At 55.0% G+C, this 57170-nt stretch carries 53 protein-coding genes, 2 tRNA genes, 3 other RNA genes and 1 other annotated feature (2 of these 59 cut by a window edge); of the genes, 35 read left to right on the top strand and 23 right to left on the bottom strand.

All coding sequences use genetic code 11. The features are described 5' to 3' along the window. Positions 1-1315 carry the 5' portion of a nitrate/nitrite two-component system sensor histidine kinase NarX gene (gene narX / locus CWM54_RS08125; protein WP_061154195.1) on the bottom strand. The gene continues 464 nt to the left of window position 1, outside the view, so only the first 1315 of its 1779 coding nucleotides appear in the window; the start codon lies at positions 1313-1315; its stop codon lies beyond the left edge, outside the window. 311 nt (positions 1316-1626) lie between these two features. Here narX and CWM54_RS08120 point away from each other — a divergent pair, with 311 nt between their 5' ends. The 5 genes from CWM54_RS08120 to narI all read left to right on the top strand — a co-directional run bounded on the left by CWM54_RS08120 (position 1627) and on the right by narI (position 10080). Then, positions 1627-3015 (top strand): NarK family nitrate/nitrite MFS transporter, encoded by a 1389-nt coding sequence (locus CWM54_RS08120; protein ID WP_061154196.1) that lies wholly within the window; start codon positions 1627-1629, stop codon positions 3013-3015. A 405-nt stretch (positions 3016-3420) separates the two neighbouring features. Continuing rightward, positions 3421-7164 (top strand): nitrate reductase subunit alpha, encoded by a 3744-nt coding sequence (locus tag CWM54_RS08115; protein ID WP_061154197.1) that lies wholly within the window; start codon positions 3421-3423, stop codon positions 7162-7164. Next, positions 7161-8696: a nitrate reductase subunit beta gene (gene narH, locus CWM54_RS08110; protein WP_061154198.1), complete on the top strand. Its 1536-nt coding sequence runs from the start codon at positions 7161-7163 to the stop codon at positions 8694-8696. Before CWM54_RS08115 ends, narH begins: the two co-directional genes overlap by 4 nt. Further along, on the top strand, positions 8693-9403 hold the full coding sequence (gene narJ, locus CWM54_RS08105) for a nitrate reductase molybdenum cofactor assembly chaperone (protein WP_100680536.1): 711 nt from the start codon (positions 8693-8695) through the stop codon (positions 9401-9403). Before narH ends, narJ begins: the two co-directional genes overlap by 4 nt. Next, the gene (gene narI / locus CWM54_RS08100; RefSeq protein ID WP_002910189.1) at positions 9403-10080 is read left to right on the top strand and encodes a respiratory nitrate reductase subunit gamma; all 678 of its coding nucleotides are present in this window, start codon (positions 9403-9405) and stop codon (positions 10078-10080) included. Before narJ ends, narI begins: the two co-directional genes overlap by 1 nt. Here narI and CWM54_RS08095 read toward each other — a convergent pair. Beyond that, positions 10077-10973 (bottom strand): DMT family transporter, encoded by an 897-nt coding sequence (locus CWM54_RS08095; RefSeq protein WP_012541354.1) that lies wholly within the window; start codon positions 10971-10973, stop codon positions 10077-10079. The genes narI and CWM54_RS08095 overlap by 4 nt on opposite strands. A 107-nt stretch (positions 10974-11080) precedes the next feature. Here CWM54_RS08095 and CWM54_RS08090 point away from each other — a divergent pair, with 107 nt between their 5' ends. Next, positions 11081-11524 carry an Lrp/AsnC family transcriptional regulator gene (locus CWM54_RS08090; protein ID WP_100680535.1) on the top strand — a complete coding sequence of 148 codons (444 nt, stop codon included), beginning with the start codon at positions 11081-11083 and terminating at the stop codon, positions 11522-11524. A gap of 183 nt (positions 11525-11707) precedes the next feature. On the opposite strand, the gene CWM54_RS08085 is transcribed toward CWM54_RS08090, so the two are convergent. The 7 genes from CWM54_RS08085 to CWM54_RS08055 form a co-directional block, all read right to left on the bottom strand. Next, positions 11708-11839: non-coding RNA, RtT sRNA (locus CWM54_RS08085), on the bottom strand. A 69-nt stretch (positions 11840-11908) separates the two neighbouring features. Then, a non-coding RNA gene (locus tag CWM54_RS08080) (RtT sRNA) lies at positions 11909-12040 on the bottom strand. 43 nt (positions 12041-12083) lie between these two features. Continuing rightward, positions 12084-12168: transfer RNA gene (locus CWM54_RS08075), tRNA-Tyr, on the bottom strand. 39 nt (positions 12169-12207) lie between these two features. Further along, positions 12208-12340: non-coding RNA, RtT sRNA (locus tag CWM54_RS08070), on the bottom strand. A 43-nt stretch (positions 12341-12383) separates the two neighbouring features. Then, positions 12384-12468: transfer RNA gene (locus tag CWM54_RS08065), tRNA-Tyr, on the bottom strand. 159 nt (positions 12469-12627) lie between these two features. Further along, positions 12628-13470, bottom strand: a complete 843-nt coding sequence (purU, locus tag CWM54_RS08060) for a formyltetrahydrofolate deformylase (RefSeq protein ID WP_061154201.1) — start codon at positions 13468-13470, stop codon at positions 12628-12630. A gap of 42 nt (positions 13471-13512) precedes the next feature. Continuing rightward, positions 13513-13971: a YchJ family protein gene (locus CWM54_RS08055; RefSeq protein WP_061154202.1), complete on the bottom strand. Its 459-nt coding sequence runs from the start codon at positions 13969-13971 to the stop codon at positions 13513-13515. A 112-nt stretch (positions 13972-14083) separates the two neighbouring features. On the opposite strand from CWM54_RS08055, the gene rssA reads away from it, so the two are divergent. The 3 genes from rssA to galU all read left to right on the top strand — a co-directional run bounded on the left by rssA (position 14084) and on the right by galU (position 17189). Further along, the gene (rssA, locus tag CWM54_RS08050) at positions 14084-14986 is read left to right on the top strand and encodes a patatin-like phospholipase RssA (RefSeq protein ID WP_061154203.1); all 903 of its coding nucleotides are present in this window, start codon (positions 14084-14086) and stop codon (positions 14984-14986) included. Positions 14987-15075: 89 nt separating this feature from the next. Next, positions 15076-16089 carry a two-component system response regulator RssB gene (rssB, locus tag CWM54_RS08045; RefSeq protein WP_061154204.1) on the top strand — a complete coding sequence of 338 codons (1014 nt, stop codon included), beginning with the start codon at positions 15076-15078 and terminating at the stop codon, positions 16087-16089. 197 nt (positions 16090-16286) lie between these two features. Further along, positions 16287-17189 (top strand): UTP--glucose-1-phosphate uridylyltransferase GalU, encoded by a 903-nt coding sequence (gene galU, locus CWM54_RS08040; protein ID WP_061154205.1) that lies wholly within the window; start codon positions 16287-16289, stop codon positions 17187-17189. Positions 17190-17312: 123 nt separating this feature from the next. Here galU and hns read toward each other — a convergent pair whose 3' ends face one another. Together hns and CWM54_RS28470 are read right to left on the bottom strand one after the other, a co-directional pair. After that, on the bottom strand, positions 17313-17720 hold the full coding sequence (hns, locus tag CWM54_RS08035; RefSeq protein ID WP_002910103.1) for a histone-like nucleoid-structuring protein H-NS: 408 nt from the start codon (positions 17718-17720) through the stop codon (positions 17313-17315). Between the two features lie 421 nt (positions 17721-18141). Beyond that, positions 18142-18273: a hypothetical protein gene (locus CWM54_RS28470; protein ID WP_165785899.1), complete on the bottom strand. Its 132-nt coding sequence runs from the start codon at positions 18271-18273 to the stop codon at positions 18142-18144. 7 nt (positions 18274-18280) lie between these two features. Between CWM54_RS28470 and tdk the strand changes: the two genes are divergently transcribed. Further along, positions 18281-18898 (top strand): thymidine kinase, encoded by a 618-nt coding sequence (gene tdk, locus CWM54_RS08030; protein ID WP_061156354.1) that lies wholly within the window; start codon positions 18281-18283, stop codon positions 18896-18898. A gap of 137 nt (positions 18899-19035) precedes the next feature. Here the strand turns inward: tdk and adhE are convergent, their stop codons facing one another. Then, positions 19036-21711, bottom strand: coding sequence for a bifunctional acetaldehyde-CoA/alcohol dehydrogenase (gene adhE / locus CWM54_RS08025; protein ID WP_074385535.1), 2676 nt, complete (start codon positions 21709-21711; stop codon positions 19036-19038). Between the two features lie 77 nt (positions 21712-21788). Between adhE and CWM54_RS08020 the strand changes: the two genes are divergently transcribed. The 8 genes from CWM54_RS08020 to CWM54_RS07985 all read left to right on the top strand — a co-directional run bounded on the left by CWM54_RS08020 (position 21789) and on the right by CWM54_RS07985 (position 30052). Further along, positions 21789-22004: a hypothetical protein gene (locus tag CWM54_RS08020; RefSeq protein ID WP_071839070.1), complete on the top strand. Its 216-nt coding sequence runs from the start codon at positions 21789-21791 to the stop codon at positions 22002-22004. A 183-nt stretch (positions 22005-22187) separates the two neighbouring features. Then, positions 22188-22835 carry a YchE family NAAT transporter gene (locus CWM54_RS08015; protein ID WP_061154207.1) on the top strand — a complete coding sequence of 216 codons (648 nt, stop codon included), beginning with the start codon at positions 22188-22190 and terminating at the stop codon, positions 22833-22835. A gap of 745 nt (positions 22836-23580) precedes the next feature. Further along, a complete protein-coding gene (gene oppA, locus CWM54_RS08010; RefSeq protein ID WP_074385536.1) occupies positions 23581-25215 on the top strand; it encodes an oligopeptide ABC transporter substrate-binding protein OppA in 1635 nt (544 codons plus the stop codon). An 85-nt stretch (positions 25216-25300) separates the two neighbouring features. Then, complete coding sequence (oppB, locus tag CWM54_RS08005; protein WP_061154209.1) at positions 25301-26221, top strand: oligopeptide ABC transporter permease OppB; 921 nt, start codon at positions 25301-25303, stop codon at positions 26219-26221. 14 nt (positions 26222-26235) lie between these two features. Further along, positions 26236-27144, top strand: coding sequence for an oligopeptide ABC transporter permease OppC (gene oppC / locus CWM54_RS08000; RefSeq protein ID WP_061154210.1), 909 nt, complete (start codon positions 26236-26238; stop codon positions 27142-27144). 11 nt (positions 27145-27155) lie between these two features. Continuing rightward, positions 27156-28169, top strand: coding sequence for an ABC transporter ATP-binding protein (locus CWM54_RS07995; RefSeq protein ID WP_004151853.1), 1014 nt, complete (start codon positions 27156-27158; stop codon positions 28167-28169). Next, on the top strand, positions 28166-29170 hold the full coding sequence (gene oppF, locus CWM54_RS07990; protein ID WP_008804414.1) for a murein tripeptide/oligopeptide ABC transporter ATP-binding protein OppF: 1005 nt from the start codon (positions 28166-28168) through the stop codon (positions 29168-29170). Before CWM54_RS07995 ends, oppF begins: the two co-directional genes overlap by 4 nt. Positions 29171-29224: 54 nt before the next feature. Then, a complete protein-coding gene (locus CWM54_RS07985; protein WP_012541359.1) occupies positions 29225-30052 on the top strand; it encodes an ion transporter in 828 nt (275 codons plus the stop codon). 63 nt (positions 30053-30115) lie between these two features. Here CWM54_RS07985 and CWM54_RS07980 read toward each other — a convergent pair whose 3' ends face one another. Continuing rightward, entirely contained in the window at positions 30116-30445 is a 330-nt protein-coding gene (locus tag CWM54_RS07980; RefSeq protein WP_061154212.1) for an HI1450 family dsDNA-mimic protein, read from the bottom strand. A 34-nt stretch (positions 30446-30479) separates the two neighbouring features. Next, positions 30480-31940 carry a cardiolipin synthase gene (cls, locus tag CWM54_RS07975; RefSeq protein WP_008804416.1) on the bottom strand — a complete coding sequence of 487 codons (1461 nt, stop codon included), beginning with the start codon at positions 31938-31940 and terminating at the stop codon, positions 30480-30482. 143 nt (positions 31941-32083) lie between these two features. Here cls and CWM54_RS28050 point away from each other — a divergent pair, with 143 nt between their 5' ends. Then, on the top strand, positions 32084-32257 hold the full coding sequence (locus tag CWM54_RS28050) for a YciY family protein (RefSeq protein WP_123235798.1): 174 nt from the start codon (positions 32084-32086) through the stop codon (positions 32255-32257). A gap of 492 nt (positions 32258-32749) precedes the next feature. Here CWM54_RS28050 and CWM54_RS07965 read toward each other — a convergent pair whose 3' ends face one another. Further along, on the bottom strand, positions 32750-33397 hold the full coding sequence (locus CWM54_RS07965) for a YceI family protein (RefSeq protein WP_162677339.1): 648 nt from the start codon (positions 33395-33397) through the stop codon (positions 32750-32752). Positions 33398-34114: 717 nt separating this feature from the next. On the opposite strand from CWM54_RS07965, the gene CWM54_RS07960 reads away from it, so the two are divergent. Next, on the top strand, positions 34115-36544 hold the full coding sequence (locus tag CWM54_RS07960) for a glucose/quinate/shikimate family membrane-bound PQQ-dependent dehydrogenase (RefSeq protein WP_100696697.1): 2430 nt from the start codon (positions 34115-34117) through the stop codon (positions 36542-36544). Positions 36545-36814: 270 nt separating this feature from the next. Here CWM54_RS07960 and CWM54_RS07955 read toward each other — a convergent pair whose 3' ends face one another. Then, positions 36815-37111 carry a YciI family protein gene (locus tag CWM54_RS07955; protein WP_008804420.1) on the bottom strand — a complete coding sequence of 99 codons (297 nt, stop codon included), beginning with the start codon at positions 37109-37111 and terminating at the stop codon, positions 36815-36817. 219 nt (positions 37112-37330) lie between these two features. On the opposite strand from CWM54_RS07955, the gene tonB reads away from it, so the two are divergent. After that, positions 37331-38062 (top strand): TonB system transport protein TonB, encoded by a 732-nt coding sequence (tonB, locus tag CWM54_RS07950; RefSeq protein ID WP_206053112.1) that lies wholly within the window; start codon positions 37331-37333, stop codon positions 38060-38062. Positions 38063-38105: 43 nt separating this feature from the next. On the opposite strand, the gene CWM54_RS07945 is transcribed toward tonB, so the two are convergent. From CWM54_RS07945 to pfkB, 3 genes are all read right to left on the bottom strand, one after another. Next, complete coding sequence (locus CWM54_RS07945; protein WP_061154217.1) at positions 38106-38978, bottom strand: fructosamine kinase family protein; 873 nt, start codon at positions 38976-38978, stop codon at positions 38106-38108. A 105-nt stretch (positions 38979-39083) separates the two neighbouring features. Next, complete coding sequence (gene ghoS / locus CWM54_RS07940; protein WP_061154218.1) at positions 39084-39368, bottom strand: type V toxin-antitoxin system endoribonuclease antitoxin GhoS; 285 nt, start codon at positions 39366-39368, stop codon at positions 39084-39086. 92 nt (positions 39369-39460) lie between these two features. Next, on the bottom strand, positions 39461-40393 hold the full coding sequence (gene pfkB, locus CWM54_RS07935; RefSeq protein ID WP_074385542.1) for a 6-phosphofructokinase II: 933 nt from the start codon (positions 40391-40393) through the stop codon (positions 39461-39463). Between the two features lie 354 nt (positions 40394-40747). On the opposite strand from pfkB, the gene CWM54_RS07930 reads away from it, so the two are divergent. From CWM54_RS07930 to ihfA, 10 genes are all read left to right on the top strand, one after another. Continuing rightward, a complete protein-coding gene (locus CWM54_RS07930) occupies positions 40748-41506 on the top strand; it encodes a YdiY family protein (protein ID WP_061154219.1) in 759 nt (252 codons plus the stop codon). 270 nt (positions 41507-41776) lie between these two features. Beyond that, entirely contained in the window at positions 41777-42010 is a 234-nt protein-coding gene (locus CWM54_RS07925) for a hypothetical protein (RefSeq protein ID WP_100696928.1), read from the top strand. Positions 42011-42442: 432 nt separating this feature from the next. After that, positions 42443-44371 (top strand): threonine--tRNA ligase, encoded by a 1929-nt coding sequence (thrS, locus tag CWM54_RS07920; protein ID WP_061154222.1) that lies wholly within the window; start codon positions 42443-42445, stop codon positions 44369-44371. A gap of 3 nt (positions 44372-44374) precedes the next feature. Further along, complete coding sequence (infC, locus tag CWM54_RS07915) at positions 44375-44917, top strand: translation initiation factor IF-3 (RefSeq protein WP_012967832.1); 543 nt, start codon at positions 44375-44377, stop codon at positions 44915-44917. Positions 44918-45013: 96 nt separating this feature from the next. Beyond that, complete coding sequence (rpmI, locus tag CWM54_RS07910; protein WP_001124225.1) at positions 45014-45211, top strand: 50S ribosomal protein L35; 198 nt, start codon at positions 45014-45016, stop codon at positions 45209-45211. A gap of 50 nt (positions 45212-45261) precedes the next feature. Further along, the gene (gene rplT, locus CWM54_RS07905; protein WP_000124850.1) at positions 45262-45618 is read left to right on the top strand and encodes a 50S ribosomal protein L20; all 357 of its coding nucleotides are present in this window, start codon (positions 45262-45264) and stop codon (positions 45616-45618) included. 118 nt (positions 45619-45736) lie between these two features. Further along, positions 45737-45861, top strand: a sequence feature (Phe leader region). Beyond that, positions 45742-45786, top strand: coding sequence for a pheST operon leader peptide PheM (pheM, locus tag CWM54_RS28465; RefSeq protein ID WP_001386830.1), 45 nt, complete (start codon positions 45742-45744; stop codon positions 45784-45786). It overlaps the preceding feature by 45 nt. Before the next feature lie 63 nt (positions 45862-45924). Further along, positions 45925-46908 (top strand): phenylalanine--tRNA ligase subunit alpha, encoded by a 984-nt coding sequence (gene pheS, locus CWM54_RS07900; RefSeq protein WP_008804435.1) that lies wholly within the window; start codon positions 45925-45927, stop codon positions 46906-46908. A 15-nt stretch (positions 46909-46923) separates the two neighbouring features. Further along, positions 46924-49311, top strand: coding sequence for a phenylalanine--tRNA ligase subunit beta (gene pheT, locus CWM54_RS07895; RefSeq protein ID WP_100696693.1), 2388 nt, complete (start codon positions 46924-46926; stop codon positions 49309-49311). Between the two features lie 4 nt (positions 49312-49315). Then, complete coding sequence (ihfA, locus tag CWM54_RS07890; RefSeq protein ID WP_002909098.1) at positions 49316-49615, top strand: integration host factor subunit alpha; 300 nt, start codon at positions 49316-49318, stop codon at positions 49613-49615. Between the two features lie 52 nt (positions 49616-49667). Here the strand turns inward: ihfA and CWM54_RS07885 are convergent, their stop codons facing one another. Genes CWM54_RS07885 through CWM54_RS07875 form a run of 3 tightly spaced genes read right to left on the bottom strand, consistent with a single transcriptional unit; the run spans position 49668 to position 52235 of the window. Then, positions 49668-50021: a RidA family protein gene (locus CWM54_RS07885; RefSeq protein ID WP_100696691.1), complete on the bottom strand. Its 354-nt coding sequence runs from the start codon at positions 50019-50021 to the stop codon at positions 49668-49670. Beyond that, the gene (locus tag CWM54_RS07880; RefSeq protein WP_346427241.1) at positions 50018-51283 is read right to left on the bottom strand and encodes a D-amino acid dehydrogenase; all 1266 of its coding nucleotides are present in this window, start codon (positions 51281-51283) and stop codon (positions 50018-50020) included. The genes CWM54_RS07885 and CWM54_RS07880 overlap by 4 nt, the downstream gene beginning before the upstream one ends. Before the next feature lie 37 nt (positions 51284-51320). Beyond that, positions 51321-52235: a LysR family transcriptional regulator gene (locus CWM54_RS07875; protein ID WP_100696687.1), complete on the bottom strand. Its 915-nt coding sequence runs from the start codon at positions 52233-52235 to the stop codon at positions 51321-51323. A 277-nt stretch (positions 52236-52512) separates the two neighbouring features. Here CWM54_RS07875 and CWM54_RS07870 point away from each other — a divergent pair, with 277 nt between their 5' ends. Both CWM54_RS07870 and btuC read left to right on the top strand, forming a co-directional pair. Continuing rightward, positions 52513-53946: a gluconate:proton symporter gene (locus tag CWM54_RS07870; RefSeq protein ID WP_061154228.1), complete on the top strand. Its 1434-nt coding sequence runs from the start codon at positions 52513-52515 to the stop codon at positions 53944-53946. Between the two features lie 123 nt (positions 53947-54069). After that, a complete protein-coding gene (btuC, locus tag CWM54_RS07865) occupies positions 54070-55056 on the top strand; it encodes a vitamin B12 ABC transporter permease BtuC (RefSeq protein ID WP_061154229.1) in 987 nt (328 codons plus the stop codon). Positions 55057-55092: 36 nt separating this feature from the next. On the opposite strand, the gene CWM54_RS07860 is transcribed toward btuC, so the two are convergent. Then, positions 55093-55893 (bottom strand): MetQ/NlpA family ABC transporter substrate-binding protein, encoded by an 801-nt coding sequence (locus CWM54_RS07860; RefSeq protein ID WP_061154230.1) that lies wholly within the window; start codon positions 55891-55893, stop codon positions 55093-55095. A gap of 236 nt (positions 55894-56129) precedes the next feature. Between CWM54_RS07860 and CWM54_RS07855 the strand changes: the two genes are divergently transcribed. Continuing rightward, positions 56130-56681, top strand: coding sequence for a glutathione peroxidase (locus tag CWM54_RS07855; RefSeq protein ID WP_074385548.1), 552 nt, complete (start codon positions 56130-56132; stop codon positions 56679-56681). Next, positions 56681-57170, top strand: the 5' portion of a protein-coding gene (gene btuD, locus CWM54_RS07850; protein ID WP_100696685.1) for a vitamin B12 ABC transporter ATP-binding protein BtuD. Its footprint extends 260 nt past the window's final position; only the first 490 of its 750 coding nucleotides appear in the window; its start codon is at positions 56681-56683; the stop codon falls past the right edge of the window. Before CWM54_RS07855 ends, btuD begins: the two co-directional genes overlap by 1 nt.

The raw sequence follows: 57170 nt of genomic DNA, 5'->3' as shown, positions 1-57170 counted from the left end.
TCAGCTCGTTGCGTATCTGCCCCAGCAGCTGGCGGCTCTCCGCCGGTAAGGCGTCGCCCTGCATCTGCAGACAGCTGACCTGCATCTTCATACAGGACAGCGACTGGGCGATGGAGTCGTGCAGCTCGCGGGCGATAGTAGCCCGCTCTTCCATGACGATCAGCTGCTGCTGTTTCTCCTGATGGCGGTCCAGCGCCAGGGTACTGGTCAGTTGTTCCACCAGGGTATCCACCAGTTGCTGCTGATCGTGGCTGAGATGGCGGCCAACCGGCAGCGTCGCCAGCAGAATGCCGTACTGATTATGCGCATCCGACAGCCGCCACTTCAGCGTTGTTCCGCCATCCGGCAGCGGCGGCAGATTGCGTGGGCAGAGGTAGCAGCCTTTATCATCACATTCATAATCCGAGTGGCAGGTAAACTCCTGGTGATTATCTTCGTCTTCCAGGTCGTAAACCCGTACCTCGATATCGCGCAGCAGCGTCAGCCCCTGCAGGCCATTCAGTACCGGTGAAATCCGCTCGCAGAGCGGGGCGCTGGAATGCAGCCGACGATTGGCCTGCCATAAGAAAGCGAGGATCTCGTTCTTCTGTTCCAGTCCGGCGGTCTTCTCCTGCACCCGCCGCTCGAGCACGGCGTAGCTTTCCGCCAGCTCTTCCGACATGTTATTCAGCGCCATGCCGAGGGTCGCCATTTCGTTACGCCCGCTGATGTGCGCCCGCTGGGTGAAATCGCGCTGGCTGACCGCCCGCGCCATGCCCAGCAGCTGTTTCCACGGCCGCAGCAGGCGGGCGCGTAACCAGATGATGGTAAAAATCAGCAGCAGCGCCATACCAATGGCGAGGATGCGATGGATCCAGACTACCCGCTCGATACGCTGCTCGGTGGTGTGGTCGAATGCCGTGACCAGCTGGTCGATACGATCGACAAAGTCGGCGACATCCTGGGCCACTTCCGCCTGGTTAACCGCACGCTGCATGCCGGGGGCCAGTGCCTGCTGCCAGTATTGCTGCAGCGCTTTTAACTGTTGTTCCTGGCCGTCGCGGCGGGCGGAATTTTGCAGCTCGGGGCTGAAGACGGTGGCAGTCATGTCCGCCACCAGCTTTTGATCGTTTTCATTCAGCGGGATCGCCGCCAGCAGCCGGTAGCTTTGCATACGCAATGAACCGGCCTTGTTAATCGCGTGGGCGCTGCCCTGGACGCCGTTCACCAGGCGCGCGGAGATCGCCATGCCGGCGACGCCAATAATGGTGGCGAGCAGCACGATTAACGCCAGTTGATTGACCAGCGTCAGCGGAGTAAAAAGACGTTTTAACATGGAATGCGTGGCTCCTGACCGGTGATCTCTCCGGGAGTGGCGCTTATTCTCGGCTATCCCCTGGAGTATACCCATACCCCTAAAGAGTTACTCCTTAATTGTCGGTGGTAGGCGCTATTGGGGGTGGGGTTATACGCAACCCGGCAGCCGCGTGAAAAACCACACTTTTTTCCTCACCATTCTCTACTCACTTCGGAGCATGGTTTATTTTTGCACAAATTAGTGCGCGCTTTTCCTTTGATTTATATCAACTTACCGCCCCGGGCAACCCCTAAGGTAGCGGCAGGAAATATGAATAATCAGAGGTATCTATGAGTCAATCTTCCCTACCGGAGAAGGCTAACCGCTCGGTCATTACCGACTGGCGCCCTGAAGATCCTGAATTCTGGCAACAGCGCGGTCACCGTGTGGCGAGCCGTAATCTATGGATCTCCGTTCCCTGTCTGTTACTGGCGTTCTGCGTGTGGATGCTGTTCAGCGCCGTCGCCGTTAATCTCAACAAAGTGGGCTTTCAGTTTACGACCGATCAGCTGTTTATGCTGACCGCGCTGCCGGCGCTGTCTGGCGCCTTATTGCGCGTGCCTTACGCCTTTATGGTGCCGCTGTTCGGCGGCCGTCGCTGGACGGCGTTCAGCACCGGGATCATGATTATTCCGTGCGTCTGGCTGGGCTTTGCGGTCCAGGATACTTCCACGCCGTTTAGCGTCTTCGTGATTATCTCGCTGCTGTGCGGCTTCGCCGGGGCCAACTTTGCCTCCAGTATGGCCAACATCAGCTTCTTCTTCCCGAAAGCGAAGCAGGGCGGGGCGCTCGGCGTCAACGGCGGCCTCGGTAATATGGGCGTCAGCGTGATGCAGCTGGTCGCGCCGCTGGTGGTGTCGGTCTCTGTGTTTGCCATTTTTGGCGGGACCGGCAGCGAGCAGCCGGACGGCTCAATGCTGTATCTGGAAAACGCCGCGTGGATCTGGGTACCTTTCCTGATTATTTTTACTCTGGCGGCGTGGTTCTTTATGAACGACCTGTCGGCTTCTAAAGCCTCGCTGAGCGAACAGCTGCCGGTGCTGAAACGCCTGCACCTGTGGATCATGGCGCTGCTCTATCTGGCCACCTTCGGCTCCTTCATCGGATTCTCCGCCGGCTTCGCCATGCTGTCGAAAACCCAGTTCCCGGACGTGCAGATCCTGCACTACGCCTTCTTCGGCCCCTTTATTGGCGCGCTGGCGCGTTCGATGGGCGGGGCGATCTCCGATCGTCTCGGCGGGACTCGCGTGACGCTGGTCAACTTCGTGGTGATGGCTGTCTTCTGCGCGCTGCTGTTCCTGACCCTGCCGACTAACGGCCAGGGCGGCAACTTCATCGCCTTCTTCGCGGTGTTCATGGTGCTGTTCCTGACCGCCGGGCTGGGGAGCGCCTCCACCTTCCAGATGATCTCCGTGATCTTCCGTAAGCTGACCATGGACCGCGTGAAGGCCCAGGGCGGCAGCGAAGCGCAGGCGATGCGCGAGGCGGCGACCGATACCGCGGCAGCGCTGGGCTTTATCTCGGCGATAGGCGCCATCGGCGGCTTCTTTATCCCGAAAGCATTCGGCATTTCGCTGGATCTGACCGGCTCGCCGGCCGGCGCGATGAAAATCTTCCTCGTCTTCTATATTGCCTGCGTGGTGATCACCTGGGCGGTATACGGCCGTAAGCGTCAATAATCCGCCATAGTCGATGTCGCTTCGTAAAGGCGTACTCCCGAAGGAGGCGCCTTTTTTTACTGGCTTAATTAGTTACAACATACTAATGGGCGATTTTATTCGTTTTGGCCACTGAGCCGGGAAGGGACGGCTTGCCAGCGTCACCGCTCTACCCCTTAATACCTCCTTTGTTAACAATCCCGAGCCACGCGACCCATTTTTCGTTAAAAACCATTAAAAAACATAAAGTTAAAAAATTGAGTTTCCTACCACCTTGGTGGTAATTGCAGTTTCCCTCCGCTTTAGCAAGCCAGTCCGGATTGATCGCCATCAATTCTCGCCCTCTTTCATAGCGTTACCTTCGCTGCAAATCCAGCAATGTCGATTTATCAGAGAGCCGTCAGGCTCCATATCAGGAGAAACCCGATGAGTAAATTCCTGGACCGGTTTCGCTACTTCAAACAGAAGGGTGAAACCTTTGCCGATGGGCACGGCCAGCTTCTAAACACCAACCGGGACTGGGAGGATGGATACCGTCAACGTTGGCAGCATGACAAAATTGTGCGTTCCACTCACGGTGTCAACTGCACCGGCTCATGCAGCTGGAAGATTTATGTGAAAAACGGTCTGGTGACCTGGGAAACGCAGCAGACTGACTACCCGCGCACCCGTCCGGACCTGCCGAACCACGAACCACGCGGTTGCCCGCGCGGCGCCAGCTACTCCTGGTATCTGTACAGCGCTAACCGCCTGAAATACCCGCTGATGCGTAAACGTTTGATGAAGATGTGGCGGGAAGCGAAAGTGCAGCATAGCGATCCGGTTGAGGCATGGGCCTCGATTATTGAAGACGCCGATAAAGCCAAAAGCTTTAAACAGGCTCGCGGTCGCGGCGGTTTTGTGCGCTCTTCCTGGCAGGAAGTGAATGAGCTGATTGCCGCCTCAAACGTTTATACCGTCAAAACTTACGGTCCGGACCGCGTGGCCGGCTTCTCGCCGATCCCGGCGATGTCGATGGTTTCCTATGCGTCCGGCGCCCGTTATCTGTCGCTGATCGGCGGCACCTGCCTGAGCTTCTACGACTGGTACTGCGACCTGCCGCCAGCCTCGCCGATGACCTGGGGCGAACAGACTGATGTGCCGGAATCTGCCGACTGGTATAACTCCAGCTACATTATCGCCTGGGGGTCCAACGTGCCGCAGACCCGTACCCCGGATGCCCACTTCTTTACCGAAGTCCGCTACAAAGGCACCAAAACCGTGGCGATCACTCCGGACTACGCCGAAATCGCCAAACTCTGCGATCTGTGGCTGGCGCCGAAGCAGGGTACCGATGCCGCGATGGCGCTGGCGATGGGCCATGTGATGCTGCGCGAGTTCCATCTCGATAAGCCGAGCCAGTACTTCACCGATTATGTGCGCCGCTATACCGACATGCCGATGCTGGTGATGCTTGAGGAGCGCGACGGTTATTACGCCGCCGGCCGCACGCTGCGCGCGGCCGACCTCGTGGATTCCCTTGGTCAGGAGAATAATCCGGAATGGAAAACCGTCGCCTTTGACGAGAAGGGCGACATGACCGTACCGAACGGTTCCCTCGGATTCCGCTGGGGCGACAAAGGCAAATGGAACCTCGAACAGCGCGACGGTAAAACTGGCGAAGAGATCGAGCTGCGTCTGAGCCTGCTGGGCAGCCATGACGAGGTCGCCAACGTCGGCTTCCCGTACTTCGGCGGCGAAGGTTCTGAGCACTTCAATAAAGTCGACCTCGAAAATATTCTGCTGCACAAACTGCCGGCCAAACGCCTGCAACTGGCCGACGGCTCTACCGCCCTGGTGACCACCGTTTACGATCTGACCATGGCTAACTACGGCCTGGAACGCGGTCTGAACGATGATAACTGCGCCACCGGCTACGATGAAGTGAAAGCCTACACCCCCGCCTGGGCGGAGAAGATCACCGGTGTCTCCCGCGCGCATATCATCCGCACTGCACGCGAATTTGCCGATAACGCCGATAAGACCCATGGTCGCTCGATGATTATCGTCGGGGCGGGCCTCAACCACTGGTTCCACCTCGACATGAACTACCGCGGCCTGATCAACATGCTGATCTTCTGCGGCTGCGTCGGTCAGAGCGGCGGCGGTTGGGCGCACTATGTGGGCCAGGAAAAACTGCGTCCGCAGACCGGCTGGCAGCCGCTGGCGTTCGCCCTCGACTGGCAGCGTCCGGCACGCCACATGAACAGTACATCGTACTTCTATAACCACTCCAGCCAGTGGCGCTATGAAACCGTCACCGCGCAGGAACTGCTGTCGCCGATGGCGGATAAATCCCGTTACAGCGGTCACCTGATCGACTTCAACGTGCGCGCAGAGCGCATGGGCTGGCTGCCGTCGGCGCCGCAGTTAGGGGTGAACCCGCTGCGTATCGCTGACGAAGCGAAGAAAGCCGGCATGACGCCGGTCGATTACACCGTGAAATCGTTGCAAGAGGGCTCGATTCGCTTTGCGGCCGAACAGCCGGAAAACGGCAAAAACCACCCGCGTAACCTGTTTATCTGGCGCTCCAACCTGCTCGGCTCCTCCGGTAAAGGCCATGAGTATATGCTCAAGTACCTGCTGGGTACCGAGAACGGCATTCAGGGCAAAGACCTTGGCAAGCAGGGCGGCGTGAAGCCGGAAGAAGTCGAATGGCGGGATAACGGCCTCGACGGCAAACTGGATCTGGTGGTGACCCTCGACTTCCGTCTGTCGAGCACCTGTCTCTATTCCGACATCGTGCTGCCGACCGCCACCTGGTACGAAAAAGACGACATGAATACTTCGGACATGCATCCGTTTATTCACCCGCTGTCTGCCGCCGTTGACCCCGCCTGGGAATCGAAGAGCGACTGGGATATCTATAAAGGCATTGCGAAGAAATTTTCCGAAGTCTGCGTCGGCCACCTCGGCAAAGAAACCGACGTCGTGACGCTGCCGATTCAACACGATTCCGCCGCGGAAATGGCGCAGCCGTTTGACGTAAAAGACTGGAAAAAAGGCGAATGCGACCTGATCCCAGGGAAAACCGCGCCGCATATTATTCCGGTTGAGCGTGATTATCCGGCGACTTACGAGCGTTTCACCTCGATCGGCCCGCTGCTGGAAACCATCGGTAACGGCGGGAAAGGCATCGCCTGGAACACCCAGAGCGAGATGGATCTGCTGCGTAAGCTCAACTACACCAAGGCGGAAGGCCCGGCGAAAGGCCAGCCGAAGCTGGAAACGGCCATCGACGCCGCGGAAATGATCCTCACCCTGGCGCCGGAGACCAACGGTCAGGTGGCGGTGAAGGCGTGGAAAGCGCTGAGCGAGATCACCGGTCGCGAGCACGCGCACCTGGCGCTGAACAAAGAAGATGAGAAGATCCGCTTCCGCGACATTCAGGCGCAGCCGCGGAAGATTATCTCCAGCCCGACCTGGTCTGGACTGGAAGACGAGCATGTCTCCTATAACGCCGGCTACACCAACGTTCACGAGCTGATCCCGTGGCGTACGCTGTCCGGCCGTCAGTCGCTGTATCAGGATCATCAGTGGATGCGCGACTTTGGCGAAAGCCTGCTGGTCTATCGTCCGCCGATTGACACCCGTTCGGTGAAAGCGGTGATGGGTGAGAAGTCCAACGGCAACCCGGAGAAGGCGCTGAACTTCCTGACCCCGCACCAGAAATGGGGTATCCACTCGACCTACAGCGATAATCTGCTGATGCTGACCCTGTCGCGCGGCGGGCCGATCGTCTGGATGAGCGAAGCGGATGCGAAAGATCTGGGTATCGAAGATAACGACTGGATCGAAGTGTTTAACGCCAACGGCGCCCTGACGGCGCGCGCGGTGGTGAGCCAGCGTGTACCGGCCGGGATGACCATGATGTATCACGCCCAGGAACGCATCGTGAACCTGCCGGGCTCTGAAATCACCGGTCAGCGCGGGGGGATCCACAACTCCGTCACCCGTATTACGCCAAAACCGACCCACATGATCGGCGGCTACGGCCACCTGGCCTATGGCTTTAACTACTACGGTACCGTCGGCTCCAACCGCGATGAGTTTGTAGTGGTACGTAAGATGAAGAACATTAACTGGTTAGACGGCGAAGGCAACGACCAGGTACAGGAGAGCGTAAAATGAAAATTCGTTCACAAGTCGGCATGGTGCTGAATCTCGATAAGTGCATCGGCTGCCATACCTGTTCGGTGACCTGTAAAAACGTCTGGACCAGCCGGGAAGGGATGGAATACGCCTGGTTCAACAACGTGGAGAGCAAACCTGGCGTTGGCTTCCCGAACGACTGGGAAAACCAGGAAAAATGGAAGGGCGGCTGGATCCGCAAAATCAACGGTAAACTGCAGCCGCGCATGGGCAACCGCGCGATGCTGCTGGGTAAAATCTTCGCCAACCCACATCTGCCGGGGATCGATGATTACTATGAGCCGTTTGATTATGACTACCAGAATCTGCATAACGCGCCGGAAAGCAAACATCAGCCGATCGCCCGCCCGCGCTCGCTGATCACCGGCCAGCGGATGGACAAGATCACCAGCGGTCCGAACTGGGAAGAGATCCTCGGCGGCGAGTTCGAAAAACGCGCCAAAGATCAGAACTTCGATAACATGCAGAAGGCCATGTACGGTCAGTTCGAAAACACCTTCATGATGTATCTGCCGCGGTTGTGCGAGCACTGCCTGAACCCGGCCTGCGTCGCGACCTGCCCGAGTGGCGCCATTTATAAGCGTGAAGAAGACGGCATCGTGCTGATCGACCAGGACAAGTGCCGCGGCTGGCGGATGTGTATCACTGGCTGCCCGTACAAGAAGATCTATTTCAACTGGAAGAGCGGGAAGTCCGAGAAATGCATCTTCTGCTACCCGCGTATTGAATCCGGAATGCCGACGGTGTGCTCCGAAACCTGCGTGGGCCGTATCCGCTATCTCGGGGTCCTGCTGTACGACGCGGACGCGATTGAAAACGCCGCCAGCACCGAGAACGAGAAAGATCTGTATCAGCGCCAGCTGGACGTATTCCTCGATCCAAACGATCCGAAAGTGATTGAACAGGCGTTAAAAGATGGCGTTCCGCAGGGCGTTATTGAGGCCGCGCAGCAGTCGCCGGTCTACAAAATGGCGATGGACTGGAAGCTGGCCCTGCCGCTGCACCCAGAATATCGCACCTTGCCAATGGTCTGGTACGTGCCGCCTCTGTCGCCGATTCAGTCCGCCGCCGATGCCGGTGAACTGGGTAGCAACGGGATCCTGCCGGACGTGGAAAGCCTGCGTATTCCGGTGCAATACCTGGCGAACCTGCTGACCGCGGGCGATACCCAGCCGGTCCTGCTGGCCCTGAAACGCATGCTGGCGATGCGCCACTATAAGCGTGCGGAAACCGTTGACGGCGTCGTCGATACCCGCGCGCTGGAAGAGGTGGGGCTGAGCGAAGCGCAGGCCCAGGAGATGTACCGCTATCTGGCCATCGCTAACTACGAAGATCGTTTCGTGGTGCCGAGCAGCCATCGTGAACAGGCTCGCGATGCCTTCCCGGAGAAGAGCGGCTGCGGCTTTACCTTCGGCGATGGTTGCCACGGCTCTGATAGCCAGTTCAACCTGTTCAACAGCCGTCGTATCGACGCGATTGACGTCACCAGCAAAACGGAGCCGCACGCATGATTGAACTCGTGATTATGTCGCGTCTGCTCGAATACCCTGACGCTGCCTTATGGCAGCATCAGCAAGAGATGTTCGAGGCGCTCGCGTCATCAGAGAAACTCAGCAAAGAGGATGCCCACGCGCTGGGCGTTTTCCTGCGCGATTTAGTGGCTCAGGATCCGCTGGACGCCCAGTCGGCGTATAGCGAACTGTTTGACCGCGGCCGCGCTACCTCGCTGCTGCTGTTTGAACACGTGCACGGCGAATCCCGCGACCGCGGGCAGGCGATGGTGGACCTGATGGCGCAGTATGAGCGCCACGGACTGCTGCTGGATAGCCATGAGCTGCCGGATCACCTGCCGCTGTATCTGGAGTATCTGGCGCAACTGCCGGAAGAGGAAGCACTTCGCGGCCTGCGGGACGTTGCGCCGATCCTCGGCTTGCTCAGCGCACGCCTGCAGCAGCGCGATAGTCGCTATGCGGTGCTGTTCGAGCTGTTGCTGAAGCTGGCCAATACCCAGGTCGACAGTCAGAAGGTGGCGGAGAAGATTGCCGACGAGGCGCGCGACGATACGCCGCAGGCGCTGGACGCGGTCTGGGAAGAAGAACAGGTCAAATTCTTTGCCGACCAGGGCTGCGGCGAGTCGGAGATCTCCGCTCACCAGCGTCGTTTTGCCGGAGCCGTGGCCCCGCAATATCTGAATATCTCTAACGGAGGACAGCAATAATGCACTTCCTGAATATGTTCTTCTTTGACATTTATCCGTACATTGCGGGCTCGGTGTTTCTGATCGGCAGCTGGCTGCGCTATGACTATGGCCAGTACACCTGGCGCGCCGCCTCCAGCCAGATGCTGGACCGTAAGGGGATGAACCTGGCGTCGAACCTGTTCCATATCGGCATCCTGGGTATTTTCGCCGGCCACTTCCTCGGCATGCTGACCCCGCACTGGATGTATGAGTCCTTTCTGCCGATCGACGTCAAGCAGAAGATGGCAATGATCGCCGGCGGCGCCTGCGGCGTGATGACCCTGGTGGGCGGGTTACTGCTGCTCAAGCGTCGTCTGCTCAGCCCGCGCGTTCGCGCCACCACCACCGGAGCGGATATTCTGATCCTCTCCTTGCTGATGGTGCAGTGTGCGCTCGGCCTGCTGACGATCCCATTCTCAGCCCAGCATATGGACGGCAGTGAAATGATGAAGCTGGTTGGCTGGGCGCAGTCGGTGGTGACGTTCCACGGCGGCGCGTCGCAGCATCTGGATGGCGTGGCATTTATTTTCCGCGTTCATCTGGTGCTGGGGATGACGCTGTTCCTGCTGTTCCCGTTCTCCCGTCTGGTTCATATCTGGAGCGCGCCGGTCGAATACCTGACGCGCAAATACCAGATTGTCCGCGCCCGTCGCTAACTGGCCCGCGACTGCTCACTGACCCCGCCGCGGCGGGGTTTTTTTTCGCCCCAGCCGAGGTTATTCCCTGCGGCGGCAAACAGAATAAGCATCCCGCCAATCAACTGCACAGGGGTCAACGCATGGTGGAAGACCAGATAGTCGACCACCATTGCCACCAGCGGATAAATAAAGGAGAGCGAACCGGTAATGGGCGTCGGCAGTTTCTGTATCGCGCTATATAAAAGCTGATACATGATCCCGGTATGGACGATGCCGAGGATCAGCAGATAGCGCCAGGGGAAGCTGGCCGTCCATTCGGGGGCATGCACCAGCGGCAGCAGCATCACGACGCCAACGAGCACCTGAATGAAGGCGATATGCTGTGCGGGGAGCGGATGCAATTTGCGCGCGATGATGGCGGTCAGGGCATAGAAGAATGCCGCGCCCAGCGCCAGCAAAACGCCGGTAGTGAGCCCCTCTCCATGCGCGGACGTCAGCTCGCTTGACAACAGGATCACTACGCCGCCAAAGGCCAGCAGTAGCCATCCCCATTTCACGGCGCTGACCCGTTCCCCCAGCACCATCCCCATCAGTACCAGCATAAACGGCTGGGTGTTATAGACCACGGTGGCCATACCGATTGAGATCCGCGAATAGGCGGCAAACAGCAGCAGCCAGTTGACGACCAGCGCCGCGCCGCCAATCACCGCCAGAGCGAGAGTGAAACGCGTTAGCCGGCTGAAGGGCTGGCCGCTTAACACGATAAACACCAGCAAGGTTAGCGCGCCAATCAGGCAGCGCCAGAACACCACATCCATCACCGGCAAACCAGAGAGCAGCACGAACGCGCCGATCGAGCCGGAGATTATCATTGCCAGGCTCATTTGCCAGACGCCGCGGGTAAGTTGCATTTTTCACCTCCACAATTTTTCAGTTATTGTGCGAAAAACCCTGACAGGGTGATATGGCTGAATTAAGGTAGAAAGAGGCGAATGCCTTTTATAATTAGGTGAAAAACATGAATGACGCACTTGATGAAATTGACCGGGCGATCCTCACTTGCCTGACTCAGGATGCCAGAGTCTCGCTAAAGGTATTGAGCGCGCGAGTGGGGCTGACCTCGCCGAGCACGGCCGAGCGGGTGAAGCGCCTGGAGGAGCGGGGCGTCATTCAGGGCTATGGGGCGCGGGTGAATCTCGCCGCGCTGGGCTACAGCCTGCAGGCGCTGGTGCGGGTCCGGCCGCTGCCTGGGCTGCTGCAGAAGGTGGATAAATATATCCAGGCGATGCCGGAATGCATTGAAAGTGACAAAGTGACCGGGGAAGATTGTTTCGTGATGCGCCTCGTGGTGCGCGATATTGCCCAGCTGGATACCCTGCTGGACGGTCTGGCCGAGTATGCGCAGTGTAACACCTCGGTGGTGAAAAGCTCGCCGGTAAAAAGGCGGTTGCCACCGCTGTGAGTTTTCCCGGAGACGGTGCTGCGCACCTGTCCGGGCTACCAAACGGCACCACCTGTAGCCTCGCTAAGCGAAGCGCGAGCGAGGAGGTAGCAGTACAACCCGTAGGGCAGAATATAGCGTGTAGCCTCGCTAAGCGAAGCGCGAGCGAGGAGATAGCAGTACAGGTGGTTGCAGAGAGCGCGAGAATGGTGGGGGAAGGATAACTCGGCGCTAAAGCGCCTCGCCCTTCGGGCCGTTGCCTGCGGCAACGTTCTCTCGCTACGCTCGAGTCGAACCTTAGTCGAAGCTTCTCATCCTTCCCCGTGGAGTAGAATATAGCGTGTAGCCTCGCTAAGCGAAGCGCGAGCGAGGAGATAGCAGCACAGGTGGCTGAAGAGAGTGCAACAGTAGTGGGGGAAGGATAACTCGTCGCTATCGCTCCTCGCCCTTCGGGCCGTTGCCTGCGGCAACGTTCTCTCGCTACGCTTGAGTCGAACCTTAGTCGAAGCTTCTCATCCTTCCCCGTAGGGCAGAATATAGAATATCGTAGGTAGATTAAGCTGGACATGACATGGGGAGATGGTGGTGGGGGAAGGATTCGAACCTTCGAAGTCGATGACGGCAGATTTACAGTCTGCTCCCTTTGGCCGCTCGGGAACCCCACCAGGGGTAAAATCACATTGTAGGCTATTCAGCAAAATGAATGGTGGTGGGGGAAGGATAACTCGTCGCTATCGCTCCTCGCCCTTCGGGCCGTTACCTGTGGCAACGTTCTCTCGCTGGCACTCGAGTCGAACCTTAGTCGAAGGTTCTTACCCTTCCCGCTAAGTGCAAACATCGTTTACGCTTGTCGGGGAAACCATATCACTGTAGTGAATAATGGTGGTGGGGGAAGGATTCGAACCTTCGAAGTCGATGACGGCAGATTTACAGTCTGCTCCCTTTGGCCGCTCGGGAACCCCACCACGGGGTAATGCTTTGTACTGGCCCGCTTCCTTCTCGGGAAGCGGGGCGCATCATACCAAATGATGCGCCCCTGTAAAGCATTCGTTTGACAAAAATAAACTGGTTGCCTGATTTTTACGCGTAACGCCGTAAAGCTAACCAATTCATTTCTCAGTCGATTAAAGAATAATCGTCCGGTTACCGTAAACGAAGACGCGCTGCGCCAGTACCTGATACAGCGCCCGGCTCAAGACGTTTTTCTCAACATCGCGCCCAGCGCGCATCATATCTTCTGCGGTATAGGTATGATCGACGTGAATCACGTCCTGCATGATGATTGGGCCTTCATCCAGATTGTCATTCACGTAGTGGGCGGTGGCGCCAATGATCTTCACGCCGCGCTCATAGGCCTGATGATAGGGACGGGCACCGATAAACGCCGGTAAAAACGAATGGTGAATATTGATGATCTTGTTCGGGAAGCGGGCGACAAACTCCGGGGTGAGGACGCGCATATACTTGGCCAGTACCACGTAATCCGGATCGTGGGCTGCAATGGCATCTCCCATCTGCTTGTCGTGTTCTTCGCGGCTTAACCCTTCGTGGCTGACCAGCTCAAACGGAATACCAAAGCGCTCTACCAGCGGGCGCAACGTGTCATGGTTGCCGATAATCGCGGCGATGTCGACATCCAGTCCGCCGTAGTTGGCTTTCATCAGCAGGTCGCCGAGGCAGTGCGCCTCTTTCGTCACCAGAATGACCACGCGGCGACGGCCTGCCGGATTCAGTTCGCGGATAGAGCCTTCCGGCAGGGCGCTGTCGAGATCGGCCAGCAGAATAGCGTCGTTAAAAATGCCTTCCAGTTCGGTGCGCATAAAGAAACGACCGGTACGGTGGTCAACAAATTCATTGTTCTGCACAATGTTGAGTTCATGCTTGTAGCAGATATTGGTGATACGCGCGATGAGGCCTTTCTGATCAGGGCAAATAGTGCGTAGTACTTTACGTTGTAATGAATGCATCGCGAGGAAAATCCTGTAGTGTTTGCTAGCGCTACGGCAGCGTTACTGGCCGCAGCATTTTTTAAATTTTTTACCTGAGCCGCAAGGGCAGGGGTCATTACGACCAATCAGCGGTCGTGTCCCGTCGATATAGTACCACTGTCCATTTTCTTTTAAGAATCTGGAACGTTCAATAATGGCGCCCGGACGGTTATTGTCATTAAAGCGGGCGACAAAGCTGACAAAGCCTTCATGTGGTGCTCGCCCTTCATCACTGGCGAACAGGGTTAAGCCAAGCCATTCGGTCTGGCTAAACCCCTTCTCCAGTTCGGCGCGAAACGCCTGTGCCTGACAGGACGGATGCCAGGTTTTAATCAGATAGTCGGCGTCTTTCATGACGAACGCGCTATAGCGGGAGCGCATAAGCTGTGACGGGCCTGGCGCAAGCTCTGCGCCGCACAGATATCGCTGGCAACATGAGCTATACTCCAGTGCGCTGCCACAGGGGCATAATTGCGACAAGACTGCCTCCATGGAAGAAAGAGTTACGGCGCTTCAACGCCAAAGGTGTTTATGTTAACTGAGCCGTGACAATGTTGCCACGCTCAGAGTGGAAGGATAGTTATCAGTAATAATGAGAAAGCTTAAAATTGGTCTGGCGTTAGGGGCGGGAGCTGCCCGAGGATGGTCGCACATTGGCGTCATCAATGCCCTCCGTCAGGCTGGTATCGAGATTGATATCGTCGCGGGGTGCTCTATCGGTTCGCTGGTAGGGGCGGCGTATGCCTGCAACCGGCTCCCGGCGCTCGAGTCATGGATCTGCTCATTTAGCAACTGGGATGTCCTGAAGCTGATGGACCTCTCCTGGCGACGTGGGGGTCTGCTGCGCGGTGAAAAGGTATTTAACCATTACCGTCGCATCATGCCGGTGACCGATATCGAACGCTGCGAACGTCGGTTTGCTGCCGTCGCGACCAATTTAAGCACCGGCCGGGAACTGTGGTTTACTGAAGGCGACCTGCACTTAGCCGTTCGAGCCTCCTGCAGTATGCCAGGATTGATGGCGCCGGTAAGGCATAATGGTTACTGGCTGGTCGATGGCGCGGTGGTCAACCCGGTTCCCGTGTCGCTGACGCGGGCAATGGGGGCCGATATCGTGATTGCCGTTGACCTGCAACATGATGCCCATCTCATGCAGCAAGATTTATTCTCCCTCGAAACGCCGCGGCCGGAAGCCGAAGAGAAGGAGGGTCCATGGCATACTCGTCTGCGCGCGCGGTTGACGCAAATGAGCTCCCGTCGTACGGCCGTGACGCCGACGGCGATGGAGATCATGACCACGTCTATCCAGGTTCTGGAGAACCGTCTTAAACGCAACCGCATGGCGGGTGACCCGCCGGATATCCTGCTGCAGCCATACTGTCCGCAAGTGTCGACGCTCGACTTCCATCGCGCAGGAGAGGCGATTGCCGCGGGCCATTTGGCCGTGGAAAAGAAAATGGATGAACTATTACCCTTAGTGCGTACAGCGGTTTGACGTACAAGTACCTGACTTAAGTAAAATCTGACAGGCGATAGTGAGAATAGCGTGCCACTATTGAATTATCGTCAGCCAGGGGAGATATCATGACGCAGCCATTGGCGGGGAAACAGATTCTGATAGTTGAAGACGAACCCGTTTTCCGCTCACTCTTGCATGGATGGCTGACCTCGCTGGGAGCAACAACCTGGCTGGCGGAAGATGGCATGGATGCCCTGCATAAAATGACCGAGGTGCGTCCAGACCTGATGATTTGCGACATCTCAATGCCGAGAATGAACGGTCTGGAACTGGTCGAGACGCTGCGTAACCGCGGCGAGCAGCTGCCGATTCTGATGATTTCCGCCACCGAAAACATGGCGGATATTGCCAAAGCGTTACGGCTGGGCGTCCAGGATGTGCTGTTAAAACCGGTGAAAGATTTCGATCGCCTGCGTGAAACCGTTTATGCCTGCCTGTATCCCGCGATGTTTAGTTCACGTGTGGAAGAGGAAGAGCGTTTATTTGAGGACTGGGACGCGCTGGTCAGTAATCCGACCGCCGCGTCGAGGCTACTGCAGGAGCTGCAACCTCCAGTGCAACAGGAAATGTCGCATTGCCGCATTCATTATCGACAGCTGGTGTCAGCGGATAAGCCGGGGTTGGTGCTCGATATTGCGCCGCTCTCGGAAAATGATTTGGCTTTCTATTGTCTGGATGTCACACGAGCAGGGGATAATGGCGTGCTGGCGGCATTATTACTGCGCGCGTTGTTCAATAGTCTGCTGCAGGAGCAACTGGCGCATCAGGGGCAACGGCTACCTGAAATGGGGAGTTTGTTAAAACAGGTCAATCAGTTGCTGCGTCAGGCGAATCTTCCCGGTCAGTTCCCTTTGCTGGTGGGTTATTACCACAGCGGTTTGAAAAATTTAATTCTGGTGTCAGCAGGCCTCAATGGCACGTTGAATACCGGTGAGCATCAAATTCAGATAAGTAATGGCGTTCCTTTAGGGACGCTGGGTGATGCCTATCTTAATCAAATTAGCCAGCGCTGCGCCTCATGGCAGTGCCAAATTTGGGGGGCCGGAGGGCGTTTACGCTTAATGTTGTCTGCGGAATGAGCAATTGCGTTTATATCTAAGCAGACGGCATTACCCGTAGCCCTTTACTGGTGGTACCATCGAGCAGTTTTATGCGTAAAAGTCCTAATTCGAGGCTATCGGAACCTTTTCAGACCAGTGAATACGCGGTTGGCTGATATACTCGACACGTTATTTGTAACGAGAAGTTTAAAAAACAAACAGTCCAGGAGATTTCAATGGCTGCCCTTAATTCTAAAGTCAGAAAAGCGGTTATCCCGGTTGCGGGATTAGGCACCAGGATGCTGCCTGCCACCAAAGCGATTCCAAAAGAAATGCTGCCGCTGGTAGATAAGCCGTTAATTCAGTACGTTGTTAATGAATGTATCGCTGCAGGAATTACTGAAATTGTTCTGGTAACGCACTCGTCGAAAAACTCTATCGAAAACCATTTCGATACCAGTTTTGAGCTGGAAGCGATGCTGGAAAAACGTGTAAAACGCCAGCTTCTGGAAGAAGTGCAGTCTATTTGCCCGCCGCACGTGACAATTATGCAGGTTCGCCAGGGCCTGGCGAAAGGCCTTGGTCACGCGGTACTTTGTGCTCATCCGGTAGTGGGTGATGAGCCGGTGGCGGTTATTCTGCCAGACGTTATTCTGGATGAGTTTGAGTCCGATCTGAGCCGCGATAACCTCGCGGAGATGATCTCTCGCTTTGATGAGACCGGCGCCAGCCAGATTATGGTTGAGCCTGTCGCGGATGTGACCGCGTATGGCGTGGTCGATTGTAAAGGTGAATCCCTGAAGCCGGGCGAAAGCGTGCCGATGGTGGGCGTGGTCGAGAAGCCAAAAGCTGACGTTGCGCCGTCTAACCTGGCGGTAGTAGGGCGTTATGTCCTCAGTGCAGATATTTGGCCGCTGCTGGCGAAGACCCCTCCGGGCGCCGGTGATGAAATTCAGCTGACTGACGCAATTGATATGCTGATCGAGAAAGAGACGGTTGAAGCTTATCATATGAAAGGCAAGAGCCATGACTGCGGCAATAAGCTCGGCTACATGCAGGCATTTGTCGAATATGGCATTCGCCACAAGACGCTTGGTGAAGATTTTAAAGCCTGGCTGGAAACCGCGGTGACGAAGTAATCCGCAGTGCTATTGAAAGCCTGAAACCGGGAGCGCGTCAGCGACTCCCGGTTTTTGTTTGTCGAGCCTGAGGGCAAAAAAAATCCCGCCGGAGCGGGATTTTTAATATTGCGACAACGGAGATTAGATCAGGAAATCGTCCAGTGATTTACCTTGTTCGTCCATTGCTTTTTTGATCACCGCAGGAGTACGGCCCTGGCCAGTCCAGGTTTTGGTTTCGCCGTTTTCGTCTACATAGCTATATTTAGCCGGACGTGCAGCACGCTTAGTTTTGGTACCGGCTTTAACGGCAGCCATGGTGCTCAGCAGTTCATTCGGGTCAATACCGTCAGCAATCAGCATTTCACGGTATTGCTGCAGCTTACGCGTACGTTCTTCAATTTCTGCCGCGGCGGCGTTTTCTTCTTCACGGCGCTCGTTAACAACGACTTCTAATTTTTCCAGCATTTCTTCGAGCGTTTCAAGGGTGCATTCTCTTGCCTGCGCACGAAGAGTACGGATGTTGTTCAAAATTTTAAGTGCTTCGCTCATTGTAGTAATCTCAAACTTATATTGTGGGGTGGTTTGTTGAACTAATAATAGAGCGATAAAATGCGTTGTGCAATAGGGGAGAATGTAAGGAATTCAAAATTACTGGTTATTTGTCGCGGGAATTAATTAATTTAAGTTAAAATTCTCGTGCTGCTTCACATCTTTCCTCCTTATAGCCATGAGCGGAAGGCTGGCTAAAACACTGAGACCGTATGCTTTTTCTGAGGTTCGGTGAGAAAAATTATCCTTTACATGGGTAAATAACCCTCGTCAGTATTAGCGCATTTTTGGTTACGCGCCTTAATATAAAACAATGCGCAAGACCGCTTATAGCCCATGGGTACTGGCCCTATAAGCACGAAAAGACAATGGTTACCGCGCTGATAGCGTAACGGGGCGTACAAATAATGGCCCTGTAAATTCAATTCATCCTCTTAACCCTTTCTGTATCCGGGCCCTTCAGCGCCGCGACAATACCCCTGCTGAAAGGGCGGCTGTACGCATAAAATATGGTACAATCGCCGCCGCGATAAAACACTTTGATTGGGGTCACGCAGCCGATGGCACAACTTTATTTCTACTACTCTGCAATGAATGCAGGTAAGTCGACCGCTCTGTTGCAATCTTCGTACAATTACCAGGAGCGGGGGATGCGTACCGTCGTTTATACCGCTGAGATAGATGACCGCTTTGGCGCTGGAAAAGTCAGCTCGCGTATCGGTCTCTCCTCGCCGGCCCGGTTGTATAATCCGCAGACGTCACTCTTTAACGATATTGCGGCAGAGCACAAGCTCAAGCCGATTCACTGCGTGCTGGTGGACGAAAGCCAGTTTCTGACGCGCGAACAGGTTCATGAGCTGTCCGAAGTTGTCGATACGCTGGATATTCCGGTGCTTTGCTATGGACTGCGGACGGATTTTCGCGGCGAGCTCTTTACCGGAAGCCAGTATTTACTGGCGTGGTCCGATAAGCTGGTGGAGCTGAAAACCATCTGCTTCTGCGGGCGTAAGGCCAGCATGGTGCTACGTCTCGATCAAGAGGGGCGACCTTATAATGAAGGCGAGCAGGTCGTCATCGGCGGCAATGAGCGGTATGTCTCCGTCTGTCGTAAGCATTATAAAGAGGCGCTGAGCGTGGGTTCTTTAACCCAGGTACAAAACCAGCGTCACTCCTGCTGAGCCGCTCAGAAGCTCGTACAGGCGCCTGTGGGCGCCTTTTTTATATCCAGGAAGCCTTGTGCTCAGGGATGGCTACAGGCAGGCATAAAAAAAGCCCCGTCATCTGACGGGGCTTGCAGAGCGTTTACGGCTGTTGATTAAGCGGATTTCTTCGCTTTTTTCTCAGCTTTCACTGGAGCAGCTTCGGTTTTCGCAGCAGTTTCGCCTTCGACGAATTCGCGGCCGTAGTAGGTATCCAGCAGAATCTGTTTCAGCTCGGAGATCAGCGGGTAGCGCGGGTTAGCGCCGGTGCACTGGTCATCGAATGCATCTTCAGACAGCTTATCAACGTTGGCCAGGAAGTCAGCTTCCTGAACGCCAGCTTCGCGGATAGATTTCGGAATACCCAGCTCAGCTTTGATGCTTTCCAGCCATGCCAGCAGTTTCTCGATTTTCGCTGCGGTGCGGTCGCCCGGTGCGGAGAGACCCAGGTGATCGGCGATTTCAGCGTAGCGACGACGAGCCTGCGGACGGTCGTACTGGCTGAACGCGGTCTGCTTGGTCGGGTTGTCATTCGCGTTGTAGCGGATAACGTTGCAGATCAGCAAGGCGTTGGCCAGACCGTGCGGAATATGGAACTGGGAGCCCAGTTTGTGCGCCATGGAGTGACACACCCCGAGGAAGGCGTTCGCAAACGCGATACCGGCGATAGTCGCAGCACTGTGTACGCGCTCACGGGCAACCGGGTTCTTGGAACCTTCGTGGTAGGAAGCCGGCAGGTACTCTTTCAGCAGTTTCAGTGCCTGCAGAGCCTGGCCGTCAGAGAACTCAGAAGCCAGCACGGAAACGTAAGCTTCCAGGGCGTGAGTCACGGCATCCAGACCACCGAACGCACACAGCGATTTCGGCATATCCATCACCAGGTTGGCATCGACGATAGCCATATCTGGGGTCAGCGCGTAGTCTGCCAGCGGATATTTCTGACCGGTCGCGTCATCGGTCACCACGGCGAACGGAGTGACTTCAGAACCGGTACCGGAAGTGGTAGTGATCGCCACCATCTTGGCTTTGACGCCCATTTTCGGGAACTTGTAGATACGTTTACGGATATCCATAAAGCGCAGCGCCAGTTCTTCGAAGTGGGTTTCCGGGTGCTCGTACATGACCCACATGATTTTCGCCGCATCCATCGGGGAACCGCCGCCCAGCGCGATGATGACGTCTGGTTTGAAGGAGTTCGCCAGATCGGCACCTTTACGTACGATGGTCAGGGTTGGGTCAGCTTCAACTTCGAAGAAGACTTCGGTTTCAACACCCGCTGCTTTCAGTACGGAAGTGATCTGATCGGCATAGCCGTTGTTGAACAGGAAGCGGTCAGTCACGATCAGCGCGCGTTTGTGACCATCAGTAATCACTTCATCCAGTGCGATAGGCAGAGAGCCACGACGGAAGTAGATAGATTTCGGAAGTTTATGCCACAACATGTTTTCAGCTCGCTTAGCAACGGTTTTCTTGTTGATCAGGTGTTTCGGACCAACGTTTTCAGAGATGGAGTTACCACCCCAGGAACCACAACCCAGAGTCAGGGAAGGCGCGAGTTTGAAGTTGTACAGGTCACCGATACCACCCTGAGAAGCCGGGGTGTTGATCAGGATACGTGCGGTTTTCATCATCTGGCCGAAGTAAGCCACGCGAGCCGGCTGGTTGTCCTGGTCGGTGTACAAGCAAGAGGTATGACCGATACCGCCCATGGCGACCAGTTTTTCCGCTTTGATCACTGCGTCTTCGAAATCTTTCGCACGATACATCGCCAGTGTCGGAGACAGTTTTTCGTGAGCAAACGGTTCGCTTTCGTCAACGTTAGTGACTTCGCCAATCAGGATCTTAGTCGTAGCAGGAACGGTGAAGCCTGCCAGTTCAGCGATTTTTGCCGCTGGCTGACCAACGATAGCGGCGTTCAGCGCGCCATTTTTCAGGATGATGTCCTGAACCGCTTTCAGCTCTTTCCCCTGCAGCAGGTAGCCGCCGTGGCTGGCGAAACGTTCGCGAACTGCGTCATACACTGAATCAACGACAACAACGGACTGCTCAGAAGCACAGATAACGCCGTTATCGAAGGTTTTAGACATCAGCACGGAAGCAACAGCGCGTTTGATGTCAGCCGTTTCATCAATGACCACCGGGGTATTACCGGCACCAACGCCGATAGCTGGTTTACCGGAGCTGTACGCCGCTTTCACCATGCCTGGACCACCGGTCGCAAGGATCAGGTTGATGTCCGGGTGATGCATCAGCGCGTTAGACAGTTCTACGGACGGCTGATCGATCCAGCCGATCAGGTCTTTCGGCGCGCCAGCAGCAATGGCAGCCTGCAGTACGATGTCAGCCGCTTTGTTGGTGGCTTCTTTAGCACGCGGATGCGGGGAGAAAATGATGGCGTTACGTGTCTTCAGGCTGATGAGCGATTTGAAGATGGCTGTTGAAGTCGGGTTCGTGGTCGGTACGATACCGCAGATGATGCCGATAGGTTCAGCGATAGTGATGGTACCAAAGGTGTCGTCTTCTGACAGGACGCCACAGGTTTTTTCGTCTTTATATGCGTTGTAAATGTATTCGGAAGCGAAGTGGTTTTTGATTACTTTGTCTTCAACGATACCCATGCCGGATTCGGCAACGGCCATTTTGGCGAGAGGGATTCGAGCATCTGCAGCGGCCAGAGCGGCGGCGCGGAAGATTTTGTCGACTTGTTCTTGAGTGAAACTGGCATATTCACGCTGGGCTTTCTTTACACGCTCAACAAGCGCGTTCAGTTCAGCGATATTAGTAACAGCCATAATGCTCTCCTGATAATGTTAAACTTTTTTAGTAAATCAGTCGCTCGATTCGACATTATAGACAGGCTGTTAACAGCTTGCATGTAAATGTTTATGTAGAAAAATCAGGACACTGTTTTACCGATTTACTAAAAAAGCTTTATCTCTTTAACTTTCAGGTACTGCTGCCTTCCACTCTGTTGGTGTCATCAAGATTACTCACTTCTGAGTACAAAATACGTGATTTAGATCAAGTATTGGCGTGGCTGATACCTTTCAGCTGGCTGCTTTTTAACCGGTTCGATCAAGTGTAATAGAAGGGTTTTGAAATTAAAAAAACGATTAGCATTAAAGTTACAAATAACTAACATTCGATACATATCAACGGGTTATGCATATTTATAATGAATATTGCATGCAAAAAGCGTATGTTTCGCGCAGTTATTTTATGCTGTTAATAGTCAACCGCCAATTTTGATGATGCTGCGGAGCCCATTGTGACTCAACCACTGTTCGATTTTGCTACCTATTTCAAGTTTTTCATTGGCTTATTTGCCCTGGTCAACCCGGTTGGCATCATTCCGGTGTTCATCAGTATGACCAGCTACCAACCGGCAGCGGTACGCAACAAGACCAACCTGACCGCAAACCTGTCGGTGGCGATCATCCTCCTGACGTCGTTGTTTCTCGGCGATGGCATTCTGCAGATTTTTGGCATCTCGATTGATTCCTTCCGCATTGCCGGCGGCATCCTGGTGGTCACCATTGCGATGTCGATGATCAGCGGCAAGCTCGGCGAAGATAAGCAGAACAAGCAGGAGAAGTCGGAGACGGCGGTCCGGGAGAGCATCGGCGTCGTGCCTCTCGCGCTCCCTTTAATGGCCGGACCGGGGGCAATCAGTTCAACCATCGTCTGGGGTACCCGATATCATTCCTGGATGCACCTGGTCGGGTTCTCACTGGCGATAGCGGTATTCGCTCTCTGCTGCTGGGGCATTTTCCGAATGGCGCCGTGGCTGGTTCGTCTGCTGGGGCAGACGGGAATCAACGTCATCACCCGTATCATGGGCTTGTTGCTGATGGCCCTGGGGATCGAATTTATCGTAACCGGTATTAAAGCGCTGTTCCCCGGACTGCTTAATTAGTGGAACACCATGCAAGCGTGGAGGCTTCACTTCGCGCTTGCGCGATTATTAGCAAAACCTATTAACCAGCGCGAGATCGGCTGTTGAGATAACGTTTTGCGATAATATCTGTAATTTCATATTTTTCATTAAGATATCTGTTTTTGTTCATTGTTTTCCGCTCACGCTCTTCCTTCCTGTGATGTTATTTTCCTCACATCATTCTCTGGCACTTGCTGTCGGATCATCGAAATGATATTAGTAATTTTAACAAGGCTGTAGATGAATGTGCTAAAAAGTAACCTGTTGTTAAATTTTTGTACAAAAAAGCATCTTTCAAGCAATGCTCGGTTCGCCAGACGATAAAGTAATCATATCGTTATGATTAATAATGATATTTTTTTATCACTGGTTCGCGGAAACCTTAAGCATCGCGATCAGCATCAGCAATAAAAGAGAATCCGGTAACATATTTGCAAATTGCATTGGCGGAGGTGTTTACCTTTTGGTACTTTCCGCCGTTATCGTCAGCTGAATTATGTGCGTAAATGAGAATCATTTTTAATAATCTCACTGCGCCGGAACTGCCCTCCAGCGAGGGGGAACGAATCGACGTTAAGACTGCCGTTCGAGCGGTCGTAATAAATAAGTCGGTGATAGCAATCTGCCAATCGCAAACGCTCCTGCGTTGGACAGATCCCCTTAAACGGGAAAAAAACAGGCTGGTTAAAAAACCAGTAATTATAATGACTGGAGTTACAACACAATGACCATCATCACTAAAAAACGTTTGATCGCCGCGGGAGTGCTATCCGCACTCATTGCCGGCAATATGGCTATGGCAGCGGATGTCCCGGCCGGTGTGCAGCTGTCGGATAAGCAAACGCTGGTACGAAATAGCGGCGCTGAGCCGCAATCGCTGGACCCGAATAAAATTGAAGGGGTACCCGAGGCCAATATTAGCCGCGACCTCTTCGAAGGGTTGCTGAATACTTCGCCGAAAGATGGCCACCCGATCCCTGGCGTAGCAGAGAGCTGGGATAATAAAGATTTTAAAGTCTGGACCTTCCATCTGCGTAAAGATGCGAAATGGTCTAACGGCGAGCCGGTTACCGCCCAGGACTTCGTATACAGCTGGCAGCGTCTGGTGGACCCGAAAACAGCGTCTCCTTATGCCAGCTATCCGCAATATGGTCATATCCTTAACGTCGACGAAATCATTGACGGCAAGAAAGCCCCGAGCGAACTGGGTGTAAAAGCCATTGACGACCACACGCTGGAAGTCACCCTCAGTGAGCCAGTCCCTTATTTTTATAAGCTGCTGGTTAACCCGGCGATGTCTCCTGTCTACAAACCGGCCATTGAAAAATTTGGCGAGAAATGGACACAGCCTGGCAATATCGTCACCAACGGTGCCTACACGCTGAAAGACTGGGTGGTCAACGAACGTATCGTGATGGAGCGCAACCCGCACTACTGGGATAATGCTAAAACCGTCATTAACACCGTCACCTGGCTGCCGACCTCTTCTGAAGTGACCTATGTTAACCGCTATCGCAGCGGTGAACTGGACATGACTTATAACCAACTGCCGATCGAACTCTTCCAGAAGCTGAAAAAAGAGATCCCGAACGAGCTGCATGTTGACCCGTATCTGTGTACCTATTATTACGAAATCAACAACCAGAAAGCGCCGTTTACCGACGTACGCGTCCGTACCGCGCTGAAGCTGGGTCTGGATCGCGACATTATTGCTAACAAGGTGAAAGGACAGGGCGATCTGCCGGCCTACGGCTACACACCGCCTTACACCGATGGCGCGAAGCTGAGCGAGCCGGAATGGTTCACCTGGTCGCAGGAAAAACGTAACGAAGAAGCGAAGAAACTGCTGGCCGAAGCCGGTTACACCGCGGATAAACCGTTAACCTTTAACCTGCTGTATAACACCTCCGATTTGCACAAGAAGCTGGCGATTGCCGCCGCCTCGCTGTGGCGTAAAAACCTGGGCATTGACGTGAAGCTGGTTAACCAGGAGTGGAAAACGTTCCTCGATACCCGTCACCAGGGCACCTATGACGTGGCACGCGCGGGCTGGTGCGCCGACTATAACGAGCCAACTTCCTTCCTGAACACCATGCTCTCTGACAGCTCAATGAACACTGCGCACTATAAGAGCCCGGCGTTCGACAAGATTATGGCTGAATCCGTAAAAGCGTCTGATGAAGCGCAGCGTACGGCAGCCTATGCGAAAGCGGAACAGCAGCTGGATAAAGACAGCGCGATTGTACCGGTCTATTACTACGTCAACGCCCGCCTGGTGAAACCGTGGGTAGGGGGCTATACCGGTAAAGACCCGATGGATAACGTCTATACCAAAGATCTCTACGTTATCAAACATTAATGGCAATACGTGGAGCGGGCCTGTGCTCGCTCCATCGTGTCTTATTTGAGAGCAGTGCAAAGGCACACGCCAGAAGGTACGGGCAATGTTAAAATTTATCTTTCGTCGCTGTCTGGAAGCGATTCCGACACTATTTATTCTTATTACCATCTCATTCTTCATGATGCGTCTGGCGCCGGGAAGTCCTTTTACCGGGGAGCGCACCCTGCCGCCGGAAGTCATGGCGAATATTGAAGCAAAATACCATTTAAACGACCCTATCATGACGCAGTACTTCAATTATCTGAAGCAGCTGGCGCATGGCGATTTTGGTCCCTCTTTTAAATACAAAGATTATTCGGTCAACGATCTGGTGGCTGCCAGCTTCCCGGTTTCTGCGAAACTGGGCTTCGCCGCCTTTTTACTGGCGGTGGTGATCGGCGTCGCCGCCGGGGTGATAGCCGCCCTGAAGCAAAACACCCGATGGGACTACGCGGTGATGGGGGTAGCCATGACCGGCGTGGTTATTCCGAGCTTTGTGGTCGCGCCGCTGCTGGTGATGATCTTTGCCATTACCCTGCACTGGCTGCCGGGGGGCGGCTGGAACGGGGGAGCGCTGAAGTTTATGATCCTGCCGATGGTGGCGCTTTCTCTGGCCTATATTGCCAGCATCGCGCGTATTACCCGCGGCTCGATGATTGAAGTGCTGCACTCTAACTTTATCCGCACCGCGCGGGCAAAAGGGCTGCCGATGCGCCGCATTATTTTGCGCCATGCGCTGAAGCCGGCGCTGCTGCCGGTGCTCTCCTATATGGGGCCAGCTTTTGTGGGCATCATCACGGGCTCAATGGTCATTGAAACCATTTACGGCCTGCCGGGGATCGGTCAGCTGTTCGTTAACGGGGCGCTTAACCGCGACTACTCGCTGGTGCTGAGCCTGACGATCCTCGTTGGCGCCCTGACTATCCTGTTCAACGCCATCGTTGACGTGCTGTACGCCGTTATCGATCCGAAGATTCGCTACTGAAGCCGGAGTTCGCCATGATGTTAAGTAAGAAAAATAGCGAGGCGCTGGAAAACTTCAGTGAGAAGCTGGAAGTGGAGGGGCGTAGCCTCTGGCAGGATGCGCGTCGCCGCTTTATGCATAACCGCGCCGCGGTGACCAGCCTGATCATGCTGGTGCTTATTGCGCTGTTTGTCACCCTTGCGCCGATGGTGTCGTCGTTCTCCTACTTCGATACCGACTGGGGCATGATGTCCAACGCGCCGGATATGGCTTCAGGCCACTACTTCGGGACCGACTCCTCCGGGCGCGACCTGCTGGTGCGTGTGGCGATCGGCGGGCGTATTTCGCTGATGGTCGGGGTGGCGGCGGCGCTGGTGGCGGTGATCCTCGGCACGCTGTACGGTTCGCTTTCCGGTTATCTCGGCGGCAAAGTGGATTCGGTGATGATGCGTCTGCTGGAGATCCTCAACTCCTTCCCGTTTATGTTCTTTGTTATCCTGCTGGTCACCTTTTTTGGTCAGAATATCCTGTTAATCTTCGTCGCCATCGGCATGGTTTCCTGGCTGGATATGGCCCGTATCGTTCGCGGACAAACCTTGAGCCTGAAGCGCAAAGAGTTTATCGAAGCCGCGCAGGTCGGTGGGGTCTCCACGGCCAGCATCGTGCTGCGCCATATCGTCCCCAACGTACTGGGGGTGGTGGTAGTGTATGCCTCGCTGCTGGTCCCCAGCATGATCCTCTTCGAATCCTTCCTCAGCTTCCTCGGGCTGGGAACCCAGGAGCCGCTCAGCAGCTGGGGAGCATTGCTCAGCGATGGCGCCAACTCAATGGAGGTCTCGCCCTGGCTGCTGCTGTTCCCGGCGGGTTTCCTGGTGGTGACCCTGTTCTGTTTCAACTTTATCGGCGATGGTCTGCGTGATGCCCTCGACCCGAAAGACCGCTAAGGAGCGCTGCCATGACCATGATTGAAACGGCAAAGGCGCCGCAAGCGCAGAGTCACAGCGGCCTGCTGCTGGACGTGAAAGATCTTCGCGTCACCTTTAAAACGCCGGATGGCGATGTCACCGCCGTCAATGACCTGAACTTCACCCTGCAGGCGGGCGAGACGCTCGGCATTGTGGGGGAATCTGGCTCCGGTAAATCGCAAACCGCCTTCGCCCTGATGGGACTGCTGGCGGCCAACGGTCGTATCGGGGGCTCCGCCACCTTTAACGGCCGGCAGATCCTCAATTTGCCCGAACGCGAGCTGAACAAACTGCGCGCCGAGCAAATCTCGATGATTTTCCAGGACCCGATGACGTCCCTCAATCCGTATATGCGGGTGGGCGAGCAGTTAATGGAAGTCCTGATGCTGCACAAAGGGCTGAGTAAAGCCGAAGCCTTTGAAGAGTCGGTGAAGATGCTCGACGCGGTAAAAATGCCGGAAGCGCGCAAGCGTATGAAGATGTTTCCGCACGAATTCTCCGGCGGGATGCGCCAGCGCGTGATGATTGCCATGGCGCTGCTGTGCCGGCCCCGGCTGCTGATAGCGGATGAACCCACTACTGCGCTGGACGTCACCGTGCAGGCGCAGATCATGACGCTGTTGAATGAGCTTAAACGCGAATTTAATACGGCCATCATCATGATCACCCACGACCTCGGAGTGGTGGCCGGGATCTGCGATAAAGTGCTGGTGATGTATGCCGGGCGCACCATGGAGTACGGTCAGGCGCGCGATGTCTTCTATCAGCCGTCGCATCCATACTCTATTGGCCTGTTGAATGCGGTTCCACGTCTGGATGCCGAAGGCGATGCGTTGTTAACCATCCCTGGCAACCCGCCAAACCTGCTGCGATTGCCGAAAGGCTGCCCATTCCAGCCGCGCTGTCCGCACGCAATGGAGCAGTGCAGCAGCGCACCGCCGCTGGAGTCGTTCGCGCCAGGCCGCCTGCGCGCCTGCTTTAAACCGGTGGGGGATCTGCTATGAACGCCGTAACTGAACAACGAAAAGTTCTGCTCGAGATTGCCGACCTGAAGGTGCATTTCGATATCAAAGATGGCAAGCAGTGGTTCTGGCAGCCGTCGAAAACGCTGAAAGCGGTGGATGGCGTGACGCTGCGTCTCTATGAGGGGGAAACCCTGGGGGTAGTAGGGGAGTCAGGCTGCGGCAAATCGACCTTCGCCCGCGCCATTATTGGCCTGGTGAAAGCGACCGATGGCAAAGTGGCCTGGCTTGGGAAAGATCTGCTGGGCATGAAGCAGGAAGAGTGGCGCGACGTGCGCAGTGATATCCAGATGATCTTCCAGGATCCGCTGGCCTCGCTGAACCCACGCATGACCATCGGGGAGATTATCGCTGAACCACTGCGCACCTATCATCCGAAGATGTCGCGTCAGGAAGTTCGCGATCGCGTCAAAGCGATGATGATGAAGGTCGGGTTGCTGCCCAACCTGATCAACCGCTATCCGCACGAGTTCTCCGGCGGTCAGTGCCAGCGTATTGGCATCGCGCGGGCGCTGATCTTAGAGCCGAAGCTGATTATCTGCGATGAGCCAGTATCTGCGCTTGACGTGTCGATTCAGGCTCAGGTGGTCAACCTGCTGCAGCAGCTGCAGCGTGAAATGGGGCTGTCACTGATATTTATCGCCCACGATCTGGCGGTGGTTAAACATATCTCCGATCGCGTCCTGGTGATGTATCTGGGCCATGCGGTGGAACTGGGCACCTACGACGAGGTGTACCATAATCCGCTGCATCCTTATACCAAAGCGCTGATGTCGGCGGTACCGATCCCCGATCCTGATCTCGAGAAAGCGAAAACTATTCAGCTGCTGGAGGGCGAATTACCCTCGCCAATTAACCCGCCGTCGGGCTGCGTGTTCCGCACCCGCTGCCCGCTCGCCGGGCCAGAGTGTGCGAAAACCCGCCCGGTACTGGAGGGCAGTTTCCGCCATGCGGTTTCCTGCCTTAAGGTAGACCCGTTATAATCTCAGGGGCTGACGCAGGTCAGCCCTTTTTTTTGCGAGGTTAACGAAGTGGGTATGCTTTCTGCCGCTCGTCTGCGGCTTTATCATTTACTTTTTGATCAGAACCGACGTTCCGGCCGCCGCTTCGAAGGGCTGTGCGGACTTTTCGCCTTGCTCAGCGTGCTGGTGATTTTTATCGAGTCGGGGCTGGGCACGCAATATCATCTGACATTAGATGAATGGCATATTTTCGTCTGGCTGGAGCTGCTGGTGACCGCGGTTTTTACCGTGGAGTACCTGCTGCGTATCGCCACCTGGCCCAATCCGCTCCACTATATTTTCAGCTTTTGGGGGCTGATTGACCTGGCGACGATTTTACCGCTGTATGTGATGTGGCTGTGGCCGGAGATTAGCCTGAATTATGTTTTTGCCTGGCGAGCAATGCGGGCGATCCGCGCGCTGCGTATTCTCAAACTGTTGCGTTTTATGCCTTCGCTCAACGTATTCTGGCGGGCAATCGTCAGTGCGCGCCACCAGCTGATTCTGTTTTATTCGTTTATCGCCATTGTGATGGTGATTTTCGGCTCGCTAATGTATTTGATTGAGGGGCCGGAATACGGCTTTACGACGCTCAACGCCTCGGTCTATTGGGCCATCGTGACCATCACTACCGTCGGCTATGGCGATATCACCCCGCATACCCCACTGGGCCGCATTCTGGCGTCGATCCTCATCCTGATCGGCTACTCCATTATCGCGATACCGACCGGGCTTATCACTACCCATATGACCAGCGCCCTGAATCGTCGGCGTCAGCGTCGCCTGTGTCCGCAATGTCAGCAGGGCGACCATGACGATAACGCCCGTTTTTGTCACGCCTGCGGCCATGCGTTGCCGAAATAAGCTGATAGCATAAAAAAAGCCTGCCGGGAGGATCGCGGCAGGCTTTTCACTGGCTGGTGAGCGTTACTCACGCCACAGAATATGACACAGCTTATGATCTTTTTCGCGGCACAGCAGAACACGGGCGAAAATGTCATTGATTTCCCCGCCATCGGTATCCGCCAGGCCAATCACCACTTCGGCGAAGAAATCCGGATTCAGATCGTAATCCACATGCTCTTCCCAGTCTGCTGCCGGGTCGAACAGCTCGGCGCCCCCGCGCTCTTCAAACTGCAGGTTAAACAGAATGATGTCCGCGGGGTCGAGGTTGTCGGCCGCCAGCTCGAGGAAGATATCGTAAGCCTGCTCAAGCGTTTCGTCTTCGGTCAGGCGGTTGTTTAAATCCATATCCATGATTGCTACTCATTCGGTATCTGATGGGCACGTTTTACAGCAACGGGCTGAAGAAGTAAAACAGTCGCTCGACGATCCGCTGCCAGAGCGGTCGTTTTAGCCAACGACGGGCGTCAAGCAGGCGCGAACGTGAGATATAGTCATCCTGGACCGCCGCCAGATCGCTGCCGAAACCGGCGTCATCAATGACCAGCGTAATCTCAAAATTGAGCCACAGGCTGCGCATATCCAGATTCACCGTTCCCACCAGGCTGAGTTCGCCATCCACCAGCACGCTCTTGGTATGCAACAGTCCGCCTTCAAACTGATAAATTTTGACCCCGGCTGCCAGCAGCTCGGTGAAAAAGGCCCGGCTGGCCCAGCCCACCAGCAGTGAATCGTTCTTGCGCGGTAAAATAATACTCACGTCGACGCCGCGCTGGGCGGCGGTACAGATCGCGTGCAGCAGGTCGTCGCTGGGCACGAAGTAGGGCGTCGTCATGATCAGATGCTCTTTCGCCGCGTAGGCGGCGGTGAGGAGCGCCTGATGGATCAGATCTTCCGGAAAGCCCGGGCCGGAGGCGATCGTGTGGATGGTATGCCCGCTGGCCTCTTCGAACGGCATGATATTGACGTCCGGTGGCGGCGGCAGAATGCGCTTTCCGGTTTCGATTTCCCAGTCGCAGGAGTAGACGATGCCCATCGAGGTCGCCACCGGGCCTTCCATCCGCGCCATCAGGTCAATCCACTGGCCGACCCCCGAGTCTTGCTTAAAGTAGCGCGGATCGACCATATTCATGCTGCCGGTATAGGCAATATAGTTATCGATCATCACCATTTTGCGATGTTGACGCAAATCCATCCGGCGCAGGAACACACGCATCAGGTTAACTTTGAGGGCCTCGACGACCTCAATACCGGCGTTACGCATCATCGCCGCCCACGGGCTGCGGAAAAAGGCCACGCTGCCCGCAGAGTCGAGCATTAACCGACAGTGAACCCCGCGACGGGCGGCGGCCATCAGCGATTCGGCGACGCTGTCGGCCATACCGCCTGGCTGCCAGATATAAAAGACCATCTCGATATTGTGGCGGGCCAGCTGAATATCGCGGATCAGGGCCTGCATCACGTCGTCAGATTCCGTCAGCAGCTGCAGCTGGTTGCCTTTCACCCCGCCAATCCCCTGACGCCGTTCGCATAGCTTGAACAGGGATTCGGCCACCGGGCTGTTATCTTCCGCGAAGATATGTTTGCAGGCTTTGAGATCGTTTAACCACTTGGCCGTCGAGGGCCACATCGCTCTGGCGCGTTCCGCCCGGCGTTTGCCGAGATGCAGTTCACCAAAGGAGAGATAGGCGATAATTCCCACCAGCGGCAGGATATAAATGATCAGCAACCATGCCATGGCGGACGGGACAGCGCGGCGTTTCATTAGTATTCGTAATGTTACACCGGCGATCAACAGCCAGTACCCCAGAATGACCAGCCAGTTCACCACCGTGTAAAAGGTTGTCATAGATGTAAAATCCTTTTGAATGACGTTATGTGATGAGTTTACGCATCAGTATTTTTCTGGCAAATAAAAACGCAGCAAAAGCGGTAGTCAGTTGCCGGCAGAGGTTTATAATGGAGGCTATTTTCACTCGTAGAGTCGTTGCAATGAAGCGTAGTAGAACGGAAGTAGGGCGCTGGCGCATGCTGAGACAGGTGAATCGCCGTAAAGCGCGCTGGCTGGAAGCCCAATCGCGCCGCAATATGCGGATCCTTGCTATCAGGAAGGGACTGGTGAAACGGCAGCGTCATGCTCTGCTGTTTGTCTTCCCCGACTGTTAAGTGAGCAGATTAACGGCACCGTGAGCGGTGCCGTTGTCGTTTTCTCAATTCTGCGCTGAATTCCCTTTTATCTTCGCCATCTTTTATCTTCGCCATATTGAAATCTTTGTGTTGTCATGCAGCGATGCAACGACAGACTGAACCTGGCTTGATTTCACGTCTCATTGAAATAGGCATGCTATGCACGCCACGTTATTCCGGGCCGTTTCTTTCAGACTGAACCTATCCCTGGCGCCACAGGAATTAATCGGCATGCAGCATTTATTGTTACCCAGACGGGTGCGGCGTTGTCGAACGCATGTCACCCCAGACCAGCAGATGCAACCTGATGTAAGTTGAGGGGAATAATGAAACAGGCGCTGTCAGGAAATCGCGCTTGAGGCTAAATGAACCCCACCGGAGCTGAAATAATCTGCGCCAGTGTTTCCCTTTCAGGATGGCGGTCTGGATAACGCGCCTGAATAAAATGCACGCTATTACGCGTGCGTTAATTTATTTTGCATATGCTTCAGTAGATAACGTGATGGTCACGTTATCACTCACCGCTGGCACATACTTATCAAGCTTGAAGTCTGAACGTTTGATTACACCCGTCGCATCAAAGCCAATAGCCTCTTTTTTCACCATCGGATGCATGTCCTGCTTATTCAGGGTTGCATGCAGTACTACCGGTTTGGTGATGCCTTTAATGGTCAGGTTACCTTCAACATCATATTTATTTCCGCCTTTGCTTTCCACTTTGGTACTCTGGAAAGTGGCCTCTGGGAACGTTTTGACATCGAAGTATTCTTTGCCTAAAAATTCATCGGTTAACGCTTTGACATGCGTGTCAATGGTTTTTACCGGCAGAGTAACGTTAACAGAAGATTTTTCAGGGTTTTCTTTGTCAAAAGACAATTTTCCTGAAACATCAGAGATATAGGCTGTTGGGTTAGAGAAGCCGAAATGGTTCCAGGCAATAACAACCGACGTGTGCTGCGGATCCAGGTTATATTCTGTCGCCGCGGCTTGTGAAACAGGGATATATAAGGCAAGCAGAGAAAGAAATGCTGTTTTTTTCAAAACGTTCACAAAAAGCTCCTTACATGGGTCAGGTACGAAAATAGTAGCCCAAAAAAATGAAGCGTTTATTGAAAACATTTGTTATTCCCTTTCAAAATTTTTAATCAATTACGAATACCCCTACAATAACCCTGCGTGAACTTTACGCAAAGAAATTAATAGAATTTAAAAAATGATCATCTGCAACTTTTACCTTATGGCGTTATTTTTATTGGCCAATGTCAGCGTATTATGTGTGCCTTTATCATTCGGGTGCTGCAATTTTGGGGGCCGTGAAATCACTGCGTTCCTGAATGTAGGAAGCTTGTCTAAGCCCGGTGCAATACCTTTCGAAAACCAGAGGATAATCCGTATTTACCCTATGGATTAATATCGATCAGGAAAAAGTGACCCGCATCGATATGCGTATCCAGTCAATTTCAAAAAAAAGAGTAATAACCATGATTTAATCTGTTAGCTGATTTAATGTTCATGTTAGACATGAAAATTCAATATATTGTTCTGCATTATCCATCGGTTATAGTTGTTTCCGTTTCATTGTATTTGGCGTTTTTTTTGCTATATCACGCCAGGCCTGCATAAAAAACAATCAACAAATAAATAAAATACAAGATCTTACATAACGGACTTACACAATCTATTAACAATTCAATATAATTCCCGGCATCGATGTTTTGTCGCCATTTTCTATCCCGGCATTATGCTTCATTTATGCCGTCTGGCTTACTGCGGGGTTAAACATCGATAGTTAAATAAGAAATATTTTTATTTCATGGTGTTATCAGGAGAGTTATTATGTCAGATACGAATCCCCGCTCATCCGGCTGGTTAGGCTTGTGGTGCCTGCTGGTCGGCGTGATACTGCTTGCGACAGGCCTGTTCTTTGTCATCGGCGGTTATAAACTGGTTTCCCTGGGGGGAAGCTGGTATTTCCTTATTGCCGGGGTTATTACCCTGCTCGCCGCGATTCAGTTTTTCCGCCGCAAGTCGTCCGCGGTGTGGCTGTTTGCTCTGGTATTCGTGGGTACCCTGATTTGGGCACTGTTTGATGCCGGCTTCGACTTCTGGCCGCTCGTTTCCCGTTTGATGGTACCCGCCGGGTTGATGCTGCTGGCAGCGGCCACCTGGCCTGCGCTACGTAAGCATGAAGGAAAGCCTTACAGCACCAAAGGGGCATGGGGGATCTGCGTTGTCCTGGTTATCGCCATGGGCGTCACCTTTGTTCAGATGTTTCAGCCCCATCCCACAGTGGCTTTCAGCGGCGAGAAATTACCGCTGGTGCCGGTAAAAGAAGGCGCTAAACAGCAAAACTGGGACCACTACGGCAATACTGCCGGCGGTAGCCGTTTTGTGGCGCTGGACCAGATCACGCGTGACAACGTAAAAAACCTGAAACCCGTCTGGACCTTCCATACTGGCGACACACCGTTAAGCCCGGATGGCAATGGCGCAGAAGATCAGCAAACGCCGCTGCAGGTAGGCGATCGCGTTTTCCTGTGTACCCCACATAACAATGTGATCGCCGTGGATGCCGATAGCGGAAAAGAGATCTGGAGAGCGGAAATTAATGCGAAATCCGCAATCTGGATGCGCTGCCGAGGCCTGGCGTATTTTGATGCCACGAAGCCACTGACGCAGCCCACTGTGGCTGGTTCCACACCGGTTCTGCCGGCACAGGTCGCGCCGGGTGCTGCATGCCAGCGTCGCATCCTGATGAATACGATTGATGACAGATTGATCGCCCTGGACGCCGATAACGGCAAATTCTGCCCGGATTTCGGGACGAACGGCAGCGTGAGTCTGCGAGAAGGGATGGGGGCCGCGGCAGATCCAAGCTATGTGTTGACTTCAGCCCCAACGCTGGCTGGCACCACGGTGGTGGTTGGAGGCCGCGTGGCGGATAACGTCAGTACTGACATGCCGGGCGGCGTGGTGCGCGGTTATGACGTGATCACTGGCCAGCAGCGCTGGGCATTTGATCCGCGTAATCCGGATCCCAATCATGTTCTGCAACCGGGGGAACATTACAAACGCAGTTCCGCTAACTCCTGGGCACCCATGTCCTGGGATGCGTCGATGAATACCCTCTTTATTCCGATGGGGAGTTCCTCTGTTGACCTGTGGGGCGCGGACCGTATTCAGGGCGATCACAAATACGCCACTTCAATCCTGGCGCTGGATGCGACCACCGGGAAAGAGAAGTGGGTATACAAGACCGTGCGTAACGATCTGTGGGACTTCGATGTCCCGATGCAGCCAAGCCTGGTCGATTTCCCGACCAAAGAGGGCAACAAACCCGCCGTGGTGGTGGGGACCAAAGCGGGCCAAATCTATGTACTTGATCGCCTGACGGGTCAACCGCTTACCGAAGTGAAAGAGGTCCCGGTGAAACCGGCTGATATCCCAAATGAACAGTATCCGGCGACGCAGCCGCGCTCTGTTGGGATGCCGCAGATTGGGGCGGAAACCCTGAAAGAATCTGATATGTGGGGGGCAACGCCGTTTGATCAACTGGTCTGTCGTATCAGCTTCAAATCGATGCGTTATGACGGGCTGTACACCATGCCGGGGACCGATGTTTCCCTCAGCTTCCCGGGCTCTCTGGGAGGAATGAACTGGGGCAGCCTGTCCACCGATCCGAACAACCACTATATCTTCGTCAATGATATGCGTCTGGGTCTGTGGGTTCAGTTGATTAAGCAGGACCCGCAAAGCGCGGTGGCCAACACCGGTGGCGAGGCGGTGAACGCCGGGATGGGGGCAGTCCCGATGAAAGGAACGCCGTACTCGGTCAATAAAAACCGTTTCATGTCGCCGCTGGGGATCCCGTGTCAGAAACCACCGTTTGGTACACTGTCCGCGATTGACCTGAAAACACAGAAAATCGTCTGGCAGGTGCCGGTCGGTACCGTCCAGGATACCGGTCCGTTTGGCGTAAAAATGCGTGCTCAGATGCCGATCGGTATGCCAACGCTGGGCGGAACCCTGGCCACTCAGGGCGGTCTGGTCTTCATTGCCGGAACCCAGGACTACTACCTGCGCGCCTTCGATTCATCGACGGGTGAAGAAGTCTGGAAAGCCCGTCTTCCGGTAGGAAGCCAGGGGGGACCCATCAGCTATGTCTCGCCGAAGACCGGCAAACAATACATCCTGATTTCCGCCGGTGGTGCCCGCCAGTCGCCGGATCGCGGTGACTACGTGATTGCCTATGCGCTGGATAAGTAACAGGTAGTTGGATCAGCGATAACGATCAAAGGCCCCCGCCGGACAGCGGGGGCCTTTTATATTAATGCATGGATGGCGAGACGGTAGGCGACGATGTGGTGGCAGGAGAGGGGATCTGACCCTGCACAGGACAGGTCATTAAGAGAACAGCCAAACTTTTCGCATGATTGAAAAGGGCGGCATTTTAATGTTGTGCACCAAAATGCGCCCTTTAATCTGATGGCCTGGTGTGTTTTTGTGGCTAACCAGAAAAATAGCAGGGGATTTTTTTCAAAACACTTTCTTATAAGGCTTAACAGAGACCTGGCGGTAGACGCCAGCCGCAATGTACGGATCATCATTGGCCCAGGACTGAGCCGCTTCCAGCGACTCAAACTCGGCAATCACCGTTGAGCCGCTGAACCCTGCTGCGCCGGGTTCGTTGCTGTCAACGGCCGGCATTGGCCCGGCGGTAAGCAGCCGGCCTTCATCGTGTAAGAGTTGTAGACGCGCGAGATGCGCAGGGCGAACCGACAGCCGCTTTTCCAGAGAATCGGCGATATCTTCAGCGTAGATAACGTAAAGCACGGCAAAGCTCCTTATCAATAATCAGGCGAATTACGTTAAGTTAAACGGCGATGGACTGCAATGCAAAGATGCATACCGGTGTCGAATGCGCTGCCGGCGCGGCTTTTTTCTGCAAATGGTGGCAAAAATTGACTCAGGTTAAGACGCCTTATTGAATATGATTGCTATTTGCATTTAAAATCGGAGCATCATTTTTCAACAGAAACGACTATGAGCGCAATGACCCTTGATTTACCTCGCCGCTTCCCGTGGCCAACGCTGCTGTCCGTGGCTATCCACGGTGCCGTTGTGGCGGGGCTGCTTTATACCTCGGTACATCAGGTTATTGAACAGCCTTCTCCGACGCAGCCGATAGAGATTACGATGGTCGCGCCGGCCGATCTTGAGCCGCCCCCGGCGGCACAGCCAGTCGTGGAGCCCGTTGTCGAACCTGATCCTGAGCCGGAACCCGAGGTGGTGCCTGAACCGCCGAAAGAGGCGCCGGTGGTTATCCATAAACCGGAACCGAAGCCTAAACCCAAACCGAAACCCAAGCCGGAGAAAAAGGTTGAGCAGCCCAAGCGGGACGTGAAACCGGCAGCAGAGCCGCGTCCGGCCTCGCCGTTTGAAAACAACAATACGGCGCCAGCGCGCACCGCGCCGAGCACCTCGACCGCGGCCGCCAAACCCACCGTTACTGCCCCGAGCGGCCCGCGTGCGATCAGCCGTGTCCAGCCGACCTATCCGACCCGCGCCCAGGCGCTGCGCATCGAGGGGACGGTGCGGGTGAAGTTTGACGTGACGCCTGATGGCCGAATCGACAACCTGCAGATCCTCTCTGCCCAGCCGGCGAATATGTTCGAGCGCGAAGTGAAAAGCGCGATGCGCAGATGGCGTTACGAGCAGGCAAGACCGGGAACCGGCGTGACGATGACTATCAAATTCCGTCTGAACGGGGTCGAAATTAACTGATAACGGAGCCCGGCGGATCGGAGAGGTCCGCCGGGGGCCTTTTCTAACGTGCTTTTTCCATCAGCACATCGTCCAGCGCCTGCTGGGCGGTCACCAGGTGCTGGCCACCGAACAAAATCGCCCGGTTCAGTAGGGTATACAGCTGATAGACTGGCTGACGATCGAGAAAACCTGCTGGCAGCGGTGAAACGGACTGGTAGCCGTCATAGATCTGCGGCGGCTGTTCCGGGTGCATCGGCAGCATGGCTAAATCACACTCGCGATCGCCCCAGTAGCAGGCTGGATCGAAGATGTAGGGGCCATCTGGTCCTAAGGCACAGTTACCGGACCACAGGTCACCATGGAGCAGCGAAGGTTGCGGCTGATGGTTGGCCAGCCGCTGCTGAACCACATCGACTAAGGTATCGATATCGCCAAAGTGCAGCCCTTTCTCCGCCGCCAGCTCCAGCTGCCAGCCGATACGCTGCTCGGCAAAGAACACCGACCAGCGACGCTGCCAGGCGTTGGGCTGCGGCGTGGTGGAAAGGTCGTTGTCGAAATCCAGGCCAAACTGCGGCTGATCGCTCCACTGGTGCAGATGGGCTAACTGCTGGCCGAGCAGGAAGGCATTGTGCGCATCCAGCGGACGGGGAGGGAGGTATTCCATGACCACAAAGCTGTAGTCACGGTCGCTGCCGACCGCAAAGACCTGCGGCACGCGAACGGTTTTGCTTCGCGACAGCAGTTCCAGCTGATCGGCCTCAGCGGTGAAGATGGGCAGAAGCTCACGTTCGTCGCATTTCACGAAGTAATCTTTCCCGCCGAAGCGTAAATGCCAGGCCGAATGGATTTCCCCTCCGGGCAGCTCGGTTTTCAGTTCGATTTCAGCGTTTTCGGAATGCCAATCGCGTAAAAGTGTACTGATTGCTTGCCACATGCTGTCTCTCCCCATGTTTTCCACCATATCATAAGGTTAGCGCACTGCTACCGGGTAAACCTGGAACTGACGCACAACTGACGCTTTCCGTTGCGTTAAACGCACTTATTGAGCTTTTAACCACTCGGCGAATGTGCTGACCGTAATCTCTGCCGGTCGGCCCAGGGCCGATTCCGCCAGTCCTGCACTGAGGGCCTTAACTTCATCAGCATCCTGGGCGCTGAGCAGGCCAAAGGTGTTGGTCCCCAGCTCATGGGGATTGCCGTCTTCATCATTGAGCGTCAGTACGAACCCGGCGCGGGTAAAGTGATTGCTGACCTCGTTGATCTCCGTCAGCGCCTGTTCGTGAAAGGCGACGCTGACGACCCAGGCGGTTATCTCATTGCTCATCTTTACACCCCATTGTTATCCATAGCCTTTCCAGCATAGACCATCCAGCCAATATCGTGACTCCCTCCGCCGACGCGGAGGGGCAGGGAAGATCAGCGACCGCAGAGATAATCGTAGATTTTTTGCGTATTGGCCTGCGAGCAGAGACGGGTGCCCTGATTGATCGTCGCGGCGCTACCGGCGGCGACGCCAAAGCGAACCATATCCTCCAGCCCGGCGTTTTCCGCCAGACGCAGGGTCATGGCGCCCACCATGCTGTCGCCGGCGCCGACGGTGCTCTGGCTTTTCATCGGCGGCGGCACCACCTGAACGCTGCCGCTGGCGTCAACGCCTAACGCCCCCTGCGGCCCGAGCGAAACCACCACCCGGCGTACTTTACCGGACTGGATCAACGACTGGGCGGCAAGGCGTACGTCATCGGGTTGGCTCAGATCGCGCTGTACGAGGGCGCTGAGCTCTTTCTGGTTCGGCTTCACCAGCTCAATATTGCCGACGTCCAGCGCCGCAGCCAGCGCGTCGCCGGAGCTGTCGATAATGCAGCGCAGCCCCTGCTGTTGCGCGTTTTTCACCAGTTGCGTCAGGTTTTCGACGCTGATACCTGGCGGCAGGCTGCCACTCACCACCAGCAGCGAGCCGGGTTCGATCGTCAGGACTTTCTCTTCCAGGCGGCGGAACTCATCATCCGTCAGCGCTGCGCCGGGCATGACAAAGCGATACTGTTCGCCGCTGGCGGCCACGTGAACGTGCAGGTTTTGCCGCGTCCAGTCTCGGGTTTCGACGGTCTCGACCGGCACCTGCTCATCGGCCAGCAGGGCTGCTAAGTGCTCGCCGGTGGCGCCGCCAACCGGGAAAATGGCGGTGGCTTTACCGCCAAGAAAGGTCACGGCACGGGCGACGTTGATCCCGCCGCCGCCGGGCTCAAATACCGGCGCGCTGCAGCGGAGTTTACCTTCGGGGTAAATCTGTGGGGTCTGCGTGGCGCTATCCAGCGAGGGGGCCAGCGTTAACGTATAAATTTTGGTCATTCCTTCTCCTCCTTAATACGGCGACTGTATTTTATTTAAGCATGGCACGATGACTCCGGGAGGGAAAGTGATGTTCCTGAGAGATTTGCAAAGAAGCTTGTATTTTCATTATGAAATAAAGATCGTTTCCGGAGCTGTCTTATTCAAAAAACGAAAGAGTAAGTGATTGCTATGTTATTCGTGCTTTTTTATAATTTGCTACCTTTCTTAGGACCTGCACACCGCGATCCTCGCGAAAGTTTCCGGGACCCTCAGGTCTCTTTTATGTTGTACGGACGCTAAATTCAATGAGCGGGCAGGTTGTGTCTGTTCATCATTTGTACTGTCCTAAAAAATGTATTTTAGAGAGTTATAATGAAGCTTTTAAAGACAGTACCCGCAGCGGTTATGCTGGCGGGGGGGCTTTTTGCGTCTGTTGGCGCAATGGCCGATGATTCTGTATTTACCGTCATGGATGACCCTTCCGCTGCTAAAAAACCTTTCGAAGGTGTGGTTAACGCAGGCTACCTGGCGCAGTCCGGCAACACCAAGAACTCCTCGATGACGGCAGATTCCACCTTGACCTGGTATGGTAATACCACCGCATGGTCGCTGTGGGGGAACGCCAGCAACACCTCTTCCAACGATGAGCGATCCTCAGAAAAATATGCAGTCGGTGGGCGTAGCCGCTATAACCTGACCGATATGAACTATCTCTTTGGTCAGGGAAGCTGGCTGACCGACCGCTATAATGGCTATCAGCAGCGTGATGTCCTGACGGCGGGTTATGGTCGTCAGATCCTCAACGGTCCGGTGCACAGCCTGCGGTTTGAATTCGGTCCTGGCGTTCGCTATGACGAGTTTACCGATGGAGAAACCGATACTCAGCCGCTGGGTTACGCCTCCGGCACCTGGGCCTGGCAGATGACCGATAACGCCAAATTTACGCAAGGGGTCTCGGTGTTTGGCGCTGAGGACACCACCGTCAACTCTGAGAGCGCGTTAAACGTGGCGATTAACGCCCATTTCGCGCTGAAAGTCGCCTACAACGTGACCTGGAACTCGGCGCCGCCTTCCTCAGCGCCGGAGCATACCGATCGCCGAACCTCGCTGTCCCTTGGATACAAAATGTAATATTTTCAGGCCGGGTTTTCCCGGCCTGTTCGTTTTAAATTTAGCAATTCGTGACATTATTTTTTCTGGCCTTTCGTTTTAGTTTTTATAAAAAGAAATAGCCCTCCATCTTTTCTCCATTATTCCCGGTTTGTTGACAAATATTCATTCTATTTGACACGAAAAGCTAAATATTCGACGGACAAATATGTGATCTGGATCTATAATGATATGCACTGTCCGGGCGGAGAAATCGCGCGGTCTGTCTTCCGTAATAAGAGAATGAATATCATGAAAAACACTTCATTTACCATCGCAGCCCTGGCGCTGTGCGTGCTTTCTTTTGGCGCATCCGCTGCTACGCCCGTTCCGCCATCAGGCAACCAGGACCATACTCAGATAGGCATCGCCAAAGCGACTGACGTTGAGGCTGGCTCGAATATCGCCCCCGGTTCCCGGACCACCGGACAATCCATGAGCGATGCCTTTAATGTGCATACGCTGGTGGCCGGCGAGTGGTCGTAATATACCAGACCTTTATTTCGTCGTACGTCAATTAAGCCGGGTGAAGCGGTACCGGTTTAACGATCTGCATTAAAGATTAAGCATGCAATATCATTGCGTCTCTTCTATCACGTCCGAATAATATTATCCGGTTTTGCCGGGGATTATTCTCGCCTGCAGTAGCAGGATATTCGTCTTTTTATCTCAATCTCTCTTGTTTTCTCCACATTCCGCCATCATTTATACGCTTGCGGCTTTAATCACGTACCAATGATGTGTAAACTACTCCCCGGTGTTATCAGCAGGCGGTGGCAGGCGGGAACGGTCTATCCGGTCGTCCTCCTATTTTCGCAGAGTGAAGCGGGAACTGCGCCTTAACCTGATGATAATTATGATTATATAGTTTTGTATGTGCTCTTTCGTGCGGGGCACCACTGCAAATAAGGACATAAAATGCCTGTAATTACGCTTCCTGATGGCAGTCAACGCCATTTTGACCACGCTGTTAGCCCCATGGATGTTGCGCTGGATATCGGTCCAGGCCTGGCGAAAGCCACCATTGCCGGGCGGGTAAACGGTGAACTGGTAGACGCCTGCGACCCGATCGAAACCGATTCCACTCTCTCTATTATCACTGCGAAAGATGAAGAAGGGCTGGAGATCATTCGTCACTCCTGTGCGCACCTGTTAGGCCATGCCATTAAACAGCTGTGGCCCAACACCAAAATGGCTATCGGTCCGGTTGTCGATAATGGCTTCTACTATGACGTAGACCTCGACCACACCCTGACTCAGGAAGATATCGACGCGCTCGAAAAACGTATGCATGAGCTCGCCGAGAAAAACTACGATGTCATCAAGAAGAAAGTCAGCTGGCACGAGGCGCGTGAAACCTTCGTGAAGCGCGGCGAAACCTATAAAGTTTCTATTCTTGACGAAAACATTGCTCATGATGATAAGCCGGGTCTGTATCATCATGAAGAATATATCGATATGTGCCGCGGCCCGCACGTACCGAATATGCGCTTCTGTCATCACTTCAAGCTGATGAAAACCGCCGGTGCCTACTGGCGCGGCGACAGCAACAATAAAATGTTGCAGCGTATCTACGGTACCGCGTGGGCGGATAAAAAAGCGCTGAATGCCTATCTGCAGCGTCTTGAAGAAGCCGCCAAGCGTGACCACCGTAAAATTGGCAAGCAGCTCGACCTGTATCATATGCAGGAAGAGGCGCCGGGTATGGTGTTCTGGCATAACGATGGCTGGACCATCTTCCGTGAACTGGAAACCTTTGTTCGTTCTAAACTGAAAGAGTACCAGTATCAGGAAGTAAAAGGTCCGTTCATGATGGACCGTGTGCTGTGGGAGAAAACCGGCCACTGGGACAACTACAAAGATGCGATGTTCACCACCTCTTCCGAGAACCGTGAATACTGCATTAAGCCGATGAACTGCCCGGGCCACGTGCAGATCTTCAACCAGGGGCTGAAATCCTACCGCGATCTGCCGCTGCGTATGGCGGAATTCGGTAGCTGTCATCGTAACGAACCGTCTGGCGCGCTGCACGGCCTGATGCGTGTTCGCGGCTTTACCCAGGATGATGCGCATATCTTCTGTACTGAAGATCAGGTTCGCGATGAAGTGAACGCCTGTATTCGTATGGTCTACGATATGTACAGCACCTTTGGCTTCGAGAAGATCGTCGTCAAACTGTCGACTCGCCCGGAAAAACGTATCGGTAGCGATGAGACCTGGGATCGCGCGGAAGCGGATCTGGCGGTGGCGCTGGAAGAAAATAACATCCCATTTGAGTATCAACTGGGCGAAGGGGCCTTCTACGGCCCGAAAATTGAATTTACCCTGTATGACTGCCTCGATCGTGCATGGCAGTGCGGTACCGTACAGCTGGACTTCTCTCTGCCGCAACGTTTAAGCGCCTCCTATGTGGGCGAAAACAACGAGCGTCAGGTACCGGTCATGATTCACCGTGCGATTCTCGGTTCTCTGGAGCGCTTCATTGGCATCCTGACCGAAGAGTTCGCTGGCTTCTTCCCAACCTGGCTTGCACCAGTGCAGGTAGTGGTCATGAATATTACCGATTCTCAGGCTGAATACGTTAACGAATTGACGCGTAAACTACAAAATGCGGGCATTCGTGTAAAAGCAGACTTGAGAAATGAGAAGATTGGCTTTAAAATCCGCGAGCACACTTTACGTCGTGTCCCGTATATGTTGGTCTGTGGCGACAAAGAAGTCGAAGCCGGCAAAGTGGCCGTGCGCACCCGTCGCGGGAAAGACCTCGGCAGCATGGACGTAAGTGAAGTGATTGAGAAGCTGCAACAAGAGATTCGCAGCCGCAGTCTTCAACAACTGGAGGAATAAGGTATTAAAGGCGGAAAACGAGTTCAAACGGCACGTCCGAATCGTATCAATGGCGAGATTCGCGCCCTGGAAGTTCGCTTGACAGGTCTGGAAGGCGAAGCTTTGGGTATTGTGAGTCTGAGAGAAGCTCTCGAAAAGGCTGAAGAGGCCGGAGTAGATTTAGTTGAAATCAGCCCTAACGCCGAACCGCCAGTTTGTCGTATCATGGACTACGGCAAGTTCCTTTATGAAAAGAGTAAGTCTTCTAAGGAACAGAAGAAAAAGCAAAAAGTTATCCAGGTTAAGGAAATTAAATTCCGTCCTGGGACCGATGATGGTGATTACCAGGTAAAACTCCGCAGCCTGGTTCGCTTTCTCGAAGATGGCGATAAGGCTAAGATCACACTGCGTTTCCGCGGTCGTGAGATGGCCCACCAGCAGATCGGTATGGAAGTGCTTACGCGCGTCCGTGACGATCTGAGTGAACTGGCAGTAGTCGAATCCTTCCCTACGAAGATCGAAGGCCGCCAGATGATCATGGTGCTCGCTCCTAAGAAGAAACAGTAAGGCCTTCAAGTAGCGATGTTAGTGGAGCCTTAGGGCTTCACTGATGTTGTTCGCCTATGTTTCGTTTATTAACAATGCGAAGTGGAAGTTATTAAGATGCCAAAAATTAAGACCGTACGCGGTGCTGCTAAGCGCTTCAAAAAAACCGGTAAAGGTGGTTTTAAGCACAAGCACGCTAACCTGCGTCACATTCTGACTAAAAAAGCTACCAAGCGTAAACGTCACCTGCGTCCGAAAGCCATGGTTTCTAAAGGCGATCTGGGCCTGGTCATCGCGTGCCTGCCGTACGCATAAGTCGTTAACGTTTAACTTTTTTAACTTAGAATAGATACAGGAGAGCACATATGGCTCGCGTAAAACGTGGTGTAATTGCACGTGCACGTCACAAGAAAATTTTGAAACAAGCTAAAGGCTACTACGGTGCGCGTTCTCGCGTATACCGCGTTGCCTTCCAGGCTGTTATCAAAGCTGGTCAGTACGCTTACCGTGACCGTCGTCAACGTAAACGTCAGTTCCGTCAACTGTGGATTGCACGTATCAACGCAGCAGCACGTCAGAACGGTATTTCTTACAGCAAATTCATCAATGGCCTGAAAAAAGCCTCTGTTGAAATCGACCGTAAGATCCTGGCTGACATCGCCGTATTCGACAAAGTAGCGTTCACCGCTCTGGTCGAAAAAGCGAAAGCAGCTCTGGCATAAGCCAGTTGAAAGAGGGAGCTTGTCTCCCTCTTTTCGTTTCAACACCATCAATACATTGACTTTTATCGGCGCAGGCTTTTCAATACAGGTCTGACGTTTCTTACCAGACAAGGTAATGCAAGCATGAATGCTGCTATTTTCCGCTTCTTTTTTTACTTTAGCACCTGAACTCAGGAGGCTAGCGCGTGAAAGAAGAAACGGAAAACAGCGCCAGAAAGCCTCCCCTGTGGAGGCTTTTTTCGTATATGGATTCGGGATATTAATTTCACTATAACCGGTGTCTGCACCGACATAATGAGGAAAACCATGTCACATCTCGCAGAGCTGGTTGCCAGTGCCAAGGCAGCCATTAACGAGGCATCAGATGTTGCTGCGCTGGACAACGTCCGCGTGGAATACCTGGGTAAAAAAGGGCATCTGACCCTGCAAATGACCACCCTGCGCGAGTTACCGCCGGAAGAGCGTCCGGCAGCCGGCGCGGTCATCAACGAAGCGAAAGAGCAGGTGCAGCAAGCGCTGAACGCGCGCAAAGCTGATCTGGAAGGCGCAGCGCTGAATGCGCGTCTGGCCGCAGAGACCATTGACGTCTCGCTGCCGGGACGCCGCATTGAAAATGGCGGCCTGCATCCGGTCACTCGCACCATCGACCGTATTGAAAGTTTCTTCGGTGAGCTCGGCTTTACCGTGGCGACTGGCCCGGAAATCGAAGATGATTACCACAACTTCGATGCGCTGAATATTCCGGGTCACCATCCGGCGCGCGCTGACCACGACACTTTCTGGTTCGATGCCACTCGCCTGCTGCGTACTCAGACCTCTGGCGTGCAGATCCGCACCATGGAAAACCAGCAGCCGCCCATCCGCATTATCGCGCCGGGCCGCGTCTATCGTAACGACTACGACCAGACCCATACCCCGATGTTCCACCAGATGGAAGGTCTGATTGTTGATAAAAACATCAGCTTCACCAACCTGAAAGGGACTTTGCACGACTTCCTGAACAACTTCTTTGAAGAAGATCTGCAGGTGCGCTTCCGTCCGTCCTACTTCCCGTTCACCGAGCCGTCCGCAGAAGTTGACGTCATGGGGAAAAACGGCAAATGGCTGGAAGTGCTGGGCTGCGGGATGGTACACCCGAACGTGCTGCGTAACGTGGGTATCGATCCGGAAGTCTACTCCGGCTTCGCTTTCGGTATGGGGATGGAGCGTCTGACCATGCTGCGTTATGGCGTGACCGATCTGCGCGCGTTCTTCGAAAACGATCTGCGTTTCCTCAAACAGTTTAAATAAGGGCAGGACAGAACAATGAAATTCAGTGAACTGTGGTTACGCGAGTGGGTTAACCCGGCGATCGACAGCGAAGCGCTTTCCGATCAGATCACCATGGCGGGCCTCGAAGTCGACGGCGTTGAGCCGGTTGCCGGCAGCTTCAACGGCGTAGTGGTCGGTGAAGTGGTGGAGTGCGGCCAGCATCCAAATGCTGACAAACTGCGCGTCACCAAAGTCAATGTGGGCGGTGAACGCCTGCTGGACATCGTCTGCGGCGCGCCTAACTGCCGTCAGGGGCTGAAAGTCGCCGTGGCGACCATCGGCGCCGTGCTGCCGGGCGATTTTAAAATTAAAGCGGCGAAGCTGCGCGGTGAACCGTCAGAAGGGATGCTGTGCTCCTTCTCCGAGCTGGGTATTTCCGACGACCATAGCGGAATTATCGAACTGCCGGCGGATGCGCCGATCGGCACTGATATTCGTGAATTCCTCAAGCTTGATGATAACACTATCGAAATCAGCGTCACGCCAAACCGTGCCGACTGCCTGGGTATCATCGGTGTGGCGCGCGATGTCGCTGTGCTGAACAAAGCGCCGCTGAACGCGCCGGAAATCACTCCGGTTGCCGCGACCATTGACGACGTGCTGCCGATTCAGGTTGACGCGCCGCAGGCGTGCCCGCGCTATCTGGGCCGCGTGGTGAAAGGCATTAACGTCAAAGCGCCGACCCCGCTGTGGATGAAAGAGAAGCTGCGTCGCTGCGGGATCCGCTCCATCGACGCGGTGGTTGACGTGACCAACTATGTGCTGCTTGAGCTGGGCCAGCCGATGCACGCCTTTGACCGCGACCGTATCGAAGGTGGGATCGTGGTGCGCATGGCGAAAGAGGGTGAAACCCTGGTGCTGCTCGATGGCTCTGAAGCGAAGCTCGACAGCGACACCCTGGTCATTGCTGACCATAACAAAGCGCTGGCGATGGGCGGGATCTTCGGCGGGGAACACTCCGGTGTTAACGACGAAACCCAGAACGTGCTGCTGGAGTGTGCCTTCTTCAGCCCGCTGTCCATTACCGGCCGCGCGCGCCGTTACGGCCTGCACACCGATGCCTCTCATCGCTATGAGCGCGGTGTCGATCCGGCGCTGCAGTATAAAGCGCTGGAGCGTGCTACGCGTCTGCTGATCGACCTCTGTGGCGGTGAAGCTGGCCCGGTGATCGACGTGACCCACGAAGAGACCCTGCCAAAACGCGCCACCATTACCCTGCGTCGTAGCAAACTGGATCGCCTGATTGGTCACCATATCGATGACGCACAGGTCACCGACATTCTGCAGCGCCTCGGCTGTGAAGTGACGGTGGGTCAGGACGAATGGCAGGCAGTCGCCCCGAGCTGGCGTTTCGACATGGAGATCGAAGAAGATCTGGTCGAAGAAGTGGCTCGCGTTTATGGCTACAACAACATTCCTGATGAGCCAGTACAGGCGGGTCTGATCATGGGTACCCACCGTGAAGCTGACCTGTCGCTGAAGCGCGTGAAAATGCTGCTGAACGACAAAGGCTATCAGGAAGTGATCACCTACAGCTTTGTTGACCCGAAAGTCCAGCAACTGATCCACGCCGGGGAAGAGGCGCTGATCCTGCCAAGCCCGATCTCCAGTGAAATGTCGGCGATGCGTCTGTCGCTGTGGACTGGCCTGCTGGGGACCGTGGTCTACAACCAGAACCGTCAGCAGAGCCGCGTGCGCATCTTTGAGAGCGGTCTGCGCTTCGTGCCAGATACTCAGGCACCGCTGGGCATTCGTCAGGATGTGATGCTGGCCGGGGCGATCTGCGGCAACCGTTACGAAGAGCACTGGACGCTGGCGAAAGAGACGGTCGATTTCTATGATCTGAAGGGCGATCTGGAATCCGTTCTGGATTTAACCGGTAAATTGGCCGACATCGAGTTCCGTGGCGAAGCGATAACTGCGCTGCATCCAGGCCAATCCGCAGCGATTTATCTTAAAGGTGAACGCATTGGTTTCATTGGGGTTGTTCATCCGGAGCTGGAACGTAAACTGGATCTGAACGGTCGCACTCTGGTGTTCGAACTGGAGTGGAACAAGCTCGCAGACCGCGTGGTGCCTCAGGCGCGCGATATTTCCCGCTTCCCGGCGAACCGTCGCGACATCGCGGTACTGGTCGCTGAAAACGTGGCTGCTGCCGATGTTTTAGCCGAATGTAAGAAAGTTGGCGTAAATCAGATAGTTGGCGTAAACTTATTTGACGTGTACCGTGGTAAAGGTGTGGCGGAAGGGTATAAGAGCCTTGCGATTAGCCTGATCCTGCAGGATACCAGCCGTACACTCGAAGAAGAGGAGATTGCCGCTACCGTTGCCAGATGTGTAGAGGCATTAAAAGAGCGATTCCAGGCATCATTGAGGGATTGAACCTATGGCGCTTACAAAAGCTGAAATGTCAGAATATCTGTTTGATAAGCTTGGGCTTAGCAAGCGGGATGCCAAAGAACTGGTCGAGTTGTTTTTCGAAGAGATCCGTCGTGCTCTGGAAAACGGAGAACAGGTCAAACTCTCCGGGTTCGGCAACTTCGATTTGCGGGATAAAAACCAACGCCCGGGACGTAACCCGAAGACGGGGGAGGATATTCCCATTACAGCCCGGCGCGTGGTGACCTTCAGACCCGGTCAGAAGCTGAAAAGCCGTGTCGAAAACGCGTCACCGAAAGACAAATAATCTGAACTAATTAAAAAGGCCGCATTGCGGCCTTTTTCTTTTCTATACGTCCTTACGCTTTGACGGCGGTGAGCATGATCTCCACCAGGATATCCGGTCGCGCCATCTCTGCCTGAACGGTTGCTCGCGCCGGGCTCTGGCCTTCCGGCATCCACTGTACCCACACGTCATTGAATGCGACAAAATCACGTTCGATATCTTTCAGCCAGATCTGCGCGGAGAGAATATGTCGCTTATCGCTCCCGGCCCCGGCGAGCAGGGCGTCGATCTTCTCCAGCACTTCACGGGTTTGTAAAACGATATCGTCTTCGCTGCTTTTTGGCGTCAGCCCGGAGAGGAACAGCAGATTGCCATACTCAACGCTGGCGGAAAGGCGAGGTTGTGGATTATTGCGAATAATGGTCATGCGGTTTGTTTCCATGTGAGACCTTCTAAAGAAATAGTGGGTGCCTGATTGTCGATTAACGCGCCCAGCACCACCGCGCTGCCGGCGGCGAGGGTAAAGCCGAGACTACCCTGGCCGAGGTTCATCCACAGATTGGGGTATCCGGCGCGCCCCAGCATCGGCGGGCCTGCTGGTGTTGACGGACGCATGCCGGTCCAGGCTTCGGCCTTGTCCAGCCCCCCGAGTTCGGGAAAGCTGCGGGCAACGATGTTTTTCAGCGCCTGAATGCGGCTCTCGCGCAGTTCGTCGCCGTCGTAGCCGATGTCCACCATCGCCGCGATGCGCAGTTGTTGGCCAAGGCGGGCATACACGATTTTGTGCCCGTAGTCGGTGACGCTGATGTTCGGGGCAATTCCTGCTTTCTCAGGATAGGGCAGGGTCAGGCTGTACCCCTTCAGGGCGCACAGCGGCACGTGAACGCCCAGATGCCCAAGCAGAGGACCGCTACCGTTACCGGCGGCGACGACATAATCATCACCGGTGATGGTTCCCCGGCTGGTCTCCAGCGAACTGATGCGTCCGCCGCGCTTATTGAGCCGCTGCACCTCACAGTGGGTCAGCAGGCTAAAGTCGTTGCTGGCATTGAGCTTGTCGAGCAGGGCAAGGCAGAACTGATGGCAATCTGCCGTTTCATCGCCCGGCGAATAAATTCCGCCCTGCAGCGAAGGGCTGATATGTCTGAGTGCCGCCTCCAGCTGCAGACAGGCTTCAGCATTCAGCGCTTGCTGATACTGAGGATCTATTCCTTTTGCCGCTTTATTAAAATCATATTCGCGGCGATGGATAATTAATTTACCGCTGCGCCGCCAGTGAAAATCGGCAAGATTATCCTCATCCAGCCACGACTGCATGACCTGACGGCTGAGCAACGACAGGCGCAGAATATGATCGCCGTTCATTTTATTGGTCTGGCTATTACAGGCACGCAGGAACTGCAGCAGCCAGCGCCACTGCTGGAAAGACATCTTAAGACGCATATTCAGCGGCGAATCGGCTTTGCCCATCCATTTAATCCCCTGCAGGGGAACGCCGCTATCGGCAAGGGGGGCAACGTAGCGATAACTTAATTGTCCGCCGTTAGCAAAACTGGTGGCACTGCCCGGTTCGGCATTGCGCTCCAGTAATTGCACCTGATGGCCGCGCTTAATCAGTTCCCAGGCCGTGGCCAGACCGACCACGCCGCCGCCGATAATGACAATGCGTTTGTTCATAACCCGATATATCCACCGCTGATCAATTTATCGGGTTATGTCAAAGCATTTACCCCAGCGGCGCAATTGACTTTTTATGGTCAGGGTATAACCGCAGGTTAATCTCCTTGAGTTGCTGGCGCAGACGCTGGCAGAGAAAATCGACGAACTTTTGCGCCATTGGACTCAGCGAAACATCGGCCCGGCGCAGCAGGCAGAGGTTGATGGCAATCGGTGGCGTAATGGGGTGGATCATCTCGGGATCCAGGTTGTGCTGGGCGGAAAAAATATCAGTGATGCTGCAGCCCATGCCGCGCTTCACGAACTCGGTGGCCATATAGTAGGTCTGGACGTTAAGCCGGGTGGTGGAAAAGTCGCGACGGGTGGCGATGGCGGCAGAGAGCGAGTGCGGCCCTGGCGAGATCCAGCGCTGCTGGTCGATCTGGCTGATGTCCACCGCTCCCTGACGATAATGACGGTCGATGTACACCAGCGGTACTTCGGCAATCAGGGTAGTGAGGATCTCTCCCTGCTGCACCGGCTGCAGCGTCAGCGCTAAATCTATCTCACGTAAATCCAGTTTCCTGACCAGCGTCTCGGTATGCTCGGTGGTGAGCGTCATCACCAGGTTGCTGTTTTGCTGATAAAAGTCGGTCACCAGCTCTGGCACCAGGCTTAATCCCAGACTCGGCAGGCAGCCTAAGGTGATTTTGGCGCGCGGATCGCGGGCCAGGTTTTCGGCCAGCAGACGCAGATTATCGAGGTCCTGATAGATGCTCTGCGCTTTTTCGAAAAGTGTGATCGCCTCGCTGGTCGGCAGCAGCTTGCCGCGCACCCGCTGAAAGAGGGTAAAGCCCAGCTTCGTCTCGGCGCTTTTTAACGCTTTGCTGGCCGCTGGCTGGGAGATATTGAGCGCTTCCGCCGCCCGTGACAGCGAGCCGCAGGTCATTACGGCATGAAAGATTTCCAGATGACGCAGTTTCATGAACAGTTAACTCAGGGTTATAGCCTACCGATAAAAAGTCATTTTCCACTAACACCAAGTTAACATAAATTTAATCTCCAATCAGCGCTCCGGTTACATATTGTGCTGTAGACCCCGCCTGATGGCGGAATATTACGCTCTCAGAATCTATTCCTTTGTACCCAAACGCATCCTCAGGCTCGCGGCCAATAATGAAAAAGAGGGCGGATGTTTTCTGAGCAGGCCCCAATACACCACCTGACCTTTACGGTCGGATTGATTGGCATTAAGGAGTGTTATGAGTGACTCAACGCTCACAGGCAATGCGCCTGTCAGACGAAATATCACGCGGAAAAACGTTATTATTGGTCTGTTATTGCTGCTGTTCGTGTTGATCGCGCTATGGTGCCACGGTCGTCCGGGCAGCGAGCTTGGCCTGCTGGGATTTACGCCGCTGGTGGCGCTAGCGATATTATCGCTCATCGGCGTTGATATTGTGCTGGCGGTGATCTCCTCGATTATTATCGCCATGATAATGACCTCGACCGGCCTGCCGGAAATGGGCACGATGCTGGCGAAATCCACCGGGTCATTTATCGCCACCGTAGGGCTTATCATTATGCTCGGCGCCGGCGTGGGGGAAGTGGCCACCCGCACCGGCGCAGCGGTTGAGCTGGTGAAATTCGTGGTCCATCGTATTGGGCTGTCGAGCCAGACGCGGGTTAAGTTCGGCATTGTGGTGTCATCGATTTTAATTTGTGGTTCGCTGGGCACCATGGCCGGTGGTAACGCCATTATCGTGGCCGTGATCATTCCGGTGGCGGCAGCGGTACGCTTAACGCCGCCGACGGTCGCCGCGCTGATGATGACCGCCGGCTCCGTTGGGCTATTTACCGGGCCCTTCACCCCCAGCACCGTGACGATCCTCAGCCTCGGCGGGTTGAGCTATCCGGATTATCTGCTGTACGTCGGTCTGCCGATGAGTGCGGTGACGCTGCTGGCCGGCTGGGTCATGGCGGGGCGGATCCAGAAGATGACCGAAGGCAAACTGCGCTATGACGTCGATCTCTCGGAAAAGCCGAAAGAGGATCTCAGCGCCGCGCAGCAGCGTCGGCGTAAATTAAGCGCGCTGGCCTTCGCCGCGACGATCATTGTGATGGCGGTGGTTGGCGTGGTGATCAAAGCCGGATTCAGCTTTGCGATTATCGTGATGCTGCTGGTGGCGCTGATGACCGGGCTGGTAGGCGGCCTGAGGCCGACGCAGATCCTGCAGGCGCTATATCACGGTTGCGGCCGTCTGGTGTGGATGTTTATCCTCTACTGGCTGTATAACCCAATCCTTGAACTGATGGATGGTCTGCATGCCTATCAGGGGCTGCTGGAGTATACCCAACCGCTGCTTGAGGGGATCTCCCCGGCCTGGCTGTGCTTTAGCATCTTCGCGTTCAATATTATCGGCCATGTGCCCGGTGCGGCGGTGGCACAGATGACGTTTACCCATAAAATCTTTGGCCCGATGCTGATGGCCGCCGGCGTGCCGCCGCAGGGGACCACCGCGGTGCTGCTGGCCTCGTCTCAGGTGGACTGGTTCGGTCCGTTTCCCTCATCGGACATGTTCGGCCAGATGGGGCTGGCGCAGTCAACGCATCTGAAATATATGCTCTATAACGGCTGGGCAATCGTGGTGGCGAATATCATTCTCTTTGCGCTGCTGTTTCAGATCCTGGTGTGACGAACGACCGCCGACGCGGGGGAGGTCTTCCTCCGCGTCGACGAACGGGCGCGAGGTTTTCCTTTTCTCACCGGGACACCCACCGTAAAATCAGTCTCTTGTTCCCACTGCGTAATGGAATCTATGCTGACTCTCGCCCATCTTCAACAGCGCCGCAGCCGGCGTTGGCTCTTTGGATTAACGCTGTTGCTCCTGGTCACGCTACTGATCAGCCTGTGCGCGGGCGATCAATGGATCCCGCCTGGAGAATGGCTGAGCGCGAAAGGCCAGTTGTTCATCTGGCAGATCCGCCTGCCGCGAACCCTGGCGGTGCTGCTGGTGGGGGCGGCGCTGGCGCTCTCCGGGGCGATTATGCAGGCACTGTTTGAAAATCCGCTGGCGGAGCCGGGTCTGCTGGGCGTCTCCAACGGGGCGGGCGTCGGGCTGATTGCCGCCGTCCTGCTGGGGAAAGGGGTCTTACCCGGCTGGGCGCTCGGCCTGTGCGCGATCCTCGGCGCGCTGCTGATCACCTTTATTCTGCTGCGTTTTGCCCGCCGCCATCTGTCTACCAGTCGTCTCCTGCTGGCGGGGGTGGCGCTGGGGATCATCTGCAGCGCCCTGATGACCTGGGCGGTCTACTTCTCCACCTCTTTTGACCTGCGTCAGCTGATGTACTGGATGATGGGCGGGTTTGGCGGCGTCGACTGGCAGCAGTTGTGGTTGATGATAGCCCTCCTGCCGGTTCTCTGCTGGGTCTGTCTGCAGTCGCAACCCCTGAATTTACTGGCGCTGGGCGAGGTCTCCGCTCGTCAGCTCGGGCTGCCGCTGTGGCTATGGCGCAAGCTGCTGGTGGTGGCGACCGGATGGTTGGTCGGCGTTAGCGTGGCGCTGGCGGGGGCAATTGGCTTTATCGGCCTGGTGATCCCGCACATTCTGCGATTATGCGGCTTAAGCGATCACCGGGTGTTGCTCCCGGCCTGCATGCTGGCCGGGGCGAGCGCCTTGCTGGGGGCGGATATCATTGCCCGACTGGCGCTTTCCGCCGCAGAGCTGCCAATTGGCGTGGTGACGGCGACGCTGGGCGCGCCGGTATTTATCTGGTTGCTGCTGCGTTCGCGGGTGCGGGGATAGCGCGGCGCCGTCGGCAGGGACGGCGCCGGTTCAGGCTTACCAGCCTTTAATCGCGTCGCCTTTGTAGACTTCCTTCGCTTTTTCCGCGACTTCGCTGGTCTGGAAGGCGGCTTTCAGCTCCTGAATTTTCTTGCTGTCCTTATTATCCTCGCGGGCGACAATCGCATTCACGTACGGGGAATCCGGCCCCTCCATAAACAGACCGTCGCGGGCGGCCGACAGGCCCGCCTGAGCGGAGAAGTTGGTGTTAATAATTGACAGGCTGACGTTCGGATCATCAAGGGTACGGGTCAGCTGCGGGGTATCCACTTCAACAATTTTCAGCTGTTTCGGGTTGTCGATGATATCCAGCGTAGTGGGTAAATAGCCGACGCCCGGTTTCAGCTTGAGTAACCCCTGCGCCTGGAGCAGCAGCAGGCTGCGGCCCAGGGTAGTGGTTTCATTAGAAATGGTCACCGTCGCCCCATCGGGCAGTTCGCTGATGTTTTTGATCCGGTGAGAATAGGCGGCGATAGGGAAGACAAAGGTTTTACCGACCACCGCAAATTTATAGCCGCGCTCTTTCGACTGCGCCTCAAGGTACGGCAGGGTCTGGAAGGCGTTGGCATCCACATCTTTGTTGTTCAGCGCTTCGTTGGGCAGCACATAATCATTGAAGGAGACCACTTCGACGTCGAGATGATATTTATCCTTCGCCACCTGCTCCACCACTTTCCAGATGGCTTCGTCCGGCCCGGTATTGATAGCGACTTTCACTTTATTATCTTCATCCGGAGAGCAAGCGCTCAGCAGAGCGACAGAGGTGGCGATTAACGCCAGGCTAAACAACTTCTTCATCAATAAAACTCTCTTAAATTAACAAGTAACGAAACCATATTACATTACCGGGATACTGTACACGGAAATGGTCGACTGCCCAATTGAGAGGATTTCATGTTGCCGGCAGCCAGCGAAGCGCTGTTACATCATGCGACAACTCGGGGGGATTGGCAGTAGAATGGCGGCCGTTGAATCCGCTACAGTAGATAGGGATCACCTTCACCGGAAACCGGTTTATCCATTGAGGACAGGCTATGCAACATGACATTCTGAATACCGAAGTGACGACCATTGATGGCGAGAAAACCACCCTGGCATCCTTTGCCGGCAAGGTGCTGTTGATCGTCAATGTGGCCTCGAAATGCGGCCTGACGCCGCAGTATGAGCAACTGGAGGATCTGCAAAAGCAGTTTGCCGGCGAGGGCTTTAGCGTGCTGGGGTTCCCCTGCAACCAGTTCCTCGGCCAGGAGCCGGGCAGTGAAGAAGAGATTAAGACCTTCTGCAGCACCACCTACGGCGTCACCTTCCCGCTGTTCAGCAAAATTGACGTCAACGGTGAACATCGCGCGCCGTTGTATCAAAAACTGATTGCCGCCGCGCCGAAAGCGGTGGCCCCGGAAGGCAGCGGTTTTTATGAGCGGATGGCCAGCAAAGGCCGGGCGCCGCTGTATGTGGACGACATTCTGTGGAATTTCGAAAAATTCCTCGTCGATCGCCAGGGCAACGTCATTCAGCGCTTCTCTCCGGATATGACGCCGGACGATCCGCAGCTGGTGGCGGCGATTAAAGGAGCGCTGGCGAAATAATGGCGTTTCTGATGCAGCTACAGGATGTAGAAGCGGCGGGGCGTCTGGCCCCGTTCTCTGCGGCTTTTCGCGCCGGGGAGATTGTCCACCTGGTGGGGCCGAACGGCGCAGGGAAGAGCACGCTGCTGACCCGCATGGCGGGGCTGTCCGACGGCCCCGGCACGGTTCATTTTAACGGCCGGCGGCTTGACGAGTGGCCGGCGACGGAGCTGGCGCGCCGTCGCGGATATTTGTGTCAACACCAGACCCCGCCGTTCGCCATGCCGGTGTGGCACTACCTGGCGCTGCATATGCAGCAGCAGGGCGATAGCGCCCGCCTGAGCGATATCGCGGCCAGGCTTGGTCTGGACAATAAGCTGGGCCGTCAGGTCAATCAGCTTTCGGGCGGTGAGTGGCAGCGCGTGCGGCTGGCGGCAGTGATCCTGCAGATCGATCCCTTGAGTCATCCCGCGGGTCAACTGCTGCTGCTGGATGAGCCGATGAACAGTC

Origin of the sequence: Klebsiella sp. D-Nf1 (assembly GCF_002810515.1) — a bacterium.
Classification (GTDB): Bacteria; Pseudomonadota; Gammaproteobacteria; order Enterobacterales; family Enterobacteriaceae; genus Klebsiella; species Klebsiella variicola.
This window is presented reverse-complemented; position numbering and strand designations above follow the sequence as displayed.

What these genes read in the sequence shown, in the direction of transcription:
- CWM54_RS07965 (WP_162677339.1), bottom strand. Translation starts at nt 33,397, where the DNA reads ATGTTTTCAATAAACGCTTCATTTTTTTGGGCTACTATTTTCGTACCT.
- CWM54_RS08120 (WP_061154196.1), top strand. Translation starts at nt 1,627, where the DNA reads ATGAGTCAATCTTCCCTACCGGAGAAGGCTAACCGCTCGGTCATTACC.
- tonB (WP_206053112.1), top strand. Translation starts at nt 37,331, where the DNA reads ATGACCCTTGATTTACCTCGCCGCTTCCCGTGGCCAACGCTGCTGTCC.
- pheS (WP_008804435.1), top strand. Translation starts at nt 45,925, where the DNA reads ATGTCACATCTCGCAGAGCTGGTTGCCAGTGCCAAGGCAGCCATTAAC.
- rssA (WP_061154203.1), top strand. Translation starts at nt 14,084, where the DNA reads ATGAGAAAGCTTAAAATTGGTCTGGCGTTAGGGGCGGGAGCTGCCCGA.
- narJ (WP_100680536.1), top strand. Translation starts at nt 8,693, where the DNA reads ATGATTGAACTCGTGATTATGTCGCGTCTGCTCGAATACCCTGACGCT.
- CWM54_RS07930 (WP_061154219.1), top strand. Translation starts at nt 40,748, where the DNA reads ATGAAGCTTTTAAAGACAGTACCCGCAGCGGTTATGCTGGCGGGGGGG.
- hns (WP_002910103.1), bottom strand. Translation starts at nt 17,720, where the DNA reads ATGAGCGAAGCACTTAAAATTTTGAACAACATCCGTACTCTTCGTGCG.
- CWM54_RS08095 (WP_012541354.1), bottom strand. Translation starts at nt 10,973, where the DNA reads ATGCAACTTACCCGCGGCGTCTGGCAAATGAGCCTGGCAATGATAATC.
- pfkB (WP_074385542.1), bottom strand. Translation starts at nt 40,393, where the DNA reads ATGACCAAAATTTATACGTTAACGCTGGCCCCCTCGCTGGATAGCGCC.
- adhE (WP_074385535.1), bottom strand. Translation starts at nt 21,711, where the DNA reads ATGGCTGTTACTAATATCGCTGAACTGAACGCGCTTGTTGAGCGTGTA.
- btuC (WP_061154229.1), top strand. Translation starts at nt 54,070, where the DNA reads ATGCTGACTCTCGCCCATCTTCAACAGCGCCGCAGCCGGCGTTGGCTC.
- CWM54_RS07945 (WP_061154217.1), bottom strand. Translation starts at nt 38,978, where the DNA reads ATGTGGCAAGCAATCAGTACACTTTTACGCGATTGGCATTCCGAAAAC.
- ghoS (WP_061154218.1), bottom strand. Translation starts at nt 39,368, where the DNA reads ATGAGCAATGAGATAACCGCCTGGGTCGTCAGCGTCGCCTTTCACGAA.
- rssB (WP_061154204.1), top strand. Translation starts at nt 15,076, where the DNA reads ATGACGCAGCCATTGGCGGGGAAACAGATTCTGATAGTTGAAGACGAA.
- CWM54_RS07925 (WP_100696928.1), top strand. Translation starts at nt 41,777, where the DNA reads ATGAAAAACACTTCATTTACCATCGCAGCCCTGGCGCTGTGCGTGCTT.
- galU (WP_061154205.1), top strand. Translation starts at nt 16,287, where the DNA reads ATGGCTGCCCTTAATTCTAAAGTCAGAAAAGCGGTTATCCCGGTTGCG.
- CWM54_RS28050 (WP_123235798.1), top strand. Translation starts at nt 32,084, where the DNA reads ATGAAGCGTAGTAGAACGGAAGTAGGGCGCTGGCGCATGCTGAGACAG.
- rplT (WP_000124850.1), top strand. Translation starts at nt 45,262, where the DNA reads ATGGCTCGCGTAAAACGTGGTGTAATTGCACGTGCACGTCACAAGAAA.
- oppA (WP_074385536.1), top strand. Translation starts at nt 23,581, where the DNA reads ATGACCATCATCACTAAAAAACGTTTGATCGCCGCGGGAGTGCTATCC.
- CWM54_RS07855 (WP_074385548.1), top strand. Translation starts at nt 56,130, where the DNA reads ATGCAACATGACATTCTGAATACCGAAGTGACGACCATTGATGGCGAG.
- narI (WP_002910189.1), top strand. Translation starts at nt 9,403, where the DNA reads ATGCACTTCCTGAATATGTTCTTCTTTGACATTTATCCGTACATTGCG.
- CWM54_RS07870 (WP_061154228.1), top strand. Translation starts at nt 52,513, where the DNA reads ATGAGTGACTCAACGCTCACAGGCAATGCGCCTGTCAGACGAAATATC.
- ihfA (WP_002909098.1), top strand. Translation starts at nt 49,316, where the DNA reads ATGGCGCTTACAAAAGCTGAAATGTCAGAATATCTGTTTGATAAGCTT.
- oppF (WP_008804414.1), top strand. Translation starts at nt 28,166, where the DNA reads ATGAACGCCGTAACTGAACAACGAAAAGTTCTGCTCGAGATTGCCGAC.
- oppC (WP_061154210.1), top strand. Translation starts at nt 26,236, where the DNA reads ATGATGTTAAGTAAGAAAAATAGCGAGGCGCTGGAAAACTTCAGTGAG.
- tdk (WP_061156354.1), top strand. Translation starts at nt 18,281, where the DNA reads ATGGCACAACTTTATTTCTACTACTCTGCAATGAATGCAGGTAAGTCG.
- CWM54_RS07885 (WP_100696691.1), bottom strand. Translation starts at nt 50,021, where the DNA reads ATGACCATTATTCGCAATAATCCACAACCTCGCCTTTCCGCCAGCGTT.
- CWM54_RS07985 (WP_012541359.1), top strand. Translation starts at nt 29,225, where the DNA reads ATGCTTTCTGCCGCTCGTCTGCGGCTTTATCATTTACTTTTTGATCAG.
- thrS (WP_061154222.1), top strand. Translation starts at nt 42,443, where the DNA reads ATGCCTGTAATTACGCTTCCTGATGGCAGTCAACGCCATTTTGACCAC.
- CWM54_RS08115 (WP_061154197.1), top strand. Translation starts at nt 3,421, where the DNA reads ATGAGTAAATTCCTGGACCGGTTTCGCTACTTCAAACAGAAGGGTGAA.
- narH (WP_061154198.1), top strand. Translation starts at nt 7,161, where the DNA reads ATGAAAATTCGTTCACAAGTCGGCATGGTGCTGAATCTCGATAAGTGC.
- CWM54_RS07875 (WP_100696687.1), bottom strand. Translation starts at nt 52,235, where the DNA reads ATGAAACTGCGTCATCTGGAAATCTTTCATGCCGTAATGACCTGCGGC.
- CWM54_RS07995 (WP_004151853.1), top strand. Translation starts at nt 27,156, where the DNA reads ATGACCATGATTGAAACGGCAAAGGCGCCGCAAGCGCAGAGTCACAGC.
- CWM54_RS08090 (WP_100680535.1), top strand. Translation starts at nt 11,081, where the DNA reads ATGAATGACGCACTTGATGAAATTGACCGGGCGATCCTCACTTGCCTG.
- purU (WP_061154201.1), bottom strand. Translation starts at nt 13,470, where the DNA reads ATGCATTCATTACAACGTAAAGTACTACGCACTATTTGCCCTGATCAG.
- CWM54_RS07980 (WP_061154212.1), bottom strand. Translation starts at nt 30,445, where the DNA reads ATGGATATGGATTTAAACAACCGCCTGACCGAAGACGAAACGCTTGAG.
- oppB (WP_061154209.1), top strand. Translation starts at nt 25,301, where the DNA reads ATGTTAAAATTTATCTTTCGTCGCTGTCTGGAAGCGATTCCGACACTA.
- CWM54_RS07960 (WP_100696697.1), top strand. Translation starts at nt 34,115, where the DNA reads ATGTCAGATACGAATCCCCGCTCATCCGGCTGGTTAGGCTTGTGGTGC.
- CWM54_RS07860 (WP_061154230.1), bottom strand. Translation starts at nt 55,893, where the DNA reads ATGAAGAAGTTGTTTAGCCTGGCGTTAATCGCCACCTCTGTCGCTCTG.
- cls (WP_008804416.1), bottom strand. Translation starts at nt 31,940, where the DNA reads ATGACAACCTTTTACACGGTGGTGAACTGGCTGGTCATTCTGGGGTAC.
- pheT (WP_100696693.1), top strand. Translation starts at nt 46,924, where the DNA reads ATGAAATTCAGTGAACTGTGGTTACGCGAGTGGGTTAACCCGGCGATC.
- rpmI (WP_001124225.1), top strand. Translation starts at nt 45,014, where the DNA reads ATGCCAAAAATTAAGACCGTACGCGGTGCTGCTAAGCGCTTCAAAAAA.